Origin of the sequence: Serratia sp. CY38905 (genome assembly GCF_052168875.1) — a bacterium.
Classification (GTDB): domain Bacteria; phylum Pseudomonadota; class Gammaproteobacteria; order Enterobacterales; family Enterobacteriaceae; genus Serratia; species Serratia sarumanii.
This window is the reverse complement of the sequence record NZ_JBJNLV010000016.1, coordinates 1-57,671: the sequence shown is the minus strand read 5'-3', so window position 1 is coordinate 57,671 and position 57,671 is coordinate 1. Positions and strand designations below refer to the sequence as shown.

Here is a 57,671-nt window from a genome sequence, read left to right as displayed (position 1 = left end):
GTCGAGTGCATAGGCGGTGAACGTCAGCAGATTCATCAATACCGCATTGACCGCCACCACCTCGCTCCCCAGGCGAGCGCCGAAAATGGTCAGCGACGCAAAGCACAGTTGCAGCAACAGTGAACGCAGCATGATGTCGCGGTTGAGCGCCAGCAGGCGACGCAGATCGCCGCGCCAAGCCTGGCGCAGCATCGGCAGGGTAATACCGCGCAGGCGCATCACCCGCCACGCCAGCCACAGGCCGAGCAACAGCGTGGCGTATTCGGCGATGGCGGTGGCCGCCGCCGCCCCTCGCACGTTCCAGCCCAGGCCCATCACCAGCCAGATATCCAGTACGATATTCAGCAGGTTGCCGACGATCAGCAGGATCACCGGCGCCCGCACGTACTGCACGCCGAGCAGCCAGCCCAGCAGCACCAGATTGGCCAGCGCCGCCGGGGCGCTGAGCCAGCGGATCTCAAGAAAACGCCGCGCCTGTTCCAGCACTTCGCCATCGCCACCGACGATCCGCAGCGCCAGTTCGATCAGCGGATAACGCAGCAGGACGATCGCCGCTCCGGCCAGCAGCGCCAACAGCAGCGGTTGCATAAAGGCGCGCGCCAGCGCCTGCGGGTTCTGTGCCCCCAGCGCCTGCGCCGCCAGGCCGGTGGTGCTCATGCGCAGGAACAACAGCAGCATGAACAGGAAGCTGGTCGCCACCGCGCCGATCGCGACGCCCCCCAGATAGATCGGGCTGTCGAGGTGGCCGATCACCGCGGTGTCCACCAGCCCGAGCAGCGGCACGGTAATATTGGAGAAAATCATCGGCAGGGCCAGGCGCCACAGAGCTTTATCGGTGTCGCTGGTAAAGGCGGAAATCAAGCGCATGATGAGAAGTTCCCGTAGCGGTGGCGAATGGCAAGGTCAGAAACAAAAACGCCCCAGAACAGGGGCGATTGATACAAGGAGGCGGCACTGAGGGTGCGACGATTAAATCCAGTCGCCGTTGCGGATCACGCCGACCGCCAGCCCTTCGATAGTGAAATTCTGCTGACGCAGATCGACCACGATAGGTTGGAATTCGTTGTTCTCTGGCAGCAGTTCAACCACGTTGCCGTGCTTTTTCAGGCGCTTGACCGTCACTTCGTCTTCGATGCGCGCCACCACGACCTGGCCATTGCGCACGTCTTGCGTTTTGTGCACCGCCAGCAGATCGCCATCCAGAATGCCGATGTCGCGCATCGACATGCCGTTCACCCGCAGCAGGAAATCGGCGCTCGGTTTAAACAGGGAAGGATCCACCTGGTAGTGCCCTTCGATGTGCTGCTGCGCCAGCAGCGGCTCGCCGGCGGCGACGCGGCCGATCAGCGGCAGACCCTCTTCTTCTTCCATCAGCAGGCGGATACCGCGCGAAGCACCGGAGACGATTTCGATCACGCCTTTGCGTGCCAGCGCCTTCAGGTGTTCTTCGGCGGCGTTAGGCGAACGGAACCCCAGACGCATCGCGATCTCGGCACGCGTTGGCGGCATGCCCGTTTGCGAAATGTGCTCGCGAATCAGGTCGTAGACCTCTTGCTGTCTGGTAGTTAGTGCTTTCATTCCGCCCCCTGTTTGTTTATACAGTCTTGCTGTGAGTATATACAGGTAAGCGCGGATTGGGAACCGAAGATTAAATAAAAATCAGTCAGTAGGCGCTTTTCGTCAGCCGAAGTGCTGCCATAAGACCGTGCCCCAAACGAACAGCGCCAGCACGATCGCCAGCGACACCGCCGCCGATCCCATGTCCTTGGCCCGGCCGGACAGCTCGTGATGTTCGCTGCCGATGCGATCCACCACCGCCTCGATCGCGCTGTTCAGGATCTCGACGATCATCACCAGCGCTACCGATCCGATCAATAAAATGCGCGCTATCGCACCCACATCCAGCCAGACAGCCAGTATGATAGCCAGGAGGGTGACCACCAGTTCCTGGCGGAACGCCGCTTCGTGTTGCCAGGCGGCGGAAAGCCCTTTATAGGAATAGCCGGCGGCCTTGATGATGCGGGTCAGGCCGGTTGCTTGGTTTGCCATGTTTTCGTGCCTTTCTCAGAGGTCGGTCATAATAAAAAGAGTCTAGAACAGTCCGCGCTGACGGCTCTCGGATTTCGAACACCACAGATCTGCTACCCGGTTTCTGGTATGCTTGCGGCGCATTGCTAACAAGAGGCTTCACGTTGTTATGTCAGGTTGGCGTAAAATTTATTATAAAATATTGAATTTACCACTTAAATTGTTGGTAAGAAGTAAGGTCATCCCTTCAGATCCGGTTACCGAGCTAGGGTTGGATCCCTCACGGCCGATTTTGTATGTTTTACCTTACAATTCCAAGGCGGATTTGCTGACGCTGCGAACCCAGTGCCTGGCGCAGGATCTGCCCGATCCGCTCAACTCGTTGGAGATCGACGGCACCGTGCTGCCGAGCTACGTGTTCATTCACGACGGCCCGCGCGTGTTCCGCTATTACACCCCGAAAGAAGAGTCGGTAAAGCTGTTCCACGACTATCTGGATCTGCATCGCAGCAATCCGGATCTCGACATTCAGATGCTGCCGGTTTCGGTGATGTTCGGCCGCTCGCCGGGCCGCGAAGGCCACGGTACGCCGCACCTGCGTCTGTTGAACGGCGTGCAGAAATTCTTCGCCGTGCTGTGGCTCGGCCGCGACAGCTTCGTGCGTTTCTCCAACACCGTTTCGCTGCGCCGCATGGCCACCGAACACGGAACGGATAAAACCATCGCGCAGAAACTGGCGCGCGTGGCGCGCATGCACTTTTCGCGTCAGCGCCTGGCCGCCGTGGGCCCGAGCCTGCCGGCCCGTCAGGATCTGTTTAACAAGCTGTTGGCGTCCAAAGCGATCGAAAAAGCGGTCGAGGACGAAGCGCGCAGCAAGAAGATCTCACACGAGAAGGCCCAGCAAAACGCCATCGCGCTGATGGAAGAGATCGCCGCCGATTTCTCCTACGAAACCGTGCGCCTGTCCGACCGCGTGCTGAGCTGGACCTGGAACCGGCTGTATCAGGGCATCAACGTCACCAACGCCGAGCGCGTGCGCCAGCTGGCGCAGGACGGCCACGAGATCGTCTACGTGCCCTGCCACCGCAGCCACATGGACTATCTGCTGCTGTCCTACGTGCTGTATCACCAGGGCCTGGTGCCGCCACACATCGCCGCCGGCATCAACCTCAACTTCTGGCCGGCCGGCCCGATCTTCCGTCGCCTGGGCGCGTTCTTCATCCGCCGCACCTTCAAGGGCAACAAGCTGTACTCGACGGTGTTCCGCGAATACCTCGGCGAGCTGTTCACCCGCGGTTACTCGGTGGAATACTTCGTGGAAGGCGGCCGTTCCCGCACCGGGCGCCTGCTGGAGCCGAAGACCGGCACCCTGTCGATGACCATCCAGGCGATGCTGCGCGGCGGCACCCGTCCGATCACGCTGGTGCCGATTTACATCGGTTACGAGCACGTGATGGAAGTGGGTACCTATGCCAAAGAGCTGCGCGGCGCCACCAAGGAAAAAGAGAGCCTGCCGCAGATGCTGCGCGGCCTGCGCAAGCTGCGCAACTTGGGCCAGGGTTACGTCAACTTCGGCGAACCGCTGCCGTTGACGGCTTACCTCAACCAGAACGTGCCGCAGTGGCGCGAGTCGATCGATCCGATCGAAGCCCAGCGCCCAAGCTGGCTGACGCCGACGGTCAACGATCTGGCCGGCCAGATCATGGTGCGCATCAACAACGCCGCCGCGGCCAACGCCATGAACCTGTGTTCCACCGCGCTGCTGGCCTCGCGTCAGCGTTCGCTGACCCGCGAGCAGCTGATCGAACAGCTCGAGTGCTACCTGCAGCTGATGCGCAACGCGCCTTACGCGCGTGACGTCACCGTGCCGACGCAAACGCCGGACGAGCTGCTGGATCACGCGCTGAACATGAACAAGTTCGAGGTGGAGAAGGACAGCATCGGCGACATCATCATCCTGCCGCGCGAGCAGGCGGTGCTGATGACCTATTACCGCAACAACATCCACCACCTGCTGGTGCTGCCGTCGCTGATCGCCAGCATCGTGATGCATCACCGCCGGGTATCGCGCGCCGAGCTGCTGCGCCAAATCGGCATGATCTATCCGATGCTGAAAGCCGAGCTGTTCCTGCATAACGACAAGGAACAGCTGCCGGAGGTGCTGCGGCCGGTGATCGACGAGCTGATCCGTCAACAGCTGATCTGCGACAAAGGCGACGAGCTGGTGCTGAACCCGGCGCGCATTCGCCCGCTGCAGCTGCTGGCCGCCGGGGTGCGCGAAACCCTGCAACGCTACGCCATCACCATGTCGATCCTCAGCGCCAACCCGAGCATCAACCGCGGCGCGCTGGAGAAAGAGAGCCGCATCATGGCGCAGCGTCTGTCGGTGCTGCACGGCATCAACGCGCCGGAATTCTTCGACAAGGCGGTGTTCTCCACCCTGGTGGCAACGCTGCGCGAAGAAGGCTATATCAACGACAGCGGCGATGCGATCCGCGAGCACACCCTCGAGGTGTACAACATGCTGAGCGATCTGATCACGCCGGAGATCAAGCTGACCATCGAAAGCGTCAACATGCCGGAAGAAACCAACGCCCTGCCGCAATCCGATGCGGAAGAAGAGAAAGACGAGTGATTTCGCCCGGCGCGGAAACACAAAAGGCACCCTCGGGGTGCCTTTTTTCTTGCGGAAGGGAAGCGTTACGTCGGCAGATAGCTCAGCGCGATACCGATGAACACCACCAGCCCCACATAGTTGTTCTGCAGGAAGGCCTTGAAGCAGGCCTCGCGCTCGCGGCCGGCGATCTGTTTCTGCTGGTGAATGAACAGCGCGCCCGCCAGCAGCAGTGACCAGTAAAACGCCCCGCCGAGCTGCGCCAGATAACCGACCCACACCAGCAGCAGCAGCGTCGCAAACTGCAGCAGCCCGACGATCAGCTTGTCATAACGGCCGAACAGGATAGCGGTGGATTTGATGCCGATCTTCAGGTCATCGTCGCGGTCGACCATCGCATACAGCGTGTCGTAGGCCACCGTCCAGCAGATGTTGGCCAGCAGCAGCAGCCAGCAGCTGAGCGGCAGCGATTCGCTGACCGCCGCATAGCCCATCGGAATGCCCCAGCCGAACGCGGCGCCCAGCACGAACTGCGGCAGGTTGGTCACCCGCTTCATGAACGGGTACGCCCAGGCCAGCGCCAGCGCCGCCAGCGACAGCCAAATGGTCATCGCATTGAGCGTCAACACCAGGCAGAACGAGACCAGCACCAGCACCACGAACAGCACCTTGGCCTCTTTCGCGCTCACCTGGCCGCTCGGCATCGGCCGCCCGGCGGTGCGTTTCACGTAGCCGTCCACCGCGCGATCGGCGTAATCATTCACCACGCAACCGGCGGCGCGCATCAGGAACACGCCGAGCACGAACACCAGCAAAATCGACAGCGGCGGCACGCCTTTCCCGGCCAGCCACAGCGCCCACAGCGTCGGCCACAGCAGCAACAGCGTGCCGATCGGTTTATCAATGCGCATCAAATGGCTGTAAGCCCGCCATTTACTTTGAGTCACGCTTCCCTCCAAGGTCTTGCTCTCCTCTTTTATGCAGGAACCGCTGAATACAGCGGTGAAGCCGGTAAAAACAGTTCGGTCAGCAACAGCGGTTTGCCCGCCAGCCGCAGCCGTGAACGACGCGCCCACAGCGCATCCTGTCGGCCGATATGGATATAGTCGCGGGTCAGCTCGCCGCTGCTGAACAGGTAGCGCCCCAGCGGCAGCGTGCCCAGATCCACCAGCGCCTGGTCGGGGCCGGTCAGCGTATTTTCCGGGATCACCGTGCGCCCCAGCAGCCAGGGCTGGTTGTCGCCCAGCAGCACCACTTCGCGCAGCCAATAGCGCGGGCTGTCGGGCAGGTGGTTCGCCTCGTCGCCCAGCGCCTCGCGCGTGACGAAGCATTCGCGCTGCGGTTCGACGCGCACCTGGGCGCAATGGCGTTCAAATCGGCGGGTCATGGAGCCTAACTCCATCAGCCAGTCGCTGACGGTGGCGGGCGCCGGAGGATCCTGTTCGGACAACCACTCCAGCGGCGGCAGGATGGAATCCCTGATGCCAGACATTGCTTTACTCCTCGCCTGAACCGCAGCCGGTAAGGCGCGCCAGACGATACAAACTGTTAACAGGCCCCCATTGTAGCGCAGAAATGCGAAAGCGGCAGGCTGATTCGTGGCGAAAACGGCAGGCCTATCGGCCGGAAAAACCGGGGTTCTGTCATCTTTTTGCCATCCGTATTCTCTATCTTCGTTCCCCGGCACGATGACGATTCTGTGATCGCCTGCAAAGTTTCATCTTTGTCGCGTTGTTTTATCTACGCGCGTAGATACTCTGACACCGCAGCGTTGAATCGCCATGCGTCCGACATCATTTGTCGGCACACCTTTGTTGCCGGCACCAGGGAAACCATCTTTAACCGCGCCCCTCCAGGCGCAGAACAAAAGAGGATAGCACCGTCATGAGCGAAACAACGCTTGCCACTCCACAGACCGCCGACGCCGCGCTGGCGGCCGATGAACGCCTGGCAACCAAAGAGGGGCGCAGCCAATTTTGGCGCGCCACCTTCTCCTGCTGGCTCGGCACCGCCATGGAATACGTCGACTTCGCGCTGTACGGCCTAGCGGCCGGCATGGTGTTCGGCGATGTGTTCTTCCCCGAGGCCACGCCGCTGGTCGCCCTGCTGGCCAGCTTCGCCACCTACTCCGTCGGTTTCGTCGCGCGGCCGATCGGCGCGCTGGTGTTCGGCTGGATCGGCGATCGCAAAGGCCGCCGCGTGGTGCTGATCACCACCGTGGCGCTGATGGGCATTTCCACCACGCTGATCGGCCTGATCCCCTCCTATGCGCAAATCGGCGTCTGGGCGCCCACCTGCCTGGTGATCCTGCGCTTCGCGCAGGGATTCGGCGCCGGCGCGGAGCTGTCCGGCGGCGCGGTGATGCTGGCGGAATACGCGCCGGCCAAGCGGCGCGGGCTGGTGGCCTCGATCATCGCCATCGGCTCCAACAGCGGCACCCTGCTGGCGTCGCTGGTATGGCTGCTGGTGCTGCAACTCGACAAGGAAGATCTGATGAGCTGGGGTTGGCGCATTCCGTTCCTCGCCAGCATTCTGATCGCCGGGGTGGCGCTGTACCTGCGCCGTCACGTGCGCGAAACGCCGGTGTTCGAGCGCGAGCTGCAACAAAACCACCAGCGCATGCTGGACGCCGCTCAGGCCGCGCCGGACTCACGCAGCTACCTGCAGCGCACCACAGCGTTCTGGGTGATGCTCGGCCTGCGCATCGGCGAAAACGGCCCCTCCTATCTGTGCCAGGGCTTTATCGTCGGCTACGTCGCCAAGGTGCTGATGGTCGATAAATCGGTGCCGGCGCTGGCGGTGCTGATCGCCTCGCTGTGCGGTTTTCTGGTGATCCCGCTGGCCGGCTGGCTGTCCGATCGCTTCGGCCGCCGCGTCACCTACCGCTGGTTCTGCCTGCTGCTGGTGCTGTATGCCTTCCCGGCTTTCTGGCTGCTCGACAGCCGTGAACCGGCGATCGTCATCTCGGTGATCGTAGTCGGCATGTGCATCGCATCGCTGGGGATCTTCGGCGTGCAGGCGGCCTACGGCGTCGAACTGTTCGGCGTGAAGAACCGCTACTCCAAGATGGCGTTCGCCAAGGAGCTCGGCTCGATCCTCTCCGGCGGCACCGCGCCGCTGATCGCCACCGCGCTGCTCTCCGGCTTCGGTCACTGGTGGCCTGTCGCCGCCTATTTTGTTGTAATGGCGGGCATCGGCTTAATCACCACCTTCTTTGCTCCCGAAACCCGCGGCCGCGATCTCAACCTGCCGCAGGATGCCGCGTAGCGAGAAGGCGAACAGGATCTCAATTTGGATAATCACTCCGCGCGACGCGTTACCCGCGCCGACGTGGCCCGCGTAGCGGGCACCTCCGTCGCCGTGGTCAGCTACGTGATCAACAACGGCCCGCGCCCGGTGGCGGAAGCCACCCGGCTGCGCGTGCTGGCGGCGATCGAGCAGACCGGCTACCGGCCGAACGACATCGCGCGGGCGCTGGCCTCCGGCAGCACGCAAACCTACGGGCTGGTGGTGCCGGATATTTCCAACCCGTTCTTCGCCACTCTGGCGCGGGCGCTGCAGCAGGAAGCCTTCAGCCGCGGCCGCGTGCTGCTGCTGGGCGATGCCGGCGACGATCGTCAGCGCGAATATGAGCTTATCAACAACCTGCTGCGCCGCCAGGTCGACGGCCTGCTGTACACCAGCGTCGATCGCCACCCGTGGTTCGATCTGATCCGCGCTTCCGGCACCCCCTGCGTGATGATAGACACCATCGACAGCCAGGCCGGCGTCTGCGCCATTCGCGTCGACGAGCGCGACGCCGCCTGCCAGGCGACCCGCCATCTGCTGCAGCACGGCTATCGCGACATCGGCATTTTTATCGGTCCGCTGACCATGCTCAACGCGCAGGATCGCCTGAACGGCTGGCGCGATGCGCTGCTGGAGGCGGGCATCGCGCCACGCGACGCGTGGATTTTCGAAGCGCCCTACACCCGCCAGGGCGGTTACCAGGCCACCCAGCGCCTGGTGCAAGGCCCGCGCCCGCGCGCCGTTTTCACCTCTAACGAGCAGCAGGCGCTCGGCTGCCTGTCGGCGCTGGCGGAGCATGGGCTGCGCGCGCCGGACGATCTGGCGCTGATCTGTTTTAACGGCACGCAACAATCCGAATTCAGCGTGCCGCCGCTCAGCGCGGTCGAGCAGCCGATCGACGCCATGGCCAAGCGGGCCATCGCCATGCTGGCCGCCGGCGCCGCGCCCGCCGAGCTGCATGAATTCGCTTTTCAACTGCGCATCCGCCGTTCGTGCGGCTGTTAGCGGTTTTTCAGGACACCTTATATGCGTTTAATCATTGATTGCGATCCCGGCAACGGCGTTCCCGGCGCCAACGTCGACGACGGCCTGGCGCTGGCCCTGGCGCTGGCGGCCAAACCGCAGCTGCAGCTGGAGTTGATCAGCATCGTGGCCGGCAACACCCCGCGCGAAGTGGGCTTCGCCGTCGCCAGCGATCTGCTGGCGCGGAGCGGTTATCAGGTGCCGGTCGCCCTCGGCGCGGCGCGCGCCCTGAGCGAACCGCCGGAGCCGTGGCGCGCACACCTGGACCGCCCGATCGCCGATCCTAAGCTGGCGGCGCTGTGGCGTGACCTGCCCGCGCCCTCGCTGGCCAACGCGCCCGCGCCGGACGCCGCCATCGCCATCGGCGAACTGATCTGCCGGCATCCCGGCGAGATCACGCTGGCGGCGATCGGCCCGTTGACCAACGTTGCGCACGCCATGCAGCTTTACCCGCAGATGGCGCAGGCGGTGAAAGAGATCGTGATTATGGGCGGCGTGTTCAACGTTGAGGGATATATCAAGGACACCAATTTCGGCCTGGATCCGGAAGCGGCGCGGCTGGTGTTGAACAGCGGCGCCGCTATCACGCTGGCGCCGCTGGACGTCACCACCCAGACCATGCTGACCCAGGCGGATCTGGCCGCGTTGACCCAGCAGGATACCCCGCTGTGCCGCTATTTGCGCGCCACGACGCAGCCGTGGATCGACTATTCGCGCCATACGCGGCACCTGCCGGGCTGCTGGATCCATGATGCGCTGGTGATCGCCTGGCTGCTGGCGCCGCAGCTGGTCACCACCGAGATGTTTCATGTGGATGTGGCGGTGGAAGGGGCGTTGACGCGCGGCAGCTCACGCCGCTGGCGGCCGGACAGCCTGCGCCTGACGGTCGGCATGCCGGCGCCGCAGGGCAAGCCGGTGCGCGTCATGCAGCAGGTGGACAACGCCCGTCTGCTGGCGTTGATCGGCGCAACGCTGACCCGCGGATGAAAAAAGGTGCGCCAAAGCGCACCAATCATCGAGCCAGCATCGGCAGCGCCGGGTGTTACCCCTTGCCTTTAACGCTGCTGATAAACGTTTTACGCGCGGTGGTCGAGCCCAGTTTCTCGGCCTCATTCATCAGCTTCAGCGCCTTGTCGATATCGCCCGCCTTCACCGCCTGCTTGATGCCGTTATTGAAGTAGCTTTCGGTATCGTTGAGCATCGGCTCCGCCGGTTTCTCCGGCGCTGGCGCAGGCGCCGCCACGGCGGCCGGTGCGGTCGAGCCCACCACCACCGGCGCCACGGTCGGCGCAGGCTGCAGCATGCCGATCATCACGTTGCCGGTGCCCTGTTCCGCGGTCACCTTAAGCTTCAGCGTGCCGGTCGTCGCGTGGCCGGCGATCGGATCCGGGATATCCGGCACCGCGTTGCCCACGCCCTGCGCGTAGGCCTTGGCCGGGTTGGTCAGCTGCGTGGTTTTCGCCAAGTCCTGGCGGGTGGTGTACACCAGCAGGTAAATCTGTTTTTGACCGAGCGCCGGCGTCAGTTTCAGCGTGCCTTCGAGGCGATCGGAGGACATCGCCCCCGGCGGCTGATACGGGAAATAGCTGCTCGGGTAATACGCCGCCGGGCGCAGATGCTCATCCAGCACCAGCACGCTCGGCGCGTACAGCGAATTGTTTTTGGCGAGGCTGCTCAGCGTCACTTCCAGCGAACCGCGATCGGCCGGCAGCGTATAGGCGGCGATCGCCCCCTGAATCTCGCCCTGATTGAGCTGCGGGCTGACGGCGTCGAGCTTCACCTCTTGCGACACCGGCGGCTGCAGCGGCTGCCACGGCAGGCTTTGCAGCGTGGCGGCGCTGATGGCCGGCGCGACGGAAACGTTGGCCGGCGTGTCGGCGTTGGCCGCCAAAGGCGCGCCGACGGTCAGCGCCAGCGACAGGCAGAGTGACAGCAGATTCTTTTTCATCGTTATATCCTCTTTCAGCGCCGCGGCGGATCAGGCAAGAGATCCGGCCGCGGCGAATGCGGTTGGGGGAGAGCCGGTGGCCCTCCCCGTCCTGTCGTCGTTACCACCAAATTTCCATCTGGGCGCCGAAGGTGACTTCGTCATCCTTGCCGCGGCTGAAGGTATGCATGCTGGTGTCGTTGTAAGCGGTGCCGGTGTTATACCCGGTGTCGTCACCGGTGGCGTAGCCCCACTTCTCATCCCACTTGGCGTAGGTGGCGAACAGGCGGATGGCCGGACGCGACCAGATGCTGTTGCCCGCCTGCCACTGCTGCGCCAGGGTCACTTTATACTGGCCGTTGCGATCGCCGGTGCGCTGGGATTTGACGTTGTCATAGCCGGCTTCCAGCAGGGTGCTCATGATCGGCGTCCATTTGTACATCGGGCGCACGCCCACGGTGTACCAGGTGGTGCCGTTGTTGTTATCGCGGTCGATGTCCTGGAACATGGCGACGTACATCAGCGCCCATTGATCGTTGAAGTCGATGGCGCCGTGATCCAGCACGCGGATCATCTTGCCGTTGTTATCGATGGTGGCGCCTTCGTTGCGGCCGTTGTTCTGCGAAGTCATCGAGTCGGTGGCGTACTGCAGCACGAACTTGTTGTAACCGTTCAGGATGCTCTGCGTGTGTTCCGCGGTGAACATCCAGCCGTCTTTGCTGGCGCCGTCGGCCAGGCGATAGTTATCCTGCGCATTGGCGCGGCCGTAGTCCACGCCCAGCTCCAGGGTGCCGCCCGGGTTCAGCTCCAGGCCGGCCAGACGCAGGTCGAAGGTGTCGTTGACGGTTGGGCGCTGTTTCCATTCGTTATCCAGGTAGCCGTAAGAGCCGCCGGATTCGGAGTTGCGGGTCACGGCGGCGGACAGCTTGCCGAAGCCCAGATCGATGTTTTCCAGACCGGCGCCCGGGCCGGAGATATCCCAGTAGTAGAAGTCGATCATGTGAACGTCATGACGCTGATAGAAGCGCTTACCGGCCCACAGCGTGGAGCCCGGCAACCAGTCGATCAGGTTTTTACCCTGCACGTTGACTTCGCGGAAGCCCGGGGTCACGTCTTCCCAGTCGGAACGTTGCGAGACCGAATAGGCCAGGTTGGTGTCGAAATAGAAGCTCTTGTCGCCTTCTTTCCACACTTCCTGCCCCAGTTTCAGTTCGGCGTAGGTTTCGCATTCGTTGCCGAGACGGTATTTGCTCGCGGCACCGGTGGCCTTGAAGCACTGTTGCTCACCGCCGCTGCCGGTCCAGCCGATGCCGGAACGGGCGTAACCGTGAAAATCCACGGCCAGCGCCTGGGTAGAGAGAACACCGGCGGCGACAGCCAGTGCCAGAGGAAGTTTGCGCAGAGTAGTCATCATTATTCTCCTGTTATACCGACTTTGATGCTTTAAACGCCCGGCTCCTGGTGCAGCCGTTTACATGCCGTACCGTCTTCACGGAACAGGTGGCAACGATGAGGCGGCAGGCCGATGGCGAATGTGGCACCTTCTTCTACCAGCACCACGTCATTCTGGCGGTACACCAGGTTTTGACGGATGGCCGGGATTTGGATGTGGATTTGCGTCTCGTTGCCGAGCTGCTCCACCACCTGTACGTCGCCGGTAAGCCGCACTTCTGAGGCTTCGCCGGGCAGCAGATGTTCAGGGCGAATGCCCAGTGACAGGTTGGCGCCGGGCTGAACGCCCTCGCCTTCCACCGGCAGCCAGACCAACTGGCGGTTGGGCAGTTCGACCTGCACCTGTTGCGGCTGCGCCGCGGTCACCTTGACCGGCAGGAAGTTCATCTTCGGCGAGCCGATAAACCCGGCGACGAAGCGGTTGGCCGGGTAGTGATACAGCTCCAGCGGCTTGCCGACCTGCGCCACGCGACCGGCGTCGAGCACCACGATCTTGTCGGCCAGCGTCATCGCTTCGACCTGATCGTGGGTGACGTAAATCATGGTGCGCTGCAGGCGCTTGTGCAGACGGGAAATCTCGATGCGCATCTGCACCCGTAGCGCGGCGTCGAGGTTGGACAGCGGTTCGTCGAGCAGGAACACGTCCGGCTCGGCCACCAGCGTGCGGCCGATCGCCACGCGCTGACGCTGCCCGCCGGACAGCGCCTTCGGCCGCCGATCGAGCAGGTGCGCCAGCTGCAGCACCTCGGAAACCTGATTCACCCGTTGATTGATTTCCGCTTTCCTGGCGCCGGCCAGCTTCAGGCCGAACGACATGTTGTCCGCCACCGACAGGTGCGGATACAGCGCGTAGGACTGGAACACCATGCCGATGCCGCGCTCGGAAGGCGGCACCTCATTCATGCGTTTCTCGCCGATCAGCAGGTCGCCGGAGGTGATGTCCTCCAGCCCGGCGATCATGCGCAGCAGCGTCGATTTACCGCAGCCCGACGGCCCGACAAACACCACAAACTCGCCGTCTTCGATGGTTAGATTGACGTCTTTGGAAATCACGGCCTCACCGAAGGCCTTATAAACGCTGCGCAGTGTCACGCTAGCCATGCGTTACTCCCCTGCTTTCGCAGTTAACATGTCGTGTGAAAATGGCGGAGGCAAAGCCCGCCAAAACCCATTGATGACCCTCTTGCTGCGCGCCGTGCTGCCATGCCAACGGCAAGGTCGCCTCAGACGGCGCGGCCGCCTGAGTATAAGGCTGCAGGTTTATCAGCGCTTCAAGGCATTGATCCTGATGGGTAATAAGTAAGCGCACCACGCCGTCCCGCTGGCTGATCGCGTTCAATTCGCCACGCTGGATGAGCGGCGAACGGCGCAGGGCCAACAGCGCCTGGCAGTAACGTAAGGTGGAGTGGCTGTCGTGCTGTTGGCGGCTGATGGCCAATGCGCGGTGTTCGATCGCCACCTGTTGATACCAGCTGATTTCGCCGGCGGTGACCTGTTCGGGGGCTTCATGCCACGGCATCGGCGTTTGCGCGCCGCGCGGATCCTGCAGCCCGGCGGCATGCGGCAGCCCCAGCTCCTCGCCCTGGTACAGGCAGATCGGCGCCGGCAACATCGCCAACAGCGTCAAAAAGGCGGCGGCGGAACGCAGGTCGCCCTGCCCCCAGCGGCTGACCACTCTTGGCTGATCGGCGTCGCCGGTGCTCCACAGGCTGTCCGCCAACGTGGCGCGGCGGGCGTGCAGCACCGCCACCAGCTTCTCCGCGCTGAACGGCATCACGTCCAGCGCCAGCGCGCCGTGGACGAACCGCTGCGGCGCGACGGCATTGCGAACGCGGTTGGCTTCATCGCCGTACCACAGCGTCAGCCCTTCGGCCGTCACCGTCGCCTCGGCCTCCGGCGCCAGCGTCTGCGGCAGCAACAGGCCGTCGATCGACAGCGCTTTCAGGTACGGCAGCGCCGTCAGCATGCCGTGCGCGTCGCCCACGCCGTCCCCGTTTCCGTCACGGAAACTGGCCGGATGGATCCGGTACAGGGTGGGCTGAGTAGCGATAGGCATTGACGACATAAATCCTGTATCCCTGCTGCGCGTGGCGTTAAAAATCAATGGGCCGATAGTGCGGGAGTCGCCGGAAAGGGTAATCATCCGTAACAGGATTTTTCATGGGGGAGGAGGCGGGAGGATGAGAGAACGACCGCGGCGATGAGAAGTTCCGCGCTTAAGGCAAATCTGTGATCCGTCTGGCAAAAATCGCCCCCCTATTTTGTGCCTGACGCCACAGAATAGAGCGCAACGTTAACTGGATCACACTCCTCATCTCAGGGGCGTAGAGGGGGGGAGGATGAGAATATGTCGCGTTGTGACCCACTATTACCGCGAAACGTCACTCCTTGATTTATGTGCCCACAAAAAGAAGGACTGGATTATGACTCGCAGCATTACCCTCGCCCGCACGCTGGCGCTCTCGGCACTGGCCACCCTGGTGCTCTCTTCTTCCGCCTTCGCCAAGATCGAGGAAGGCAAACTGGTTATCTGGATCAACGGCGACAAGGGCTATAACGGCCTGGCCGAAGTCGGCAAGAAATTCGAAAAAGACACCGGCATCAAGGTCACCGTCGAACACCCGGACAAGCTGGAAGAAAAATACCCGCAGGTGGCCGCCACCGGCGACGGCCCTGACATCATTTTCTGGGCCCACGACCGCTTCGGCGGCTATGCGCAGTCCGGCCTGCTGGCCGAAATCCACCCGTCCAAAGCCTTCCAGGACAAGCTGTTTCCGTTCACCTGGGACGCCGTGCGTTATGACGGCAAGCTGATTGGCTACCCGATCGCCGTCGAGGCGCTGTCGCTGATTTACAACAAAGACCTGGTCAAACAGCCGCCGAAGACCTGGGAAGAGATCCCGGCGCTGGACAAGCAGCTGCGCGCCAACGGCAAGAGCGCCATCATGTGGAACCTGCAGGAACCCTACTTCACCTGGCCTATCATCGCCGCCGACGGCGGTTATGCCTTCAAGTATGAAAACGGCAAATACAACATCAAGGATGTCGGCGTCGCCAACGCCGGTTCGCAGGCCGGCCTGCAGTTCATCGTCGATCTGGTGAAAAACAAGCACATCAACGCCGATACCGATTACTCGATCGCCGAAGCCGCGTTCAACAAAGGCCAGACCGCGATGACCATCAACGGGCCGTGGGCCTGGAACAACATTGAGCAGAGCAAAATCAACTACGGCGTGACGCTGCTGCCGACCTTCAAAGGCAAACCGTCCAAGCCGTTCGTCGGCGTGCTGACCGCCGGCATCAACGCCGCCAGCCCGAATAAAGAGCTGGCGACCGAGTTCCTCGAGAACTACCTGCTGACCAACGAAGGGCTGGCGGACGTCAACAAAGACAAGCCGCTGGGCGCGGTGGCGCTGAAGTCCTACCAGGAAACGCTGGCCAAAGATCCGAAGATCGCCGCCACCATGCAGAACTCGCAAAACGGGGAGATCATGCCGAACATCCCGCAGATGAGCGCCTTCTGGTACGCCGAACGCAGTGCGGTGATCAACGCCGTCAGCGGCCGTCAGACGGTGAAAGCCGCGCTGGACGACGTGCAGACCCGCATCACCAAGTAACGACGTCGTGCGGGGTGCCACGGTGCCCCGCCGTTGCTTCACAGAAAGGAACGCCCTATGCAATTCGCTCACGCCGGGACGCCTGCGCGTAAAAAATCGAAGTGGTGGCAAAGCGACGCGCTGAAATGGCTGGTAGTCAGCCTGTTCAGCCTGGTGACCTGCTACCTGATTGTGTTGATGTATGCACAGGGTGAATACCTGTTCGCTATCCTGACGCTGATCCTGGTCAGCGCCGGGCTTTACGTCTTCGCCAACCGCCGCGCCTACGCCTGGCGCTATGTGTATCCCGGCGTCGCCGGCATGGGGCTGTTCGTCCTGTTCCCGCTGATTTGCACCATCGCCATCGCCTTCACCAACTACAGCAGCACCAACCAGCTGACCTTCGAGCGCGCGCAATCGGTGCTGATGCAGCGCCAGTTCCAGAGCGGCAAAACCTTTACCTTCGGCCTCTACCCGGCGGAAAACCAGCAGTGGCGCTTGCAGCTGACGCCGCCGGACGGCGAAGCACCGCTGATCTCCGAGCCTTTCCGCCTCGACGCCGCCGCGCCGCAAACCCTGAAACTGACGGCGCAGAGCGCCGCACCGCAGGGCGAGCGCGCCACGCTGCGGGTGATCACCCAAAACCGGCAGGCGCTGAGCCAGCTGGTGGCGCAGCTGCCCGACGGCGGTGAATTGCGCATGAGCTCCCTGCGCCAGTTCTCCGGCACCCGCCCGCTGTATGCGCTGGACCAAGACGGCAGCACGCTGACCAATAACCAGACTCAGGTGCGCTACCGGCCGAACGGCGACACCGGCTTCTATCAGGCGATCAACGCCGACGGCGGCTGGGCGCAGGAAACCCTGAGCCCGGGCTATACCGTCACCACCGGCTGGAAAAACTTCCTGCGGGTGCTGCAGGACGAGGGCATCAAAAAGCCGTTCGTGTCGATCTTCATCTGGACCATCGTGTTCTCGGTGATGACGGTGATCCTCACCGTGGCGGTCGGCATGGTGTTGGCCTGCGTGGTGCAGTGGGAGGCGCTGAAAGGCAAGGCGATCTACCGTGTGCTGCTGATCCTGCCCTATGCGGTGCCGTCATTCATCTCGATCCTGATCTTCAAAGGTTTGTTCAACCAGAGCTTCGGCGAGATCAACATGATGCTCAGCCATCTGTTCGGCATCAAACCGGCCTGGTTCAGCGATCCGCTCACCGCCAAGAGCATGATCCTGATCGTCAACACCTGGCTCGGCTACCCGTACATGATGATCCTGTGCATGGGGCTGCTGAAGGCGATCCCGGACGATCTGTACGAGGCCTCGGCGATGGACGGCGCCAACCCGTGGCAAAACTTCTTCCGCATCACCTTACCGCTGCTGATCAAGCCGCTGACGCCGCTGATGATCGCCAGCTTCGCCTTCAACTTTAACAACTTCGTGCTGATCCAGCTGCTGACCAACGGCGGCCCGGACATGATCGGCACCACGACGCCGGCCGGCTATACCGATCTGCTGGTCAGCTACACCTACCGCATCGCCTTCGAAGGCGGCGGCGGGCAAGACTTCGGGCTGGCGGCCGCCATCGCCACGCTGATCTTCCTGTTGGTGGGCGCGCTGGCGATCCTGAATTTGAAAGCCAGCAAGATGAACTTCGATTAGGGAGAATGACGATGGCCATGGTTCAACCCAAATCCCAGCGCCTGCGCCTGTGGATCACCCATATTTTGATGCTGTGCTTTATCGCCCTGATCATGTTCCCGCTGCTGATGGTGGTCGCCATCTCGCTGCGCTCCGGCAACTTCGCCACCGGCAGCCTGATACCGGAAACCCTCTCCTGGGATCACTGGCGGCTGGCGCTCGGCTTTAGCGTCACCCACGCCGACGGCAGCGTGACGCCGCCGCCGTTCCCGGTGCTGCTGTGGCTGTGGAACTCCATCAAGATCGCGGCGATCACCGCCATCGGCATCGTGACGCTGTCTACCACCTGCGCCTACGCCTTTGCCCGCATGCGCTTTCGCGGCAAGAGCACGTTGCTGAAAAGCATGCTGATCTTCCAGATGTTCCCGGCGGTGCTGTCGCTGGTGGCGCTGTACGCCCTGTTCGATCGCCTGGGCCAGTACATTCCGTTTATCGGCCTGAATACCCACGGCGGCGTGATCTTCGCCTACATGGGCGGCATCGCGCTGCACGTCTGGACCATCAAGGGCTATTTCGAAACCATCGACAACTCGCTGGAAGAGGCGGCGGCGCTGGACGGCGCCACGCCGTGGCAGGCGTTCCGTCTGGTGTTGCTGCCGCTGTCGGTGCCGATTCTGGCGGTGGTGTTCATTCTGTCGTTTATCGCCGCCATCACCGAAGTGCCGGTGGCATCGCTGCTGCTGCGCGATGTGAACAGCTACACGCTGGCGGTGGGAATGCAGCAATATCTCAACCCGCAGAACTACCTGTGGGGCGACTTCGCCGCCGCCGCGGTGCTGTCGGCGATACCGATCACCGCCGTGTTCCTGCTGGCGCAGCGCTGGCTGGTTGGCGGCCTGACGGCCGGCGGCGTGAAGGGGTAATTTGTGCCACTGCAGTGCGTTTGATGTCTTTCCTTATCTTTTACCCTATGAATTTCAAGTTACAGCGAGTGCAGTCAACAACGCTGTAGCTTGAAAGACGTCGGGTAATGATATCCTGTGTCTTTGGCGGCCATTGGCCGCCATTTTTATCGCTACTCCCGTTTCAGCCGGTCGGTATTAGCCAGATAAAGCGTCACCACCAGCACCAATATCGCCGCGGCGTAGATCAGGGTATCGATAGGGTTTTTGTGATCCACGATAATCAAACGAATAATCGCGGTAATGCCAATGTAAATAAAATAGCGCAGCGGGAAATGATAACCCGACTCAAAATACTTGACGATCAAGGCGATAAATTCAAAGTACAGGAAATAAATCACAATGCCTTCAATCAACAGGTAAGAGGACGACTCTTCGCTGTTGATAAATAACACCTTCGCCAGATGGAGGGTTTCCTTGACCAGAAACACCACCAGAATGGCCGCCAGCAGCAGCAAGCCCACGTTCAGCACCCGCTGCAGCCCCTTCGCTATCATTATCGAACGCGACGTTTTTGCCATAAAACCTCTCTCTGAATACCGCGTATATGATTCAACCGTGCCAATATAGGCATTGTCCTAAAAATTCCGCCCCTCGCGAAAGCACTTTAAACCCCATTTAATTCATCACGTTATAATAAGATGTTTCTGACCTATAGATTTGTAGCAAATCGAAATGTCAACTATCATGGGACACAGAGATCTTTACATAAAACCAATAACCTCGAATTAACAAGGGAATTCTTTATGCGCGCTAAACTTAACGGACTGGTCGCTGCGGGCCTGTTTACCTGTGCATTGTCCGGCCACGCCGCCGGCCTGGTAGCCCCTGACAACGATCTGCGTAACGATCTCGCCTGGCTGTCTGACCGCGGCGTCATCAACGTCAGCCTGTCCACCTGGCCGCTGAGCCAGGAAGAGATCAGCTCCGTTATCGCGCAGGCCAAGCCGGTGACCAACACCGAGAAAAACGTTATCGACCGCGTACAACGCCGCGTCGATGCCCTGAAAGCCAACATTCGCGTCAGCGGTTACGCCTCGACCGATAAACCCGGTACCCCGCAGGGCTTCGGCCAAAACGAATACGCCGACGATCGCCTGACCATCGGCGCCGGCGCCAACGGCGAGTTCTGGGACGTGCGTCTGCAGGGCTCGGTGGAAGGCGATCAGCGCGTCAGCGACGGCTCCAAATTCAACATGAACGGCTCCTACGGCGCGGTGAAAATCTGGAACCAATGGCTCTCCTTCGGCGAGGTTTCCCAGTGGTGGGGCCCGGGCTACGACGGCAGCCTGATCCGCTCCGACGCCGCGCGCCCGGTGGCCGGCTTTATGCTGCAGCGCGCCGACCAATCGCCGTTTGAAACCCCGTGGCTGTCGTGGATCGGCCGCTGGCAATACCAGTTGTCCGCCGGCCAGCTGTCGCAGTACGCTGCCGTGCCGGACACCAAGCTGATCGGTGGCCGCCTGACCATGATGCCGACCGACTTCCTGGAGTTGGGCGCTTCGCGCGTCATGATGTGGGGTGGTGATGGCCGTCCGCACTCCTGGAGTTCCTTCTGGGATGGCGTCACCGGCAACGACAATACCGGCGATCCGAAAAACGATCCGGGCAACCAGTTGGGCGGTTTTGACTTCAAACTCAAGCTGCAGCCGCTCATCGGCATGCCGGTCAGCCTGTATGGCCAGATCACCGGTGAAGATGAAGCAGGCATGTTGCCTTCGCATAACGCCTACATGCTGGGGCTTGAAGGCCATCCGGAATGGGGCCCGACCACGATCAACTGGCATATCGAAGGTACTGATACCCGCTCTAACGGCAACGCCAACAACGTGATGTACAACCATTACATCTATCGGGGCGGTTACTACCAGCAAGGTTATCCGCTGGGCCATGCGATGGGCGGCGACGGTCAGATGCTGTCCGGCCGCGTGGAAATGGTGCTGGACGACGGCCAGCGTTGGAGCACTCGCCTGGTGTACGCCAAGGTGAATCCGAACAACCAAACCATCAACCGGGCGTTCCCGCGTTCCGATACGCTGAAAGGCATTCAGCTCGGCTGGGGTTACAGCTTCGATTCTCAGATTAAATTCGATACCAGCCTGTGGTACACCAACAGCGATCACAGCACCGCCGACGACGTGGGTGCCGGCGTCAGCTTCGAAGTGCCGATCAACCTGTAATTTTTGCAGACGTAAAAAAACCCGCCGCGGCGGGTTTTTTATTGGCTTCAGCTCAGGCGCTTAGCGCCATTCCTTGAAGCGGTTGATCAGCGCATTGGTCGAGCTGTCGTGGCTGCTGATTTTCTCGCTGCCCGCCAGCTCCGGCAGGATGCGGTTAGCCAGCTGTTTGCCCAGCTCCACGCCCCACTGATCGAAGGTGAAGATGTTCAGGATCGCGCCCTGGGTGAAGATCTTGTGCTCGTACAGCGCGATCAGGCTGCCCAGGCTGAACGGGGTGATTTCGCGCAGCAGGATCGAGTTGGTCGGGCGGTTGCCTTCAAACACTTTGAACGGCGCCACGTGCTTGACCTGCTCAGGGGTTTTACCCTGCGCCGCGAACTCGGCCTCCACCACGTCCAGCGACTTGCCGAACGCCAGCGCTTCGGTCTGGGCGAAGAAGTTGGACAGCAGTTTGGCGTGATGATCGCCCAGCGGATTATGGCTGATGGCCGGCGCGATGAAATCGCACGGCACCAGCTTGGTGCCCTGGTGGATCAGCTGGTAGAACGCATGCTGGCCGTTGGTGCCCGGCTCGCCCCAGATGATAGGGCCGGTCTGATAATCCACCGGATTGCCGTTGCGATCGACGTACTTGCCGTTGGATTCCATGTTGCCCTGCTGGAAGTAAGCGGCAAAACGGTGCATGTACTGATCGTACGGCAGAATGGCTTCGGTTTCGGCGCCGAAGAAGTTGTTGTACCAGATACCGATCAGCGCCAGCAGCACCGGCAGGTTCTTCTCCGCCGGCGTTTCGGCGAAGTGCTTGTCCATGGCGTGCGCGCCGCTCAGCAGCTGCTCGAAGTTGTCATAACCGATGGACAGCGCGATCGACAGGCCGATCGCCGACCACAGGGAGTAACGGCCCCCTACCCAGTCCCAGAACTCGAACATGTTGTCGGTATCGATGCCGAACTCGGCCACCGCTTTGCCGTTGGTGGACAGCGCGGCGAAGTGCTTGGCCACGTGTTGTTGATCGGCGGCGCTGCTCAGGAACCAGTCGCGCGCGCTGTGGGCGTTGGTCATGGTTTCCTGAGTGGTGAAGGTTTTGGAGGCCACCAGGAACAGCGTGGTTTCCGGGTTCAGCGGCTGCAGCGTTTCGGCGATATGGGTGCCGTCGACGTTGGAGACGAAGTGCATGTTCAGGTGGTTTTTATACGGGCGCAGCGCTTCGGTCACCATGTAAGGGCCGAGATCCGAACCGCCGATGCCGATGTTCACCACGTCGGTGATCGGCTTGCCGGTGTAGCCTTTCCACTCGCCGCCGATGACGCGCGCGCAGAACTGTTTGATCTTGGCCAGCACCGCGTTCACTTCCGGCATCACGTCTTTGCCGTCGACCAGGATCGGGCTGTTGCTGCGGTTGCGCAGGGCAATGTGCAGCACCGCGCGATCTTCGGTGCGGTTGATTTTCTCACCGGCGAACATCGATTTGATGGCGCCTTGCAGATCGGTTTCTTTCGCCAGCGCCTGCAGCTTCTCCAGGGTTTCCTGCGTGATACGGTTCTTGGAATAGTCCACCAACATTTGGTCGTTGAAGGTCGCGGAGAACCTGGAGAAACGATCGCTGTCCTGGGCGAACAGGTCGGCGATCCGTACGTCTTTCATCTGTGCATAATGTTGCTGCAGGGCTTGCCAAGCAGCGGTTTGACTAGGATTGATATTTTTCATAGCAACACTCTTAGGCTTGAGAATAAAAATGACGCGTTGTCCGATTGTAGCCTGTTCGACTGTGATTATGATCTCTTTTCTTGCGATAGGCGCTAACTGTCAACGCAGTGCCGCCTCGTTTCAGCTTTCACTCTATACTTTTGGCTAACGGCCTGTTATCGGGGTTGCCGAATTGTCATCAGGCTGTGTCATCGTTGCTTATTTCGTCATTTGAAAGGGATCTCGCTTATGGAATTATCTGCCCCGCTCATGTTGGTGCTTATCGGCCTGGCGTCGCTGCTGGCGCAGTGGCTGGCCTGGCTGCTGCGCCTGCCGGCCATTTTGCCGCTGTTGCTGTTCGGCATCGTGCTCGGCCCGACGGTGCATCTGGTGCAGCCGGATCTGCTGTTCGGCGATCTGCTGTTTCCGCTGGTGTCGCTGTCGGTGGCGATCATCCTGTTCGAAGGGGCGCTGACGCTGCGTTTCGAGGAGATACGCGGCCTCGGCGGCGTGGTGCGCAATCTGGTCACCGTCGGCATGCTGGTCACCTTTCTGGTCATCAGCCTCGCCAGTTGGTGGCTGCTGGATTTCCCGCCGGAGCTGGCGGCGCTGATCGGCGCGGTGACGGTGGTGACCGGGCCGACGGTGATCGCCCCGCTGATGCGCGTGGTGCGGCCGAACGCCAACATTAACCAGGTGCTGCGCTGGGAAGGGATCGTCATCGATCCGGTCGGCGCCATCTTCACCCTGCTGGTGTTCGAATTCATCGTGCTGAAACAGAATGCGGAGTCCTATACCCATCTGTTTTGGACGCTGGGCATGACCGCCGCCGTCGGCCTGATCGCCGGCGCACTGTTCGGCTACCTGCTCGGCCTGGCGCTGCGCCGCGTCTGGCTGCCGCGCTACCTGCAGAACCTGGCGGTGCTGGCGATCATGCTGACCGCCTTCGGCGTTTCCAACGCCATCGCCGACGAATCCGGCCTGCTGACCGTCACGGTGATGGGCATCTGGCTGGCCAACATGCGCGACGTGGACACCAGCGATATTCTGGCGTTCAAAGAGGAGCTGTCGGCGATCCTGATCTCGGCGCTGTTCATCATTCTGGCGGCGCGGCTCGATATCCAGGCGCTGTGGAACATGGGCTGGCCGCTGCTCCTGCTGCTGCTGGTGGTGCAGTTCATCGCCCGGCCGCTGTGCATCGCGGTGTCGACCTGGCGCTCTTCCCTGCACTGGCGCGATCGGCTGTTGCTGTGCTGGATCGCCCCGCGCGGCATCGTCGCCGCGGCGGTCAGCTCGCTGTTCGCGCTGACGCTGCAGCGCAGCGGCTACCAGGGCGCCGACCGGCTGGTGACCGTGGTGTTCGCCATCATCATCGGCACCGTGGTGCTGCAAAGCCTGACCAGCGGGATGATGGCGCGCTGGCTGCGGGTGCAGCAGCAAAAGCCGCGCGGCGTGCTGATCGTCGGCGCCAACAGCGTGGCGCGCATGCTGGCGCAGGCGCTGATCAAGCTGAACGTGCCGGTAATCGTCACCGACAGCAGCTGGGAATACTACCGCCAGGCGCGCATGGAAGGCATCCCGGCCTACTATGGCCACGCCTACTCCGAACACGCCGAGAACTATCTCGATCTGAGCAATATCGCCCAGGTGCTGGCGCTGTCGCCCAACCGCCACCAGAACGCGCTGGCGGTCTACCACTTCGGCCATCTCTTCGGCGAGGATCACGTGTTTGCCATCCGTTCGGGTGCGCCGCTGAAAGGGCGCGGCGCCAGCGCGGAAAGCTCGCGTTTCCGCCGGCATGAAATTTTATTTAATCAGGAAGCCACCTACGGCCGCCTGAGCAGCCTGCTCGCCAGGGGAGCCACCATCAAAGCGACCAAATTGAACGAAAATTTCGGTTGGCTGGAGTATTTGGAGAAACATCAGGGCGTTATTCCGTTATTCAGCCAAAAGGAAGACGGTTCTCTGCAACCGATTGGCGCCGGTTCCACGCCCGCGATGCCCTGTACGCTTATCGCGCTGGTGCAAGATGAAAATCCCTCACCGTCTGTACGTTGACAGAATGGCGATAACCGGCTATTCCTAACAGCCTACTTGCGCACCCGGTGCGCAAGCCAGAAGAGGCGCGTCGCCCAGGTAGAGTGTCAGAGGAGCCGTTTCTCCGTTGACGGCACCCGAGGGGGAGCGACGCCGAGGTAGGGTAATGGCCGGCCATTATCCTATCGACTACAGGGGCTGAATCCCCTGGGTTGTCACCAGGGGATCGCCCGCAGGGCGATCGACAAGGTGGGGCGCTTCTGGGTGTATCGTAGCCTGACCTCTACGCCTGCCCCCTGTTTACCGCTCTCCCCTTGTGCCAAGGCTATGGAATTACAGTGCCCCCAAACGGGCATCCCTGACACGAGGTTTCTAGATGAACCAAGCAGCACCCCAGAATTCCACCGTGGTAGCCAAATTCGGCGGCACCAGCGTCGCCGACTTTGAAGCCATGAACCGCAGCGCCGACGTCGTGCTGGCCAACCCGCAGGTCCGCCTGGTGGTGTTGTCCGCCTCGGCGGGCGTCACCAACCTGTTGGTCGCCCTGGCCGAGGGTTGCGAGGCCGACAAGCGCAACTACCGGCTTGATGAGATCCGCCGCATCCAGTACGCCATCCTCGATCGCCTCACGGCGCCGGCGGTGATCCGCGAAGAGATCGACCGCCTGCTGGAAAACATCGCCATGCTGTCGGAAGCCGCGTCGCTGGCCACCTCGACGGCGTTGACCGACGAACTGGTCAGCCATGGGGAGCTGATGTCCACCCTGCTGTTCGTTGAAATCCTGCGCGCCCGCAACGTGCAGGCCGAATGGTTCGACGTGCGCAAAGTGATGCGCACCGACGATCACTTCGGCCGCGCCGTGCCTGACAGCGCCGCGCTCAGCGAACTGGCCCGGGCGCAGTTGCAGCCGCGCCTGCAGGAAGCGCTGGTGGTCACCCAGGGCTTTATCGGCAGCGAGCCGAAAGGCCGCACCACCACGCTCGGCCGCGGCGGCAGCGACTATACCGCCGCGCTGCTCGGCGAGGCGCTCGGCGTTGGCCGGGTAGATATCTGGACCGACGTGCCGGGCATCTACACCACCGATCCGCGCGTGGTGCCGGCGGCCAAGCGCATCGACAAAATCGGTTTCGAAGAGGCGGCGGAAATGGCCACCTTCGGCGCCAAGGTGCTGCATCCGGCCACCCTGTTGCCGGCGGTGCGCAGCGACATTCCGGTGTTCGTCGGCTCCAGCAAGGATCCGGCGGCCGGCGGCACGCTGGTGTGCAACACCACCGAGAATCCGCCGCTGTTCCGCGCGCTGGCGCTGCGTCGCAAGCAAACGCTGCTGACGCTGCACAGCCTGAACATGCTGCACGCGCGCGGCTTCCTGGCGGAGGTGTTCAACATTCTGGCGCGCCACAACGTCTCCGTCGATCTGATCACCACCTCGGAGGTCAGCATTGCGCTGACCATGGACACCACCGGCGCCACCTCCGTTGGCGGCAGCCTGCTGACCACCTCGCTGCTGACCGAGCTGTCGTCGCTGTGCCGGGTGGAAGTGGAAGAAAACCTGGCGCTGGTGGCGATCATCGGCAACCAGCTATCGCGCGCCTGCGGCGTAGGCAAAGAGGTGTTCGGCGTGCTCGATCCGTTCAATATCCGCCTGATCTGCTACGGCGCCAGCAGCTATAACCTGTGCTTCCTGGTGCCGGGCGAAGAAGCCGAACAGGTGGTGCGCACCCTGCATCACAACCTGTTCGAATAAGTCATTATCCCCGATTGCGGGCGCAGCACGCTGCGCCCCTGCGTCTAAAAAATCCGTCCAAAACCGGCAGGGGTTCAGCATGTTGAACCCGCAAAAAACACGACCACACCCACCGTTCTCAATCTGGCTAAGGAAAACCTGCATGTTGGCATTACTCACGCGTTTATTCCCCCTGTGGGCGATACTGCTGTCCGTCGCCGCCTATTACACGCCGACCACCTTTACCGGCATCGGCCCCTACGTCAGCCCGCTGCTGATGCTGATCATGTTCGCCATGGGCGTCACGCTGCGGCTGGACGACTTCAAACGCGTGCTGGCGCGCCCCGGCCCGGTGGCGGCCGGCATCTTCCTGCACTATCTGATCATGCCGCTGGCGGCCTGGATCCTGGCGATGCTGTTCCGCATGCCGCCGGATCTGTCCGCCGGCATGGTGCTGGTGGGCAGCGTGGCCAGCGGCACCGCCTCCAACGTGATGATCTATCTGGCCAAGGGTGACGTGGCGCTGTCGGTGACCATCTCGGCGGTCTCGACGCTGGTGGGCGTGTTCGCCACGCCGCTGCTGACCCGTTTGTACGTCGACGCCGAAATCAGCGTCGATATCATGGGCATGCTGCTGAGCATTCTGCAGATCGTGGTGATCCCGATCGGCCTGGGCCTGATCGTCCACCATACCCTGACCAAAACGGTGAAACGCATCGAGCCGCTGCTGCCGGCGCTGTCGATGGTGTGCATCCTGGCGATCATCAGCGCGGTGGTGGCGGGCAGCCAAAGCCATATCGCCTCGGTCGGTCTGGTGGTGATCGTCGCGGTGATCCTGCACAACGGCATCGGTCTGCTGAGCGGCTATTGGGGCGGCAAGCTGTTCGGCTTCGACGAATCCACCTGCCGCACGCTGGCGATCGAAGTCGGCATGCAGAACTCCGGGCTGGCGGCCACGCTGGGCAAAATCTACTTCTCACCGCTGGCCGCGCTGCCGGGTGCGCTGTTCTCGGTCTGGCACAACCTTTCCGGTTCGCTGCTGGCGGGTTATTGGTCCGGCCGCCCCATCAAGAAAAAATAAACCACCTGTAGGGACGCAAACAATTGCGTCCCTTTTCTTTCCTGCGAAATTTCGTATTTCCCACTGGTCGGATTGTCATAATTCCCCTCATACCCTATCATCCGTGAAAAATAAAAATTCAGATTCTTCCTAGCCATGCCGATAATGTTGGCAAGAGGAAGAGACGTTCTACTTTTTTTAATTAATTAAGTCGCCAGGGTTGCCCGCCATAAAAGAAGCAGCCTAATTATTATTTAGATATATACCCACCGTCTTATTTGCCGCGGCAAATCAAGATACCTCGCAATGTGCATGTCGCTCATTATTTCGGGCCGGCCGTCGGCCGCCCGTGGTTAACCTCATGGATTGGGCTGGCTGCCCCGGCGGCCTCTCATAATGGATTACAATGATAAAAAAAATCACCGCTTTGACGCTGTTGGTCAGCACGGCCCTTTCCGCCGAAACCCTGCCGGACGCCCACATGATGCGGGATATGTCGATGGGGGAGTCGCGCCGCGCGCTGCAAGACAGCACGCGTGAAGTCAACCAGTTGATTGAGCAACGCCGCTACCAGCAGCTGAAGCAGCAACGCTTGCTGGCGGAGCCGGAACCGGCCGCGCCCGCCCTGCCGCAGTCCGCGCAGTGCCTGCCGATCGCCGGCGTTTATCTGCAGGGCGTCACCCTGCTCTCGCCGGCCGATTTATCCGCCCTGAGCGCGCTGCCGGAACAGTGCATCAGCAGCAACGATATCAATCGCCTGACCCGTGAATTAACGCGCCTTTATGTGCAAAAAGGCTATATCACCGCGCGCGTGCAAATTGTTCGCCCTAATTCACAGGGAGAATTGGGATTAAGCGTCACCGAAGGATTTATCGAGAAAATAGAAGGCGGCGATCGCTGGGTCAACAGCCGTTTATTATTTCCAGGGCTGGAAGGCAAACCGTTGAAATTAACCGAGCTCGACCAGGGATTGGATCAGGCCAACCGTTTGCAATCGAATACCACCAAGCTGGATATATTGCCCGGCCGCCAGGTTGGCGGTTCGGTCATTCGTTTGCGCAATCAGCATGCCAAGCCCTGGCTGATGACCGTCGGCACGGATAATTACGGCCAAAAAAGCACCGGCCAGTGGCTGGCTCGCGCCACCGCCACGCTGGACAGCCCGTTCGGCCTGTCGGACTTTGTCAGCCTGAACGCCAACAGCACGCTGGAAAACCCGGCTCACCGCTACAATCGCGCCTATACCCTGCTCTATTCGCTGCCGTACGGCGCGTTCACCTTCAGCGGGTTCGCCAGCTTCTCCTCCTATGAGAACCACCAGCAGCTGCCGCACAACCTGGTCAAACTGCACGGCCAGACCCAGCAGTACGGGCTGCGCAGCGACTACGTGTTTTACCGCGATCGCGATCAGATAGACAGCCTGAGCGGTCAGTTGACCTACAAGCGCATCGACAACTACTTCGAAAGCGTGCGCCTCGAGGTCAGCAGCCCCACCCTGACCCTGGCCGAACTGAGCGCCAGCCACCTGCAAATTCTGCCCAACGGGGTGTTCAGCGCCAACCTCAGCGTCGAACAGGGCCTGCCGTGGCTGGGGGCCGGTCGCCACCCAAGCTCGGTGCACCTCGACAGCCAGTTCACCAAAGGCAAGCTGTTCGCCAACCTCAGCCAGCGCCTTCACCTGGGTGACGCCACCTATCAGCTCAACAACCTGTTCTACGGCCAGTACAGCCGCGACCCGCTGCCCGGCGTGGAGTGGCTGAGCCTTACCGATCGCAGCGCCGTGCGCGGCTTCAGCCGCAGCACCCAGTCAGGCGACAACGGCTGGTATCTGCAGAACACGCTGTCGCGCAGCTTCAATCTGGGTGCCACCACGCTGACGCCGCGCCTCGGCGCCGACGTCGGCCGCATTTTGCCGCGCCAGGACAGCTCGGGGTGGCGCAGCAGCGCCGGCCTGAGCAGCGGCGCCACGTTGCGCTATCGGCAGGCGCTGGTCGATCTCGAGGTCAGCCGCGGCTGGATCTTGTCGAATCACGCCACGCCGGAAGATCCCGTTCAGGTACTGGCGCGCTTTTCTTACACCTTTTAATCAGCAGTTTTGCAGGACCCCACGGCAATATACGGAGAAACATGGATGAAAAATAATAACTTCAGGCTTTCAGCAGCGGGCAAACTGGCCGCCGCGCTGGCGATTATTCTCGCCGCTTCCGCCGGCGCCTACGCCGCGGAGATCGTGGCGGCCAACGGCGCCAACGGCCCCGGCGTTTCCACCGCCGCGACCGGCGCGCAGGTGGTCGACATCGTCGCGCCGAACGGCAACGGGCTGTCGCACAACCAATACCAGGACTTTAACGTCAACCAGCCCGGCGCAGTGCTGAACAACTCCCGCGAAGCGGGGCTGTCGCAGCTGGCCGGCCAACTGGGCGCCAACCCCAATCTGGGCGGGCGCGAAGCCAGCGTGATCCTCAATGAAGTGATCGGCCGCAACCCGTCGCTGCTGCATGGCCAGCAAGAGATCTTCGGCATGGCGGCCGACTACGTGCTGGCCAACCCGAACGGCATCAGCTGCCAGGGCTGCGGGTTCATCAACACCAGCCGCTCCTCGCTGGTGGTCGGCAACCCGCTGGTGGAGAACGGCCTGCTGCAGGGCTACAGCACCCTGGACAACCGCAATACCCTGAGCCTCAACGGCGTCCTGAACGCCGGCGGCGTGCTGGATCTGATCGCGCCGAAGATAGACAGCCGCGGCGACGTTATCGTGCAAGACTTCACCCATCGCAACGGCAGCGTGACGCCGGCGGCGATCAACGCCATCAGCGGCCATAACCGGGTGGCGCGCGACGGCAAGGTGCTGGCCAGCGTACAGCCGACCACGGCGCTGGACAGCTACTACCTCGGCAGCATGCAGGCCGGGCGCATCAACATCATCAACACCGCGCAGGGCAGCGGCGTGAAGCTGGCCGGCACGCTGGCCGCCGGCGACGAGCTCAAGGTAAAAGCCTACGATATTCGCAGCGAAAGCCGCGTTGACGACGCCAGCAGCAACCGCCACGGCGGCGACAACTACCAGAACTACCGTGGCGGCATCTATGTCAACGATCGCAGCAGCAGCCAGAAGCTGACCCGCACCGAGCTGAAAGGCAAGAACATCAGCCTGGTGGCGGATAACCACGCGCACCTCACCGCCACCGATATTCGCGGCGAAGACATCACGCTGCAGGGCGGCAAGCTGACGCTCGACGGCCAGCAGTTGAAACAGACCCAGGGGCACACCGACGACCGCTGGTTCTACTCCTGGCAATACGACGTCACCCGTGAGCGCGAGCAGCAGCAGCAGGCGGGCAGCACCGTCGCCGCCGGCGGCAACGCCACACTCGTCAGTACCCGGGAAGACGTGAACCTGTTGGGCGCCAACGTCAGCGCCGATCGGGCGCTGAGCGTCAAAGCGGCGCGCGACGTGCACCTCGCCGGGCTGGTGGAGAAGGATAAGTCCACCGAACGCGGCTACCAGCGCAATCACACTTCCAGCCTGCGCACCGGCAGTTGGAGCAGCAGCGACGAAAGCGAGAGCCTGAAGGCCAGCGAACTGCGTAGCCAGGGCGAACTGACGTTGAAAGCTGGCCGCAATGTCACTACCCAGGGCGCCAAGGTCCACGCCCAGCGCGATCTGACGATCGACGCAGACAACCAGATCCAGGTCGGGGTGCAGAAAACCGCCAACGCCAAAGCGGTACGCGATGACAAAACCTCCTGGGGCGGCATCGGCGGCGGCGACAACAAAAACAACAGCAACCGCCGCGAGATCAGCCACGCCTCCGAGCTGACCAGCGACGGCACCCTGCGCCTGAACGGCCAGCAGGGCGTCACCATCACCGGCAGCAAGGCGCGCGGCAAGGAAGGCGGCCTGGTCACCGCCACCCAGGGCGGCCTGCGCATCGACAACGCGCTGAGCACCACCGTAGACAAAATCGATGCGCGCACCGGCACCGCCTTCAACATCACCAGCAGTTCGCACAAGGCCGACAACCGCTACCAGAGCAGCACCGCCAGCGAGTTGAAGTCTGACACCAACCTGAAGCTGGTCAGCCGTAAGGATACCGACGTGATCGGCAGCCAGGTCGCCAGCGGCGGCGAGCTGAGCGTGACGTCGCAGACCGGCAACATCAACGTCAAGGCCGCCGAACAGCAGCAAAAAATCGATGAGCAGAAGACCGCGCTTACCGTCAACGGCTACGCCAAAGAAGCCGGCGACAAGCAATACCGCGCCGGTTTGCGCATCGAACACACCCGCGACAGCGAGAAAACCACCCGCACCGAAAACCGCGCCTCGACCCTCAGCGGCGGCAGCGTGAAGCTCGAGGCGGAGAAGGACGTGACCTTCAGCGGCTCCAAACTGGTCGCCGACAAAGGCGACGCCAGCGTCAGCGGCAACAAGGTTTCGTTCCTGGCGGTCGACGATAAAACCACCTCGAACACCGAGCAGACCAAGATCGGCGGCGGTTTCTATTACACCGGCGGCATCGACAAGCTCGGCAGCGGCGTGGAAGCCGGCTACGAGAACAGCAAAACGCAGGCGCAGAGCAGCAAGGCGGTCACCTCCGGCAGCGACGTCAAAGGCAACCTGACTGTCAACGCCCGTGACAAGCTGACCCAGCAAGGCGCGCAGCACAGCGTCGGCGGTGCCTATCAAGAAAACGCCGCGGGCGTCGATCATTTGGCCGCCGCCGACACCGCCAGCAGCACCACCACCAAAACCGACGTCGGCGTGAACATCGGCGCCAACGTCGATTACAGCGCCGTGACCCGCCCGGTCGAGCGCGCGGTCGGCAAGGCGGCCAAGCTGGACGCCACCGGCGTCATCAACGACATCGGCGGCATCGGCGCGCCTAACGTCGGCCTGGATATCGGCGCGCAGGGCGGCAGCAGCGAAAAACGCAGCAGCAGCTCGCAGGCGGTGGTCAGCTCGGTGAAAGCCGGCAGCATCGACATCAACGCCAAAGGCGAAGTGCGCGATCAGGGCACGCAGTATCAGGCGAGCAAAGGCGCGGTCACGCTGACGGCGGACAGCCACCGCAGCGAAGCCGCGACGAACCGCCAGGAAGAGCAGAACCGCGATACCCGCGGCAGCGCCGGCGTACGCGTCTACACCTCCACCGGCAGCGATCTGACCGTAGACGCCAAGGGCGAAGGCGGCACCCAGCGCAGCAGCAGCAACGCCAGCCAGGCGGTGACCGGCACGATCGACGCGGCCAACGGCATCAACGTCAACGTGAAACAAGATGCGGTCTATCAGGGCACCGCGCTGAACGGCGGCAGCGGTAAAACCGCCGTCAACGCCGGCGGCGATATTCGCTTCGATCAGGCCAGCGATAAGCAGAGCGAAAACCACAGCGGTTTCAACGTCAAAGCCTCCGCCAAGGGCGGTTTCACCGCCGACAGCAAAAACTTCGGCGCTGGCTTCGGCGGCGGCACCAACAACGGCGAAAGCAACAGCAGCACCGCGCAGGTCGGCAACGTCAGCGGCCAACAGGGCGTGGAGCTGAAGGCGGGCCGCGATCTGACGCTTAAAGGCACCAACGTCAAGAGCCAGGGCGACGTCACCCTGAGCGCGGGCAACAAGGTTGCGCTGCTGGCAGCGGAATCGACCCAAATGCGTAAGGAGAACCAACTGTCCGGCAATATCGATCTGGGCGCCGGCAGCAGCGACAGCAAGGAAAAAACCGGCGGCAGCCTCTCCGTCGGCGGCGCCTTCGACATCGCCAAGGTGAATGAGTCCGCGACCGAACGCCAGGGCGCCACGCTAGCCTCAGACGGCAAGGTCACCCTGTCCGCCGGCGGCAAAGGCGATGACGCGCTGCATCTGCAGGGCGCCAAGGTCAGCGGCGGCAGCGCCGCGCTCGAGGCGAAAAACGGCGGCATCCTGCTGGAGTCCGCCAAGAACGAGCAGCACAAGGACAACTGGAGCCTGGGCATCAAAGCCAACGCCAAAGGCGGCCAAACGTTCAACAAGGACGCCAACGGCAAGGTCGATCCGAACACCGGCAAAGACACCCATACGCTGGGCGCCGGTCTGAAGGTCGGCGTGGAACAGCAGGATAAAACCACCCACGCCAACACCGGCATCACCGCGGGCGACGTGGCGCTCAACAGCGGCAAGGATACCCGCCTCGCCGGGGCACGCGTCGATGCCGACAGCGTACAGGGCAAGGTGGGCGGCGATCTGCGCGTTGAAAGCCGCAAGGACGTCGAGAAAGGCGTGAAGGTGGAGGTGGATGCCGGCCTGAGCCACAGCAACGATCCGGGCAGCAGCATCACCTCCAAGCTGTCGAAGGTGGGCACGCCGCGCTACGCCGGGAAAGTGAAAGAGAAACTGGACGCCGGGGTGAATAAAGTGGCCGACGCCACCACCGACAAGTACAACAGCGTGGCGCGTCGTCTCGATCCGCAGCAGGACACCACCGGCGCGGTCAGCTTCAGCAAGGCCGACGGTAAAGTGACGCTGCCGGCAACGCCGGCCGGCGAGAAGCCGCAGGGCCCGCTGTGGGATCGCGGTGCACGCACCGTCGGCGGCGCGGTAAAAGACAGCATCACCGGGCCGGCGGGTCGCCAAGGGCAGCTCAAGGTCAATGCCGACGTGGTGAACAACAACGCGGTCGGCGAGCAGTCGGCGATTACCGGTAAGCACGGCGTAGCGCTGCAGGTCGGCGGCCAAACCCAACTGACCGGCGGCGAGATCCGCAGCCAGCAGGGCAAGGTGGAACTGGGCGGCAGCAAGGTCAGCCAGCAGGACGTCAGCGGCCAACGCTATCAGGGCGGCGGCCGCGTCGATGCGGCGGCCACGGTAGGCGGGCTGTTAGGCGGCGCGGCGAAACAAAGCGTCGACGGCAACGTGCCGTTCGTCAGCGGCCATGCTTCGACTCAGCAGGCGGACGCCAAAGCCGGCGTGTTCAGCGGCAAATAACGCGCCTCCCCTACGCAATGCCCCCGGTTTTCACCGGGGGCATTTTTTTTACAGCGTGCTCGGGGTGTCTTCCCAGTCGCGATCGTCGTCCTTGGCATCCTGGTCCAACACGTTGTAAGCCACGGCGCAGAACAGCGAGTTCAGGCGCTTCATGTCCCCCAACAATCCCAAATGCAACGAACTGGTCTCGATGCTCTGCACGTTTTGCTGATGCAAACGATCGACGTGCGCGTGCGCGTAGCGGCGATCCAGAATGCGGAAGCGGTGCTTGGAACGGCGCAGGCGCTTGGCACTGGTGACGTCGCCGGACAGGAACACCGACAGCCCCAGGCGCAGGTTGCCGATCAGCCGCTCGTGCAGCCCATCCAGTTCCGCCAATCCTTCCGCCGAGAAGGCGCGGCGCGCGGCGTGCGACTTGGCGCCCACGTCGCCGGCCATGCGCTCGATGATGTCGCCCGCCTGTTCCAGGTTAAGCGCCATTTCGATGATCTCCGCCCAGCGGCGCGAGTCTTCCTCGCCCAGATCTTCCTTCTGGATCTGCGCCAGATACAGCTTGATGGCGGTGTACAGCACGTCGACGTCATCGTCGAGGCGCCGCACTTCTTTATCCACCCCTTGCTTGCCGTGCAGCACTTCGCGCTGCAGGATCATCATGTGTTCCACCACGTCGCCCATGCGCAACGTTTCGCGCGCCGCATTGGCCAACGCCAGCGTCGGCGTGTCCAGCGCGCTGGCGTCCAGATGGCGCGGACGCATGCGCGGATCGTCGGCCGCCACGTCGACGATCAGCCGCTCGCACAGCGTCGCCATCGGCCCGGCCAGCGGGATCATCACCAGGCAGCGGATCAGGTTGTAGAACACGTGGAAATAGATCACCAGCTCTTCGCTGCCGCCCGGCAGCTGAGCCATCACATCCGCCAGATAGGAAACGAACGGCAGCACCAGCACACAGCCCACCAGCTTGAACAGCAGGCTGCCGAGCGCCACGCGCCGCCCGGCGGCGTTCTGGCCGCTGGCGTTGATCATCGCCAACAGGCCGCTGCCGAGGTTGGCGCCGATCACCAGGCAGAGCGCCACCTTCAGCGAGATCACGCCGGATGCGGTCAGGGTGGCGGTCAGCAGCACCGCCGCCAGGCTGGAATAGCTGACGATGGCGAACAGCGCGCCGGTCAGGGCGTCCAGCATCACGTCGCCGGTCAGCGACGAGAACAGCACTTTCACCCCGGCCGCCTGGGTGATCGGCGTGGCGGCGGCCACGATCAGCTCCAGCGCCAGCACGATCAGCCCAAGGCCGATCAGGACGCGCCCGATCTGGCCGATCCGCATCTGCTTGCGGCTGAGGAACAGGAAGACGCCGATCAGGATCAGCAGCGGCGACAGCCAGGAAAGATCGAAGGTCAGCACGCGCGCCATCAGCGCGGTGCCGACGTCGGCGCCGAGCATGATCACCAGTGCAGGCGCCAGCCCCACCAGCCCCTGCGCAACGAAAGAGGTCACCAGCAGCGCCGTGGCGTTGCTGCTCTGCACCAGCGCGGTCACGCCGATGCCGGAAACGAACGCCAGCGGCTTTTTCTCAACGCTGTCGCTCAACACGCGCCGCAGATTGGCGCCGTAAACCCGCATGATCCCGGTGCGCACGATGTGGGTGCCCCACACCAACAGCGCCACGGAGGAAAGCAGGTGAAGAAGGGTCAGCACGGAAGATACGCTCCATTAACGCCCGGCCAAAGGAGGCTGGTACCCGATGCCTGTCAGGCGGTGCGGAAAGACGGAACGGTTCTGTTCGCCTTAGCCGCAGCCGGTAGGCCAAAAGATGACGGGTACAGCGCGCGGTCCCGCCTGCCGGGCGTAGGTCTGGCAGGACAGCGGGCGGGCGGCAGACCGCAGAATAGAAGGGTTAATGCGGCGGCGGAAAGGCCCCGGCGCCGCGCTGCGAAGTCATGCAACTTCCCGCAATACAACAGGTTCCAAGTGTAGCCCAATTTGCTCGCCGTCGGGCCGCAGGTCGGCCACCGACCGGTTGAGCACGTCAACCAGCAATTCTACACCGCGAACCTGAATCCGATAGCGTACCACATTCCCGAGCAAACTGTGGCCCAGGATCACCCCGCCGATCCCCTGCCCGGCCGGCAACAGGCCGATCGATTCGGGCCGGATCGCCACCTTGCCGACATAGCTGCGCCCGGTCAGCTGGGCGGCCTGTTCGGCGGTCAGCAGATTATAGTTGCCGATAAACCCGGCGGCGAAGGCGTCCGCCGGCTGGGTATACAGGGTTTCCGCATCGCCGCTCTGCACGATCTGCCCCTTGTTCATCAGCACGATGCGATCCGACAAGGTCAGCGCCTCTTCCTGATCGTGGGTGACGAAGATCGCCGTCAGGTTCAGCTCGCGTTGAATGCGCCGGATCTGCTCGCGCAGGTGTTTGCGGATGCGCGCGTCCAGCGCCGACAGCGGTTCGTCGAGCAGCAGCAGCCGCGGGCGAGTGACCAGCGATCGCGCCAGCGCCACGCGCTGACACTGGCCGCCCGACAGCTGATGCGGATAGCGCTTCGCCAGATCGCTCAGCTCCACCAGCGCCAGCACCTCCTGCACCCGCTGGCCGATCTGCCCGGCGGCCAGCTTCTGCATTTTCAGCCCGAAGGCCACGTTGCCTTCCACCGTCATATTGGGAAACAGCGCATAGCTTTGGAACACCATGCCGATGCCGCGCTTTTGCGGCGCCAGCGGCACCAGATCCTGACCCTGCAACAAGATTTGCCCGCTGTCGACCGGGGTCAGGCCGGCCAGGCAACGCAGCAGCGTCGATTTGCCGCAGCCGCTCGGCCCCAGCAGGGTGACGAACTCCCCCTCTTCGGCGGTGAAATCGATATCCTGAAACACCTGGGTCTGGCCATAGTGTTTGTTCAGGCGGGTGACGTTGAGATAAGCCATCAGGTTAACCCTTGTTTTTATTCAGCAGGTTCGCCAGCCAGGTGACGAGCAGCACCACGGCGAAATAGGAGATGACCAGCGCGCTGGTAAAGTGCCCGCTGCCGTTGCGCATGTTGTACAGGTAGACCTGCAGCGTTTCATACTGGCTGCCCACCAGCAGGTTGGCGAACACGAACTCGCCGATCAGGAACGAGAACGACAGCAGCACGGCGATCGTTCCGCCCTTACGCAGGTTCGGCAGCACCACCCACAGCGCCGCCTGCCAGGTGCTGGCGCCGAGCAGGTGCGCGGCGTCCATCAGATCGCGCAGGTTGATCGCCTGCATGTTGTTGCTGATGGCGCGGTAGATAAACGGCAGCGCGATGGTGAAATAGCAGCCCACCAAAATCCAGGGAGTGCCGAGCAGCGGCAGCGGATCGGCGGCGAACAGCTGCATCAGCCCCACCGCCGACACCACCGGCGGCACGGCGAACGGCAGCAGAATCAGTACGTTCATCACCGCGTCCAGTTTGGGGAAGTAGTAAGCGATCACAAACATCGCCGGCAGGATCACCACCACCGACAGCAGCAGCGTGCCGAAGCAGATCAGCAGCGAGTGCCACAGCGCCTGCAAAAAGCGCGGGTCGCTCCACAGCGCCGTCAACCACTTCAGGGTAAAACCGTCCGGCAAAATGGTGGCGCCCCACTGGGTGGCCAGCGCATAAATCAGCGTCGCCGCCAGCGGCAGCAGCAGGATCAGCAGCAGCAGGCCGGTAACCGTGCGATGGTACAGGCGTTCAGCACGCGACATGAGCATTCTCCATCCGATTATGAGCGCGCATTGAGGTAGCTCCTGCGCAGCATCCATTGGTGGATCACCGTGATAAACGCCATCATCACCACCAGCAGCATCGCCAGCGCGCTGGCCAGGTTCGGATCGAGGGAGATGTCCCCCGCCACCAATGCCGAGATGCGGATCGGGATCACGTTGAAGTTGCCGGTGGTCAGCGCGTACACCGTGGCGTAGGCGCCCAGCGCGTTGGCCAGCAGGATGACGAAGGTGCCCATCAGCGCCGGCGCCAGCACCGGCAGGCCGATATGCCGCCAGTAGCGCCAGGGGCCGGCGCCGAGCAGCGCTGCCGACTCGCGCCAGTCGGCGCGCAGCGCGTCGAACGCCGGATACAGCAACAGCACCCCCAGCGGGATCTGGAAGTAGGTATACAGCACGATCAGGCCGCTCTTCGAATAGAGATTGAAACTCTCCATCAAACCGTATTTGCGCAGCAACAGCGTCAGGCAACCGTTCAGCCCCAGCAGAATGACGAAGGCGAACGCCAGCGGCACCCCGGCGAAGTTGCTGGTCATGTTGGTGAACGACATCACGAAGTCATGAAATCGGGTCTGGCCAAGCTGGCGCAGCGAGTAACTGCCCACTAACGCAATCAACAAGCCGTAGACGCTCGACCACAGCGAGATCTCCAGCGAGAACTGAAAGGCCTGCAGGTAGAACGGCGAGGTGAGGATATCGACATAGTTGCCCCATCCCCAGCCGCCGGTCTCGCTGAAAAAGCTGTGAACGGCGATCCACACCAGCGGGGCGATCTGAAACGCGCCGAACAGCACGATAAACGGCAACAGGCACAGCGCGGCGATCCATTTGGTTTTGCCGTTCATCGCGCATCCTGCGCCAGCAGCGCCCGGCAGCGCGGCTTATCGTGCGGCGCCTGCAGCAGATCGCAGATCGTACCGCACAGCTCGGTTTGCTGCGGATCGGCATCGTCCTGGCTGAAGCCCGATCCGAACACGAACAGCGGCACCTGGCGCTCTTCCGGCAACACGCCGCCGTGGCTGCGATCGTCGTTCATGCCGTGATCGGCGGTGACCAGCACCTGATAACCGGCCGCCAGCCACTCGGGCAGATAGCGCGACAGCGAGCCGTCGGCGCGCCGCGCCGCGTTGCGGTACTGCGGCGAAGAGAGGCCGAAGCGGTGCCCGGCGTCGTCGATGTTCATCGGGTGGATCAGCAGGAAATCCGGCTGATGCCGCAGGCGCAGGCTTTCGGCGTCGTCGAACAGATGGCTGTCGGGATAGCCGTCGTCGTAATAGAAATGCCCGTGCTGGATCGGCAGCTCGGGGGCGTCGGTATGGCGGTCGCGCGCGGCGTCGAATGGCGTGCGGTTATACAATTCGCTGAACCAATGATACGCGGCGGCGGCGGTGGTCAACCCGGCGGCGCGCGCGTAATGAAACACGCTTTGTTGATGAGAAAGGCGCGAGACGTGGTTGTGCACCACGCCGCTCTCCACCGGCGTGACGCCGGTGAGGATGCATTCATACAGCGGCCGGGAGAGCGAGGGCAGCTCGCTCTCCAACAGGTACAACCGTCCGCGTCCCGCCGCGCATTCGGCCTGCAGATAGCCCATGGCGTCGTGCGCCACCCGGTAGTTGAGGCCGTCCAGCAGCACGAGGATCGTTTTCATGGTGCGTTAACTCACTGCTGCATAAACATAATGACGTTTTCCTGCCACAGACGCGGCAGCGCTTTGGCGCTCTGTTCCCAGGCCGCCGGATCGGCGATCGGGTGCGCGTTCTTGTACTGCTCGGCCGGCAGCAGCTTGGCCTTGACGTCGTCCGGCAGCGTCAGATGCTCGGCGCGGATCGGGCGCGCATAGCCGCGCGCCAGGTTGATCTGGCCGGCGTCGGAGAAGATGTATTCGCGCGCCAGCTTGGCGGCGTTCGGGTGCTTGGCGTATTTGTTGATGATGGTGGTGTAGCCGGAGGTGATCGAGCCGTCCGACGGGATCAGCACTTCAAAACGGGTTTTGTCGATCTGATCGCGGTAGTTCAGGCCGTTGAAGTCCCACACCACGCCAACCTGCACTTCCCCTTTCTCCAGCGATGCGATCACCGGATTGCTCAGGCTCAGACGGCCGGCCTTGGCCAGCTTGCCGAAGAATTCCAGGCCCGGCTTGAGGTTTTTCTCGTTGCCGCCCATGGCGTAGGTGGCCGCCAGCACGCCGCTGGCCGCCTGCGACGCGGTGCCGACGTCGCCGATGGTGACCTGATAGCTGCCCTTCAGCAGATCGGCCCAGCTGTGCGGAATGTCTTTCACCTGCTGTTTGTTGATGATGAAGGCGATGGTGCCGGTGTAAGCCAGCGCCCAGTGGCCGTCTTTGTCTTTCGCCCACTCCGGTACCTGATCCCAGGTAGAGGGTTTGTACGGCTGCGTCACGCCCTTCTGCACCGCCACCGGGCCGAAGGCCGCGCCGACGTCACCAATGTCCGCCGTGGCGTTGTTCTTTTCCGCATCGAATTTGGCGATCTCCTGCGCGGAGCTCATGTCGGTATCGACATGCTTCAGGCCATATTTGCTCAACAGATCTTGCCAGGTGCCTTTCCAGTTGGCCCAGCTGTCCGGCATGCCGACGCTGTTGACTTCGCCTTCTTTCTTCGCGGCCTGCTCCAGCGCCGCCAGATCGGTATCCGCGGCCCAGCTCATCTGGCTGGATAACACGATGGCACTGGTTAACACAGAAGCGCACAAACGTTTCATAACTGATGCTCCAGGTGGTAGTGTGGGGAGGGCTGGACTAGTCCAGCAAGGACCAAACCAATCTAACGGACGAATGTGATAATTATATGTCAGCTTAAAAAAGCGACGGTTTTATCACCCATTGCAACGGCGAAAACGCGACGCTGGTCTACCTTAAGGGAGGCCAAACGCACTGAAACGGGACACCCGCTGTATGAGTGAAGCACCGACGACCGTAGCCACCATCTGCCAAACGCTGAACGCGCGCATCGCCGCAGGCGAGTTCGCCGTGGGCGGCAAGCTGCCCTCCGAACGCGCCCTGAGCGAACAGTTCGCCACCACCCGCATTACCTTGCAGGAGGCGCTCGGCCAACTGGAGGCGCAGGGGGTCATCTACCGCCAGGTGCGGCGCGGCTGGTTCATTTCGCCCCCGCGTCTGATCTACAACCCGCTGCAGCGCAGCCATTTTCACGCCATGGCGCAGCAACAGGGGCGCGCCGCCCATACCGAGGCGATCGACAGCGCGGTAGTCACGCTCGACGCGCCGCTGGCCGGCCGCCTGGCGCTGCCTCCCGGCGCGCAGGCCTATCGCATTCGCCGGCTGCGCTACATCGATGGGCGCGCGGTGCTGTACTGCGAGCACTACCTCAACCCGGCCTACTTCCCCGGCATACTGGACGAAGATCTGACCCAGTCGCTGACCGCGCTGTACGCCGCGCGCTACGGCATTCACTACGGCCGGGTGCGTTTCGACATGCTGCCCACCCTGCTGCCGCAGCAGGCCGCCGCCATGCTGAAGGTGACCTACGGCAGCCCGGCGCTGTTCATTACGCGGGTGAACCGCGATCAGCACGACCGGGTGATCGATTGCGATCTGGAGTATTGGCGTTACGATGCGCTGCACATCGACGTGGAAGCGCAGTAAATGACAAGGGCGCATCGCTGCGCCTTAAAGAGGAAATCAGTCGGCGTCGTAGCCGAGGTTAGGCGCCAGCCAGCGTTCGACCTCGCTCACGCTCATCCCTTTACGCGCCGCGTAGTCTTCCACCTGATCGCGCTGGATCTGCGCCACCGCGAAGTACTTGCTTTCAGGATGGCTGAAGTACCAGCCGGACACCGCCGCCCCCGGCCACATGGCGAAGGACTCCGTCAGCTCCATGCCGGTGTGGCGGTTGACGTCCAGCAGCTGCCAAATGGTCGCTTTCTCGGTGTGTTCCGGGCAGGCCGGGTAGCCCGGCGCCGGCCGGATGCCCTGATAGTTTTCGCGGATCAGCTCTTCGTTGCTCAGGCTCTCGTCGGCGGCATAGCCCCAGTGCAGCTTGCGCACCTGCTCATGCAGGTATTCGGCGAAGGCCTCCGCCAGGCGATCCGCCAGCGCCTTGACCATGATTTTGTTGTAATCGTCGTGCTGCGCGTCGTACGCCGCCGCCAGCGCGTCCTCCTCCAGCCCGCCGGTCACCGCGAAGGCGCCGAAGTAGTCGGCCTTGCCGCTGCTTTTCGGCGCCACAAAGTCCGCCAGGCAGTAGTTCGGGAAGTCGGTTTTTTCCGTCTGCTGGCGCAGATGGCGGCTCACCGCCAGCACCTCGTCACGCCGTTCGTCGCGGTACACCTCCACGTCATCGCCGACGCGGTTGGCCGGGAACAGACCGTAAACGCCGCGCGGGTTGAGGCTGCGCTCGGCGGCCAGCCGATCCAGCATCTGATTGGCGTCGTGGAACAGGCGCTTGGCCTCTTCCCCCACCACCTCGTCTTCCAGGATGCGCGGGTATTTGCCCGCCAGCGACCAGGTCATGAAGAACGGCGTCCAGTCGATGTAGTGGCGCAGCGTCTCGATGCCGGCCGCCACCGGGAACACGCCGAGCTGCCGCGGCACAGGCGGCTGATAATCGGCCCAGTCCAGCGCCATGGCGTTGGCGCGCGCCTTCTGCAGATCGACCGGCGGCGTGCGCGGCTTTTTGCGCGCATGCTGAATGCGCACCGTTTCATACTCTTTGCGGGTGCGCGCCACAAACTCGTCGCGCTGGGTGGCGGACAGCAGCGCCGACACCACGCCCACGGTGCGCGAGGCGTTTTGCACGTAGGTGGTCGGGCCGCTGTAGTTCTGCTCGATTTTCACCGCGGTGTGCGCCTTGGAGGTGGTGGCGCCGCCGATCAGCAGCGGCAGCGTAAAGCCCTGTCGCTCCATCTCTTTGGCCACGTTGACCATCTCGTCCAGCGATGGCGTGATCAGCCCCGACAGGCCGATGATATCGACGTTCTCCTCGCGCGCGGTGCGCAGGATTTTCTCCGTCGGCACCATCACGCCCAGATCGACGATTTCATAGTTGTTGCACTGCAGTACCACGCCGACGATGTTCTTGCCGATGTCGTGCACGTCGCCCTTCACCGTCGCCAACAGGATTTTGCCCGCGGAGGTGCCCTGCTGCTTGCTGGCCTCGATGTACGGTTCCAGATAGGCCACCGCCTGCTTCATCACGCGGGCGGATTTCACCACCTGCGGCAGGAACATCTTGCCCTCGCCGAACAGATCGCCGACCACGTTCATCCCCGCCATCAGCGGCCCTTCGATCACTTCGATCGGGCGTTCGGCCTGCTGCCGCGCTTCTTCGGTGTCCAGCTCGATAAATTCGGTGATGCCCTTCACCAGCGAATACTCCAGCCGTTTCTCCACCGGCCAGCCGCGCCACTCCGCCTGCTGCACCGCCACGTCATTATCTTTGCTGCCACGGTATTTTTCGGCCAGCTCCAGCAGGCGTTCGGTGCCGTCCTCGCGACGGTTGAGGATCACGTCCTCCACCGCGTCGCGCAGCTCGGCGCTTAAATCGTCATAAATCGCCAATTGCCCGGCGTTGACGATGCCCATGTCCATGCCGTTGCGAATGGCGTGATACAGGAACACCGCATGGATCGCTTCACGCACCGGATCGTTGCCGCGGAACGAGAACGACACGTTGGACACGCCGCCGGAGATCATCGCGTGCGGCAGGTGGGTTTTGATGTCGGCGCAGGCTTCGATAAAGTCGACGGCGTAGTTGTTGTGCTCTTCGATACCGGTAGCGACGGCGAAAATGTTCGGGTCGAAAATGATGTCTTCCGGCGGGAAGCCGACGCGCTCGGTCAGAATGTTATAGGCGCGGCGGCAGATCTCGAACTTACGCTCGCGGGTGTCAGCCTGCCCCACTTCGTCGAACGCCATCACCACCACCGCGGCGCCATAGCGGCGCACCAGTTTGGCGTGATGGATAAAGGCCTCTTCGCCCTCCTTCATCGAGATCGAGTTGACGATGCCCTTGCCCTGGATGCATTTCAGGCCTTTTTCGATTACCGACCACTTGGAGGAGTCGATCATGATCGGCACCCGGGCGATATCCGGCTCGCCGGCGATCAGGTTAAGGAAGCGCACCATCGCCGCTTCGGCGTCGAGCATCCCCTCGTCCATGTTGATGTCGATGATCTGCGCGCCGCTCTCGACCTGCTGGCGCGCCACGTCGAGCGCCTCATTGTATTTCTCTTCTTTGATCAGCCGTTTGAATCGCGCCGAACCGGTGACGTTGGTGCGCTCGCCGACGTTGACGAACAGGGTGTTAGCATCGATGGTCAGCGGCTCCAGGCCCGCCAGGCGGCAGGCGACCGGGATCTCCGGCAGCCGGCGCGGCGGCACGCCCTCGACCGCGTTGGCCATCGCGGCGATATGTTCCGGCGTGGTGCCGCAGCAGCCGCCGATGATATTGAGGAAGCCGGCCTGCGCCCACTCCCCGACCTGGCGCGCCATCTCGGCCGCATCCAGATCGTACTCGCCGAAGGCGTTCGGCAAACCGGCGTTCGGGTGCGCGGTGACGTAGGTCTCCGAGATGCGCGCCAGCTCGGCGACGTACTGACGCAGTTCGTCCGGGCCCAGGGCGCAGTTCAGGCCGAAGGTCAGCGGCTTGACGTGGCGCAGCGAATTGTAAAACGCCTCGGTGGTCTGGCCGGACAAAGTGCGGCCGGAAGCGTCGGTGATGGTGCCGGAAATCATGATCGGCAGTTCCACCCCCAGCGCTTCGAATTCGGTTTCCACCGCAAAGGCGGCGGCCTTAGCATTCAGGGTGTCGAAGATGGTTTCGATCATGATCAGATCGACGCCGCCCTCCACCAGCGCACGGGTCGATTCACGGTAAGCCGTCACCAGCTCGTCGAACGAGATGTTGCGGAACGCCGGATCGTTGACGTTCGGCGAGATGGACGCGGTGCGGTTGGTCGGCCCCAACACCCCGGCGACGTAGCGCGGTTTTTCCGGCGTGCGCGCCGTCCATTCGTCGGCGCAGGTGCGCGCCAGGCAGGCGGCCTGATAGTTAATCTCGGCGGACAGCGACTCCATGTGGTAGTCGGCCATGGCGATGGAGGTGGCGTTGAAGGTATTGGTTTCAAGGATATCGGCGCCCGCCTCGAGATAGGCGTAATGAATGGCGGCGATCACTTCCGGCTTGGTCAGCACCAGCAGATCGTTATTGCCTTTCAGATCGCTGCGCCAGTCGGCGAAACGCTCACCGCGGAAATCGCGCTCATCCAGACGATAGCTCTGGATCATGGTGCCCATGCCGCCGTCCAACACCAAAATGCGCTGCGCTAACTGGCGGCGCAGTTGTTCTACTCGATTCGTCACTGTAACCCCTTCCATTGCCATCCAGCCCATTGCTCAACTGCCGCAAAAACCAACGAGTCATCCTAGCACAGCTTGTAGGGACAAAGGGCCAGACGACAATTGAGAGTTTTTCAGGTTGTGCGCCAACACCTCCGATGAGCTGACGGCGACTTGCAATTCATCGACAAAAAACGAAAATGAATTCCATCATACGGAAAAAGGAATCTCACCCATGGCCACCCCTGCTCCCGCCAAACGCGGCAAGAAGCCCCGCGCAGCAGCCCCGGCCGCCAGTGCGGCGACCGGCCAGGTACAATCGTTGACCCGTGGCCTGAAGCTGTTGGAGTACATTTCGGAAGCCCAGGGCAACGTGGCGCTGACCGATCTGGCCCAGCAGGCCGGCCTGCCGAACTCCACCACTCACCGCCTGCTCACCACCATGCAGCAGCAGGGATTCGTGCGCCAGGTCGGCGATCTCGGCCTGTGGACCATCGGCTCGCACGCCTTTGTGGTCGGCAGCAGCTTCCTGCAAAGCCGCAACCTGCTGGCGATGGTGCACCCGACGCTGCGCCGCCTGATGGAAGAGTCCGGCGAAACCGTCAACCTGGCGGTGCTGGATACCAGCGAGTACCAGGCGATCATCATCGATCAGGTGCAGTGTACGGCGCTGATGCGCATGTCGGCGCCGATCGGCGGCAAACTGCCGATGCACGCCTCCGGTGCCGGCAAGGCGTTCCTCGCCACCCTGCCGGACGATCAGGTGACCAAACTGCTGCACAAGAAAGGCATGCACACCTACACGCCGCACACCCTGACGCCGCACAACCTGAAAGAGGGGCTGGCGCAGATCCGCAAACAGGGCTTCTCCTTTGACGACGAAGAGCACGCGCTCGGCCTGCGCTGCGTGGCGGCCTGCATCTTCGACGAGCACCGCGAAGCCTTCGCCGCCATCTCCATCTCCGGCCCGGTGTCGCGCATCACCGACGATCGCGTGATCGAGCTGGGGGCGCTGGTGATCCACGCGGCCAAAGAGATCAGCCTGGCCTACGGCGGCGTGCGCTGATCCCACCCCTCCGAGGGGCGCCCCTGTGCGCCCTCTCTCCTGATTCCTTGCTCTGTTGTCAGCATGTAACAGGCTATCGGCATCCTGTGTAGCGCACGGGAAAAAAGCTTGAAGCCGATCACAGTTAACGATCCTCACGGCGAAAGCCCATTGCAACCGCTCAAACTTCCTTCGACAATGTTACCGATAACATGTTACCGGTAACAATCAAGCTGAACGAAGGTAACGTCACCCGGTGTTTTGGAGCCAAGCCATGACCAACAATCAAAATCGCATTTACGTCGTTATGGGCGTTTCCGGCAGCGGCAAGTCCGCCGTCGCTGCCGCCGCGGCCCGCCAACTCTCCGCCGGCTTCCTCGACGGCGACTTCCTGCATCCGCGCAGCAACATCCTGAAGATGGCCGCCGGCGAAGCGTTGAACGACGACGATCGCGCCCCGTGGCTGGCCGCGCTCAACGACGCCGCCTTCGCCATGCAGCGCACCAACAACGTGTCGATCATCGTCTGCTCGGCGCTGAAAAAGCAGTATCGCGACCGCCTGCGCGCCGGCAACGGCAACCTGTCGTTCATCTATCTGCACGGCGAGTTCCCGGTGATCGAATCCCGCCTGGCGGCGCGTAACGGTCACTTCTTCAAACCGCAGATGCTGGTCACCCAGTTCGCCGCGCTGGAGCAGCCCGGCGCCGACGAGAACGACGTGATGGCGATCGACATCAACCAGCCGCTGGACGCGGTGATCGCCGATACCGTGCGCCATATCCAGAGCTTCCTGCCGCAGGACGTGTGCGCGTGAGTACCGTAACGCTGGTCGGTACCGCAGTCGGCTCGGTTTTACTGCTGTTATTCCTGGTGATGAAGGCGCGCATGCACGCCTTCGTCGCACTGATGCTGGTGTCCATCGCCGCCGGCATCTTCTCCGGCATGCCGCTGGACCATATCGCCGACACCATGCAAAAAGGCATGGGCGACACGCTGGGCTTCCTGGCGATCGTGGTGGCGCTCGGGGCGATGTTCGGCAAGATCCTGCATGAGGTCGGCGCGCTCGATCAAATTGCGGCGCAATTGCTGAAACGATTCGGACAAAGCAAGGCGCACTACGCGCTCGGCATCGCCGGCCTGATCTGCGCGCTGCCGCTGTTCTTCGACGTGGCGGTGGTGCTGCTGATCGGCATCGTGTTCGCCGTGGCGCGCCGCACCGACGGCAATATCGTCAAGCTGGCCATTCCGCTGTTCGCCGGTGTGGCCGCCGCCGCCTCCTTCCTGCTGCCGGGGCCGGTGCCGATGCTGCTGGCTTCGCAGATGAAGGCCGACTTCGGCTGGATGATCGCCATCGGCCTGGTGGCGGCGGTGATCGGCATGCTGATCGCCGGCCCGCTGTACGGCAGCTTTATCAGCCGCTTCGTCAACTGGCCGATGCCACCGGAAGAGAACGAGCCGACGTTGACCAAGGGCAATCTGCCGTCGTTCGGCTTCAGCCTGGCGCTGGTGCTGTGCCCGCTGGTGCTGGTCGGCATGAAGACCATCGGCGCGCGGCTGGTCACCCCCGGCTCGCAACTGCAGCAGTGGCTGGAGTTTATCGGCCACCCGTTCACCGCCATTCTGCTGGCCTGCCTGATCGTGATTTACGGCCTGGCGAAGCCGCGCGGCATGAGCAACGAACAGACGCTGGCCATCTGCTCCGCCGCGGTGCAACCGGCCGGGATCATCCTGCTAATGACCGGCGCCGGCGGGGTGTTCAAACAGATCCTGGTGGATTCCGGCGTAGGGCCGGCGCTGGGTGACGCGATGATCGGCGCCGGCCTGCCGATCGCCGTGGCCGCCTTCGCGCTCTCCGCCATGGTGCGGGTGATTCAGGGCTCGGCCACCGTCGCCTGTCTGACCACCGTCGGCCTGGTGCTGCCGGTCACCAGCCAGCTCGGGCTGAACGGCGGGCAGCTGGCCGCGCTGGCTATCTGCATCGCCGGCGGCTCCATCGTGCTGAGCCACGTCAACGACGCCGGTTTTTGGCTGTTCGGCAAATTCACCGGCGCCAACGAACTGCAAACGCTGAAAACCTGGACGGTGATGGAAACGATTCTGGGCAGCGTCGGCGGCGCTATCGGCATGATTGCATTCACGATGTTTTAAATCCTAAATCGCCCCCGGCCTTGCACACCAGGGCTGCAAATCATCCCCGGGGGCACCGCCACAGTCGGCGACTATAACAACAGCAATGTGAGGAAGGCATGATTAACCCAACCTTGTCCCGTGTCACGCAGCGCATCATCCACCGTTCCCAGGCCAGCCGCGCCGCCTATCTGGCGCGCATCGAGGCGGCCCGTTCCCAAACCGTCCACCGCGCGCAGCTGGCCTGCGGCAACCTGGCCCACGGCTTCGCCGCCTGTCAGCCCGATGACAAGACGGCGCTGAAAAACATGGTGCGCAGCGATATCGCCATCATCACCGCCTACAACGACATGCTGTCGGCCCACCAGCCGTACGAACACTACCCGCAGCGGCTGAAGCAGGCGCTGAAGGCGGTGGGCGCCGTGGGCCAGGTGGCCGGCGGCGTGCCGGCGATGTGCGACGGCGTGACGCAGGGGCAGGACGGCATGGAACTGTCGCTGATGAGCCGTGACGTGATCGCCATGTCGGCCGCCGTCGGCCTGTCGCACAATATGTTCGACGGCGCGCTGTTCCTCGGCATCTGCGACAAGATCGTGCCGGGGCTGGTGATGGCCGCCCTCTCCTTCGGCCACCTGCCCGCGCTGTTCGTGCCGGCCGGCCCGATGAGCAGCGGCCTGCCGAACAAGGAAAAGGTGCGCGTGCGCCAGCTGTACGCCGAGGGCAAGGCCGATCGTCTGGCGCTGCTGGAAGCCGAGGCCGCCTCCTATCACGGCATCGGCACCTGCACCTTCTACGGCACCGCCAACACCAACCAGATGGTGATGGAAGTGATGGGCCTGCACCTGCCGGGCGCCTCTTTCGTGCATCCGGATACGCCGCTGCGCGACGCGCTGAACGACGCCGCTGCGCGCCAGGTGACGCGACTGACCGACACCGCCGGCAACTACCTGCCGATCGGCCGCCTGGTGGACGAGAAAGTGGTGGTGAACGGCATCGTCTCGCTGCTGGCCACCGGCGGCTCCACCAACCTGACCATGCATCTGGTGGCGATGGCGCGCGCAGCGGGCATCATCATCACCTGGGACGATTTCTCGGAGCTGTCGGAGGCGGTGCCGCTGCTGTGTCGCATCTACCCGAACGGCCCGGCCGACATCAACCAGTTCCAGGCCGCCGGCGGCGTGCCGCTGGTGGTGCGTGAGCTGTTGCAACACGGGCTGTTGCACGAAGACGTGCACACCGTGGCCGGTTTCGGCCTGCACCGTTACACCCAGGAACCCTGGCTGGATAATGGCCAGCTGGTGTGGCGTGAAGGCGTAACCGGTTCGCTCGACGCCAGCGTAATCGCCAGCGTCGCTCAGCCGTTTGAGCATCACGGCGGCACCAAAGTGATGGCCGGCAATCTGGGGCGCGCGGTGATGAAAACCTCGGCGGTGCCCGCCGACAATCAGATCATTGAAGCCCCGGCGGTGGTGTTCGACAGCCAGCACGACATCGTGCCGGCGTTTGAAGCCGGCAAGCTGGATCGCGATTGCGTGGTGGTAGTGCGCTTCCAGGGGCCGCAGGCCAACGGCATGCCGGAGCTGCACAAACTGATGCCGCCGCTGGGCGTGCTGATGGATCGCGGCTTCAAAGTGGCGCTGGTGACCGACGGCCGCCTGTCAGGCGCCTCCGGCAAGGTGCCTTCCGCCATCCACGTCACCCCGGAAGCCTATACCGGCGGCCTGCTGGCGAAAGTGCGCGACGGCGATCCGATCCGCGTCAACGGCCGCAGCGGCGAGCTGCAGGTACTGGTCGACGCCGACGAACTGGCCCAGCGCACGCCGTGCCAACCCGATCTGAGCGCAGAACACATCGGCTGCGGCCGCGAGCTGTTCGGCGCGCTGCGCAGCCAGCTGTCCGGCGCCGAGCAGGGCGCCTGCTGCATCACATTTTAATCGATAGCCTGGCCGCATCGCCGCCTGGCGGTGGCCACAAAGGAGAACGTCATCATGAACAAGTGGAAAACAAGCGCCGAGCAGATCCTGACGGCGGGGCCGGTGGTGCCGGTGATCGTGATCAACAAGCTGGAACATGCGGTGCCGTTGGCGAAAGCGCTGGTCGCCGGCGGCGTGCGGGTGCTGGAAGTGACGCTGCGCACCGCCTGCGCCATGGACGCCATTCGCGCCATCGCCCAAGAAGTGCCGGAAGCGATCATCGGCGCCGGTACCGTGATCAATCCGCAGCAGCTGCGTGAAGTGACCGAGGCCGGCGCGCAGTTCGCCATCAGCCCGGGGCTGACCGACGAGCTGCTCAAGGCGGCCACCGCCGGGTCCATTCCGCTTATTCCGGGCATCAGCACCGTTTCCGAACTGATGCTGGGCATGGATTACGGCCTGCGCGAGTTTAAATTCTTCCCGGCGGAAGCCAACGGCGGCGTAAAAGCGCTGCAGGCGATCGGCGGCCCGTTCCCGCAGGTGCGCTTCTGCCCGACCGGCGGCATCTCGCCGGACAACTACCGCAGCTATCTGGCGCTGAAAAGCGTGCTGTGCATCGGCGGCTCCTGGCTGGTGCCGGCGGACGCGCTGGAAAGCGGCGACTACGCGCGCATCACCGAACTGGCGCGCGCCGCCGTCGCGGGCGCCCAGGCCTGATTTACATCGCAGCGGTGGCGGCCGGCAGCGCCGCCCCACTGCGCTGGCTGAACCGCTGCTTCTTGCGGTAAGCGAACACGTCTTCCACGTGCCCCTCGCGGATGCGCTGCTGTAACCCACGCCAATACTCCGCGGTAAACAGATCGCTGTGCAATTCTTCAAACACCTGCCGAATGCGCCGATCGCCGCACAGGAAGTGGCGGAACTCCTCCGGAAACACGTCGTTGGGCGCGATGCTGTACCACGGCTCGCTGGCCAGCTCGTCCTCCGGATAGCGCGGCGGCGGAATGTCGCGGAAGTTGACCTCGGTCATGTAGCAAATTTCGTCGTAGTCGTAGAACACCACCCGCCCGTGGCGCGTCACGCCAAAGTTCTTGAACAGCATGTCGCCGGGGAAGATATTGGCGGCGGCCAGCTGCTTGATGGCATTGCCGTACTCTTCGATCGCATCGCGCATCTGCTGGTCGTTGGCCTGCTCCAGATACAGGTTCAGCGGCGTCATGCGCCGTTCCATATACAGATGCTTGATCACGATGCGATCGCCGAGATTTTCCAGCTTGCCCGGCACTTCGCGCTGCAGCTCCGCCAACAGCGCCGGGCTGAGGCGCGCCTTGTCGACGACGAAATTCTCGTACTCCTGGGTATCCGCCATGCGCCCGACGCGGTCATGCTCTTTCACCAGCTGATAGCAGGCCATCACCTGTGCCTGTGTCACCTCTTTTTGCGGGGCGAATTCGTCTTTGATCACTTTAAACACCCGATCGAAGGATGGCAGGGTGAACACCAGCATCACCATGCCCTTCACCCCCGGCGCGATAATGAACTGCTCCTGCGACTGCGCCATAAAGGTCAGGTATTCGCGATAGCATTCGGTTTTGCCGTGCTTCTGGCAGCCGATCGCCATGTACAGCTCGGCGGTGGTTTTACCCGGCAGGATCTCGCGCAGCCACTCCACCATCGCCGCCGGCAGCGGCGCATAGACCATAAAATAAGATCGGGCGAAGCCGAAGACGATGCTGGCCTCGGCCTTACCGGTCAGGCAGGCGTCGATAAACAGCGCGCCCGACTCGCTGTGGTGGATAGGCAGCAAGAACGGATAAACGCCGTCGGCCAGACGCAGCTTGCCGACCAGCCAGGCGGCCTTGTTGCGATAGAACAGTTCGTTGGCGATCTGGAAGGTTGCCCCCGCCAACTGCTGTGCGCTGAAGGCGCGTTGCAGCGCCTGAGTGATGTAGTGAATATCGCGCGTCAAATCCTCCCACGGCAGCCGCAGCGGCAGATCGCTCAGCACGCTGCGCAGCATCGCCGGCAGATCGCCATTGGGGGTGAAATCGCGCGCCAGCGGACGCGGAATGTCGCGAAAGCGCCGCTCCGGCTGCGAACTGAACACGAACAGCTTATCCGGCGTCAGATCGCGGTGCTTGAACAGCCGGCAGTAGACCGAGTTAAAGAAGCTTTCGGCGATCTCGAAGCGCGGGTAGTCCGGCAGCAGGTCGATATAGACCGCTTTGACCCGGCTGGGGAAGTCAGCGTCGAAGTATTTCTGCCCGGTGATGCATTTGAGCTGCTCCACCACCAGGCCGACGTGATGGTCATACAGATGGATGCGCTTTTTCATCGCCCGCTGCACCGCCGGCCAGTCCGCCTGCTCGAAGCGCTGCTGCGCGCCGGCGGTCACTTCCAGAAAGCGGCCGTACTGCGCATCGAAGCCCTGCAGGATCGTCTGTGCGATCAACAACTCCAGTTTTGCCGCCATCCTTACCCCCGCCAGAAAAAGAAGCCTGCGCATGCAGGCTCCGGATGAAACGTCTTCAAGCTTGCCGCATCAGAACTGCTGTTCTTCCGTCGAACCGGTCAGCGCGGTGACCGAAGAGGCGCCGCCCTGAATGATGGTGGTGACCTTGTCGAAGTAGCCGGTGCCCACCTCTTGCTGGTGCGACGCGAAGGTGTAACCGCGATCCACCGCGGCGAACTCCGCCTGCTGCACCTTCTCGACGTAGTGTTTCATGCCCTCGCCCTGCGCATAGGCGTGCGCCAGATCGAACATGTTGAACCACATGCTGTGGATGCCCGCCAGCGTAATGAACTGATACTTGTAGCCCATGTCCGACAGCGCCTGCTGGAAGCGGGCGATGGTCTGGTCGTCGAGATTCTTTTTCCAGTTGAACGACGGCGAGCAGTTGTAGGCCAGCAGCTTGCCCGGGTATTTGGCGTGGATGGCGTCGGCGAAGCGCTGAGCGGCATCCAGATCCGGCGTTGAGGTTTCGCACCACACCATGTCCGCGTAAGGGGCATAAGCCAGGCCGCGGCTGATCGCCTGCTCGACGCCCGCATGGGTGCGGAAGAAGCCTTCCGCCGTGCGCTCGCCGGTGACGAAGGCGCTGTCATACGGATCGCAATCGGAGGTCAGCAGGTCGGCCGCATCGGCGTCGGTGCGGGCGATCACCAGCGTCGGCACGCCGAGCACGTCGGCCGCCAGGCGCGCGGCGACCAGCTTCTGAATCGCTTCCTGCGTCGGCACCAGCACTTTGCCGCCCATATGGCCGCATTTCTTCACCGCCGCCAGCTGATCTTCAAAGTGCACCCCGGCGGCACCGGCGGTGATCATCGCTTTCATCAGCTCGAAGGCGTTCAGCACGCCGCCGAAGCCGGCTTCCGCATCGGCGACGATCGGCAGGAAATAATCGGTGTAGCCTTTGCTGCCCGGCTCAATCTGGTTCGCCCATTGGATCTGATCGGCGCGACGGAAGGTATTGTTGATGCGCTCGACCACCTTCGGCACCGAGTCCACCGGATACAGCGACTGGTCAGGGTACATGGCCGCTGCGCTGTTGGCGTCCGCCGCCACCTGCCAACCGGACAGGTAGATAGCCTCGACGCCGGCCTTGGCCTGCTGCAGCGCCTGGCCGCCGGTCAGCGCGCCCAGGCAGTTCACGTAGCCTTTGCGCGCCTTGCCGTTCAGCAACGCCCACAGTTTGGCGGCACCGTTTTGCGCCAGAGTGCATTCCGGGTTGACCGAACCGCGCAGGTTGATCACGTCTTCGGCGCTGTAAGGGCGGGTGATGCCTTCCCAACGGGCCGATTTCCATTCCTGTTCCAGCTGCTGGATCTGTTGAGAGCGAGAGGTAGACATAATTTTTATCCTTTCAGTCATGTAGGGTTGATTGGGAAAATTCAGGCCAGCAGCTCATAGCCGGGCAGCGTCAGGAAATCGATTAACTCATCTTGCGTGGTGATGCGCTCCATCAGGCGCGCCGCCTCTTCGTACCGGCCGGCGTTAAAGCGCGCTTCCCCCACTTCTTCACGCACCACCAACATCTCTTCTTGCAGCATCTGGCGGAACAGCGCCTTGGTGACCGGGCGCCCGTCGCTCAGGCTCTTCTCGTGGTGGATCCACTGCCAGATAGACGTACGGGAGATTTCCGCCGTGGCCGCATCTTCCATCAAACCGTAAATCGGCACGCAGCCGTTGCCGGAGATCCAGGCTTCGATGTACTGCACCGCCACGCGGATATTGGCGCGCATCCCCGCTTCGGTACGCTCGCCGTCGCACGGTTCCAGCAGCTGTGCGGCGCTGATCGGCGCGTCTTGCTCACGCAGCACCTCCAGCTGGTTTTGGCGATCGCCCAGCGCTTTGCCGAACACTTCCATCACCGTGTCCGCCAGCCCCGGGTGCGCCACCCAGGTGCCGTCGTGGCCGTTGCTGGCCTCCAGCTCTTTGTCCGCCCGTACCTTGTTCAGCACCCAGGCGTTTTTCTCGGCGTCTTTGCTCGGGATAAACGCTGCCATGCCGCCCATCGCGAACGCGCCGCGCTTATGACAGGTTTTGATCAGCAGGCGCGAATAGGCGCTGAGGAAAGGTTTCTCCATGGTCACCGACTGACGATCCGGCAGCACGCGATCGCCGTGATTCTTCAGCGTTTTGATGTAGCTGAAGATGTAATCCCAGCGGCCGCAGTTCAGACCCACGATGTGATCGCGCAGGTGGTAGAGGATTTCGTCCATCTGGAACACCGCCGGCAGGGTTTCGATCAGCACGGTCGCTTTGATGGTGCCGCGCGGCAGATCGAAACGATCCTCGGTAAAGCTGAAGACATCGCTCCACCAGGCCGCTTCTTCCCAAGACTGGGTTTTCGGCAGGTAGAAATACGGGCCGCTGCCCTTGGCCAACAGTTGGCGATAGTTGTGGTAGAAGTACAGCGCGAAATCGAACAGGCCGCCGGGAATGGCTTCATCACGCCACAGTACGTGCTTCTCCGGCAGATGCAGGCCGCGCACGCGAGCGATCAATACCGCCGGGTTCGGTTTCAGCTGGTAGATTTTGCCGGCTTCATTGGTGTAGGAAATGGTGCCGTTAACCGCATCGTGCAGGTTGATTTGGCCGTCGATGACTTTGTCCCAGCTTGGCGCCAGCGAGTCTTCGAAGTCCGCCATAAACACTTTTACGTTGGCGTTAAGCGCATTGATCACCATCTTGCGCTCGACCGGCCCGGTGATCTCGACCCGGCGGTCACGCAGATCTTGCGGAATGCCGCGGATCTGCCAGTCACCTTCACGAATGGAAGTGGTTTCCGAAATAAACCCCGGCAGTTCGCCGCGATCGATATTTTGCTGCCAGCGGACACGCGCCGCCAGCAGCTCGTTGCGCCGCGGCGTGAATTTCCCCACCAGTTCCGCCAGGAATTCAACCGCTTCATCGGTCAACACCTGGCGTTCCGCTGCGGCGAAACCCTGCGTAAACCTTAACTCCGTGCCTGCTATCTGTTGCGTCATGACCTTGCTCCTTCCCATCGTTGCGCCCGCGCGACCGGCGCATTTTCATCAGAAATCACTGTGGATCAGGGCGGATGAAACGATCCTAAACTGGTCAGATCTCATCCCGATAGCTCTAAGAATACTCAACAAAAAATAAAAATCAAAAACCATTTCCATTTTATTATTAAATATTTTATTAACACTTTATTATCAATTGGTTAGATAAAATAACAATAATGACAGGTAAGGAAATCGCTTCCAGTAATTTGATGAGGACGCGATAACGCCTTGTTGAACAAAGAATTTATTGGATAAGTGTCGGATAAAAAGAGGATCTTGCAGAGGATCAACGGAGCGGCGGCCTCGATTCAGCCGCCAGCAGGCAGAAAAGATCAGTCGAGCGTCGGGTTCATATGACGCAGATCGTACGGCGTGATCTGGTAGACGTAATAGTTGAGCCAGTTGGAAAACAGCAGATGGCCATGGCTGCGCCAGGTGGCTTTCGGTGTCAGTGCGGGGTTGTCATCGGGGAAGTAGTTGAGCGGAACGGCGGGATCGAGGCCAGCTTCGTGGTCGCGACAATACTCCCCCGCCAGGGTCAGCGCATCATACTCCGGATGGCCGGTGACGAACGCCAGGCGCTTATCCCTGCTGGCGAACAGGTAGGCGCCCGCCTGTTCGGATTCGGCCAGAATATCCAGGTCGGTATATTGGCGAATCACCTCGGTCGGGAAATCGGCATAGCGTGAATGCGGCGCCAGGAAACTTTCGTCGAAGCCGCGCGTCAGCAACGCATGCTGCTGTAGCGTTTGGTGCGGGTAAACGCCGGAGAGCTTCACTTCGCGCGTCATCTTGGGAATGCCATACAGAATATTCAACGCCGCCTGTACCGCCCAGCACACGAACAGCGTGGAGGTAACGTGGTGCTTGGCCCAGTCGATCACCCGTTCGATCTGTGGCCAATAGGCAACATCGCAGAAATCGACCAGCCCCAGCGGCGCGCCGGTGACGATCAGACCATCGAAGTTCTCGTTCTGGATATCCTCGAAGTCGCAGTAGAAGTTATTCAGATGCTCGGCCGGCGTGTTCTTCGATTCGCGGCTGTCGATACGCAGCAGCTGGATATCAATCTGCAGCGGCGAGTTGGACAACAGGCGCAGAAACTGGTTTTCCGTTTCGATCTTCTTTGGCATCAGGTTGAGGATCAGCACTTTCAGTGGCCTGATTTCCTGTGTTTTTGCCCGCGAGGATGTCATCACGAAGACATTCTCACCGCGCAAGAAATTGACCGCAGGTAACTCATCAGGAACACGAATCGGCATTGCTTAACCCTCACACATCCATTTATACGTTTAGACTTCTAGATGCCCGAAGATAGCTTTTTTTTCCGTCGCTGTCGAGCATTCAGCGGAAAGGTGAAAATGTTTCATTGCGCGATCTGCGCCAAGATATGAGTAGAGAGAGTAAAAGGACTGAAAAGCAAAAAGGCCATCCTTTCGGATGGCCTTTTTGCTTATTTGATGCTTGGCAGTGTCCTACTCTCGCATGGGGAGACCCCACACTACCATCGGCGCTACGGCGTTTCACTTCTGAGTTCGGCATGGGGTCAGGTGGGACCACCGCGCTATTGCCGCCAAGCAAATTCTTTTTTCTGCCGAACTTCTATACCCACTTTAAATAAAGTGGTGCTGATACCCAGAGTCGAACTGGGGACCTCACCCTTACCAAGGGTGCGCTCTACCAACTGAGCCATATCAGCACGCTTAATTTGATGCCTGGCAGTGTCCTACTCTCGCATGGGGAGACCCCACACTACCATCGGCGCTACGGCGTTTCACTTCTGAGTTCGGCATGGGGTCAGGTGGGACCACCGCGCTATTGCCGC

The 57,671-nt window shown here is 62.3% G+C and carries 41 protein-coding genes, 1 tRNA gene, 2 rRNA genes and 1 riboswitch (1 of these 45 running past the window's edge); of the genes, 19 read left to right on the top strand and 25 right to left on the bottom strand.

Annotated elements, in window-relative coordinates; genetic code table 11:
- The 3 genes from dinF to ACJ8MK_RS23235 form a co-directional block, all read right to left on the bottom strand.
- A protein-coding gene (gene dinF, locus ACJ8MK_RS23245; RefSeq protein ID WP_085286608.1) for an MATE family efflux transporter DinF crosses the window boundary here: on the bottom strand, positions 1-867 show its 5' portion. Its footprint begins 471 nt before the window's first position; 867 of the gene's 1,338 nt are visible here — the first part of the coding sequence; its start codon is at positions 865-867; the stop codon falls past the left edge of the window.
- 102 nt (positions 868-969) lie between these two features.
- Positions 970-1,578, bottom strand: a complete 609-nt coding sequence (gene lexA, locus ACJ8MK_RS23240; RefSeq protein ID WP_004936736.1) for a transcriptional repressor LexA — start codon at positions 1,576-1,578, stop codon at positions 970-972.
- Between the two features lie 102 nt (positions 1,579-1,680).
- On the bottom strand, positions 1,681-2,049 hold the full coding sequence (locus ACJ8MK_RS23235) for a diacylglycerol kinase (protein WP_015379225.1): 369 nt from the start codon (positions 2,047-2,049) through the stop codon (positions 1,681-1,683).
- Positions 2,050-2,197: 148 nt separating this feature from the next.
- Between ACJ8MK_RS23235 and plsB the strand changes: the two genes are divergently transcribed.
- Positions 2,198-4,663 carry a glycerol-3-phosphate 1-O-acyltransferase PlsB gene (plsB, locus tag ACJ8MK_RS23230; protein WP_033649708.1) on the top strand — a complete coding sequence of 822 codons (2,466 nt, stop codon included), beginning with the start codon at positions 2,198-2,200 and terminating at the stop codon, positions 4,661-4,663.
- A gap of 65 nt (positions 4,664-4,728) precedes the next feature.
- Here the strand turns inward: plsB and ubiA are convergent, their stop codons facing one another.
- Complete coding sequence (ubiA, locus tag ACJ8MK_RS23225; protein ID WP_103799385.1) at positions 4,729-5,601, bottom strand: 4-hydroxybenzoate octaprenyltransferase; 873 nt, start codon at positions 5,599-5,601, stop codon at positions 4,729-4,731.
- A gap of 17 nt (positions 5,602-5,618) precedes the next feature.
- Positions 5,619-6,134, bottom strand: a complete 516-nt coding sequence (gene ubiC, locus ACJ8MK_RS23220) for a chorismate lyase (RefSeq protein WP_442518086.1) — start codon at positions 6,132-6,134, stop codon at positions 5,619-5,621.
- Between the two features lie 392 nt (positions 6,135-6,526).
- Between ubiC and ACJ8MK_RS23215 the strand changes: the two genes are divergently transcribed.
- From ACJ8MK_RS23215 to ACJ8MK_RS23205, 3 genes are read left to right on the top strand one after another with little or no spacing between them, the layout of a single operon-like run.
- Positions 6,527-7,909, top strand: a complete 1,383-nt coding sequence (locus ACJ8MK_RS23215; RefSeq protein ID WP_197808116.1) for an MFS transporter — start codon at positions 6,527-6,529, stop codon at positions 7,907-7,909.
- A gap of 24 nt (positions 7,910-7,933) precedes the next feature.
- Positions 7,934-8,935: a LacI family DNA-binding transcriptional regulator gene (locus ACJ8MK_RS23210; RefSeq protein WP_033649706.1), complete on the top strand. Its 1,002-nt coding sequence runs from the start codon at positions 7,934-7,936 to the stop codon at positions 8,933-8,935.
- Positions 8,936-8,956: 21 nt separating this feature from the next.
- A complete protein-coding gene (locus ACJ8MK_RS23205) occupies positions 8,957-9,940 on the top strand; it encodes a nucleoside hydrolase (RefSeq protein ID WP_442518085.1) in 984 nt (327 codons plus the stop codon).
- Between the two features lie 55 nt (positions 9,941-9,995).
- Here the strand turns inward: ACJ8MK_RS23205 and malM are convergent, their stop codons facing one another.
- From malM to ACJ8MK_RS23185, 4 genes are all read right to left on the bottom strand, one after another.
- Positions 9,996-10,901: a maltose operon protein MalM gene (gene malM / locus ACJ8MK_RS23200; protein ID WP_033636212.1), complete on the bottom strand. Its 906-nt coding sequence runs from the start codon at positions 10,899-10,901 to the stop codon at positions 9,996-9,998.
- A gap of 100 nt (positions 10,902-11,001) precedes the next feature.
- A complete protein-coding gene (locus ACJ8MK_RS23195; protein ID WP_033649704.1) occupies positions 11,002-12,291 on the bottom strand; it encodes a maltoporin in 1,290 nt (429 codons plus the stop codon).
- Positions 12,292-12,323: 32 nt separating this feature from the next.
- Positions 12,324-13,433, bottom strand: a complete 1,110-nt coding sequence (malK, locus tag ACJ8MK_RS23190; RefSeq protein ID WP_033636214.1) for a maltose/maltodextrin ABC transporter ATP-binding protein MalK — start codon at positions 13,431-13,433, stop codon at positions 12,324-12,326.
- Positions 13,426-14,397, bottom strand: a complete 972-nt coding sequence (locus tag ACJ8MK_RS23185; protein WP_442518084.1) for an alpha-amylase family glycosyl hydrolase — start codon at positions 14,395-14,397, stop codon at positions 13,426-13,428. Before ACJ8MK_RS23185 ends, malK begins: the two co-directional genes overlap by 8 nt.
- 358 nt (positions 14,398-14,755) lie before the next feature.
- Between ACJ8MK_RS23185 and malE the strand changes: the two genes are divergently transcribed.
- The 3 genes from malE to malG are packed head-to-tail and all read left to right on the top strand — an operon-like array spanning position 14,756 to position 18,486.
- On the top strand, positions 14,756-15,949 hold the full coding sequence (malE, locus tag ACJ8MK_RS23180; RefSeq protein WP_033636215.1) for a maltose/maltodextrin ABC transporter substrate-binding protein MalE: 1,194 nt from the start codon (positions 14,756-14,758) through the stop codon (positions 15,947-15,949).
- Positions 15,950-16,006: 57 nt separating this feature from the next.
- Positions 16,007-17,584: a maltose ABC transporter permease MalF gene (gene malF / locus ACJ8MK_RS23175; RefSeq protein WP_033654722.1), complete on the top strand. Its 1,578-nt coding sequence runs from the start codon at positions 16,007-16,009 to the stop codon at positions 17,582-17,584.
- Positions 17,585-17,595: 11 nt separating this feature from the next.
- Positions 17,596-18,486: a maltose ABC transporter permease MalG gene (gene malG / locus ACJ8MK_RS23170; protein ID WP_004936696.1), complete on the top strand. Its 891-nt coding sequence runs from the start codon at positions 17,596-17,598 to the stop codon at positions 18,484-18,486.
- 152 nt (positions 18,487-18,638) lie between these two features.
- Here the strand turns inward: malG and psiE are convergent, their stop codons facing one another.
- Complete coding sequence (psiE, locus tag ACJ8MK_RS23165; RefSeq protein ID WP_033636217.1) at positions 18,639-19,046, bottom strand: phosphate-starvation-inducible protein PsiE; 408 nt, start codon at positions 19,044-19,046, stop codon at positions 18,639-18,641.
- 225 nt (positions 19,047-19,271) lie between these two features.
- Here psiE and ACJ8MK_RS23160 point away from each other — a divergent pair, with 225 nt between their 5' ends.
- Positions 19,272-20,705, top strand: a complete 1,434-nt coding sequence (locus ACJ8MK_RS23160) for a capsule assembly Wzi family protein (protein ID WP_442518083.1) — start codon at positions 19,272-19,274, stop codon at positions 20,703-20,705.
- A gap of 60 nt (positions 20,706-20,765) precedes the next feature.
- Here the strand turns inward: ACJ8MK_RS23160 and pgi are convergent, their stop codons facing one another.
- Positions 20,766-22,412 carry a glucose-6-phosphate isomerase gene (pgi, locus tag ACJ8MK_RS23155; RefSeq protein WP_033636219.1) on the bottom strand — a complete coding sequence of 549 codons (1,647 nt, stop codon included), beginning with the start codon at positions 22,410-22,412 and terminating at the stop codon, positions 20,766-20,768.
- 228 nt (positions 22,413-22,640) lie between these two features.
- Here pgi and ACJ8MK_RS23150 point away from each other — a divergent pair, with 228 nt between their 5' ends.
- From ACJ8MK_RS23150 to ACJ8MK_RS23130, 5 genes are all read left to right on the top strand, one after another.
- Positions 22,641-24,449: a cation:proton antiporter gene (locus ACJ8MK_RS23150; protein WP_033636220.1), complete on the top strand. Its 1,809-nt coding sequence runs from the start codon at positions 22,641-22,643 to the stop codon at positions 24,447-24,449.
- A 52-nt stretch (positions 24,450-24,501) separates the two neighbouring features.
- Positions 24,502-24,696: riboswitch (Lysine riboswitch) on the top strand.
- A gap of 108 nt (positions 24,697-24,804) precedes the next feature.
- Positions 24,805-26,172: a lysine-sensitive aspartokinase 3 gene (gene lysC, locus ACJ8MK_RS23145; RefSeq protein WP_033649702.1), complete on the top strand. Its 1,368-nt coding sequence runs from the start codon at positions 24,805-24,807 to the stop codon at positions 26,170-26,172.
- A gap of 142 nt (positions 26,173-26,314) precedes the next feature.
- Positions 26,315-27,232, top strand: a complete 918-nt coding sequence (gene panS, locus ACJ8MK_RS23140; protein ID WP_025304471.1) for a ketopantoate/pantoate/pantothenate transporter PanS — start codon at positions 26,315-26,317, stop codon at positions 27,230-27,232.
- Positions 27,233-27,617: 385 nt separating this feature from the next.
- The gene (locus tag ACJ8MK_RS23135) at positions 27,618-29,297 is read left to right on the top strand and encodes a ShlB/FhaC/HecB family hemolysin secretion/activation protein (RefSeq protein ID WP_049211607.1); all 1,680 of its coding nucleotides are present in this window, start codon (positions 27,618-27,620) and stop codon (positions 29,295-29,297) included.
- 45 nt (positions 29,298-29,342) lie between these two features.
- Positions 29,343-34,169 (top strand): hemagglutinin repeat-containing protein, encoded by a 4,827-nt coding sequence (locus tag ACJ8MK_RS23130; RefSeq protein WP_442518082.1) that lies wholly within the window; start codon positions 29,343-29,345, stop codon positions 34,167-34,169.
- A gap of 48 nt (positions 34,170-34,217) precedes the next feature.
- Here the strand turns inward: ACJ8MK_RS23130 and ACJ8MK_RS23125 are convergent, their stop codons facing one another.
- The 6 genes from ACJ8MK_RS23125 to ACJ8MK_RS23100 form a co-directional block, all read right to left on the bottom strand.
- Positions 34,218-35,867, bottom strand: a complete 1,650-nt coding sequence (locus tag ACJ8MK_RS23125; protein ID WP_033636226.1) for a Na/Pi cotransporter family protein — start codon at positions 35,865-35,867, stop codon at positions 34,218-34,220.
- A gap of 240 nt (positions 35,868-36,107) precedes the next feature.
- Positions 36,108-37,100: an ABC transporter ATP-binding protein gene (locus ACJ8MK_RS23120; RefSeq protein ID WP_033649699.1), complete on the bottom strand. Its 993-nt coding sequence runs from the start codon at positions 37,098-37,100 to the stop codon at positions 36,108-36,110.
- A 4-nt stretch (positions 37,101-37,104) separates the two neighbouring features.
- On the bottom strand, positions 37,105-37,890 hold the full coding sequence (locus tag ACJ8MK_RS23115; protein WP_033636228.1) for an ABC transporter permease: 786 nt from the start codon (positions 37,888-37,890) through the stop codon (positions 37,105-37,107).
- A gap of 17 nt (positions 37,891-37,907) precedes the next feature.
- Complete coding sequence (locus tag ACJ8MK_RS23110) at positions 37,908-38,753, bottom strand: ABC transporter permease (RefSeq protein ID WP_033649696.1); 846 nt, start codon at positions 38,751-38,753, stop codon at positions 37,908-37,910.
- A complete protein-coding gene (locus tag ACJ8MK_RS23105; protein WP_033636230.1) occupies positions 38,750-39,559 on the bottom strand; it encodes an alkaline phosphatase family protein in 810 nt (269 codons plus the stop codon). The genes ACJ8MK_RS23110 and ACJ8MK_RS23105 overlap by 4 nt, the downstream gene beginning before the upstream one ends.
- A gap of 11 nt (positions 39,560-39,570) precedes the next feature.
- Positions 39,571-40,632 carry an ABC transporter substrate-binding protein gene (locus tag ACJ8MK_RS23100; RefSeq protein WP_033631954.1) on the bottom strand — a complete coding sequence of 354 codons (1,062 nt, stop codon included), beginning with the start codon at positions 40,630-40,632 and terminating at the stop codon, positions 39,571-39,573.
- Positions 40,633-40,825: 193 nt separating this feature from the next.
- Here ACJ8MK_RS23100 and ACJ8MK_RS23095 point away from each other — a divergent pair, with 193 nt between their 5' ends.
- The gene (locus ACJ8MK_RS23095) at positions 40,826-41,536 is read left to right on the top strand and encodes a UTRA domain-containing protein (protein WP_033636232.1); all 711 of its coding nucleotides are present in this window, start codon (positions 40,826-40,828) and stop codon (positions 41,534-41,536) included.
- A gap of 36 nt (positions 41,537-41,572) precedes the next feature.
- On the opposite strand, the gene metH is transcribed toward ACJ8MK_RS23095, so the two are convergent.
- Complete coding sequence (gene metH / locus ACJ8MK_RS23090) at positions 41,573-45,268, bottom strand: methionine synthase (RefSeq protein ID WP_103830351.1); 3,696 nt, start codon at positions 45,266-45,268, stop codon at positions 41,573-41,575.
- A 196-nt stretch (positions 45,269-45,464) separates the two neighbouring features.
- Here metH and iclR point away from each other — a divergent pair, with 196 nt between their 5' ends.
- From iclR to ACJ8MK_RS23065, 5 genes are all read left to right on the top strand, one after another.
- Entirely contained in the window at positions 45,465-46,295 is an 831-nt protein-coding gene (iclR, locus tag ACJ8MK_RS23085; protein WP_004936648.1) for a glyoxylate bypass operon transcriptional repressor IclR, read from the top strand.
- Between the two features lie 253 nt (positions 46,296-46,548).
- A complete protein-coding gene (gene gntK / locus ACJ8MK_RS23080; RefSeq protein WP_004936645.1) occupies positions 46,549-47,088 on the top strand; it encodes a gluconokinase in 540 nt (179 codons plus the stop codon).
- Positions 47,085-48,422, top strand: a complete 1,338-nt coding sequence (gene gntU, locus ACJ8MK_RS23075) for a gluconate transporter (RefSeq protein ID WP_033649721.1) — start codon at positions 47,085-47,087, stop codon at positions 48,420-48,422. The genes gntK and gntU overlap by 4 nt, the downstream gene beginning before the upstream one ends.
- A 98-nt stretch (positions 48,423-48,520) precedes the next feature.
- On the top strand, positions 48,521-50,335 hold the full coding sequence (edd, locus tag ACJ8MK_RS23070; RefSeq protein WP_033649690.1) for a phosphogluconate dehydratase: 1,815 nt from the start codon (positions 48,521-48,523) through the stop codon (positions 50,333-50,335).
- A gap of 54 nt (positions 50,336-50,389) precedes the next feature.
- Complete coding sequence (locus ACJ8MK_RS23065; RefSeq protein WP_033649689.1) at positions 50,390-51,031, top strand: bifunctional 4-hydroxy-2-oxoglutarate aldolase/2-dehydro-3-deoxy-phosphogluconate aldolase; 642 nt, start codon at positions 50,390-50,392, stop codon at positions 51,029-51,031.
- A gap of 1 nt (position 51,032) precedes the next feature.
- Here the strand turns inward: ACJ8MK_RS23065 and aceK are convergent, their stop codons facing one another.
- The 7 genes from aceK to rrf (ACJ8MK_RS23030) form a co-directional block, all read right to left on the bottom strand.
- Positions 51,033-52,787, bottom strand: a complete 1,755-nt coding sequence (gene aceK, locus ACJ8MK_RS23060) for a bifunctional isocitrate dehydrogenase kinase/phosphatase (RefSeq protein ID WP_060429157.1) — start codon at positions 52,785-52,787, stop codon at positions 51,033-51,035.
- A gap of 69 nt (positions 52,788-52,856) precedes the next feature.
- A complete protein-coding gene (gene aceA / locus ACJ8MK_RS23055) occupies positions 52,857-54,164 on the bottom strand; it encodes an isocitrate lyase (RefSeq protein WP_004936630.1) in 1,308 nt (435 codons plus the stop codon).
- Between the two features lie 41 nt (positions 54,165-54,205).
- Positions 54,206-55,804, bottom strand: a complete 1,599-nt coding sequence (gene aceB, locus ACJ8MK_RS23050) for a malate synthase A (RefSeq protein WP_033654729.1) — start codon at positions 55,802-55,804, stop codon at positions 54,206-54,208.
- A 374-nt stretch (positions 55,805-56,178) separates the two neighbouring features.
- Positions 56,179-57,108 carry a homoserine O-acetyltransferase MetA gene (metA, locus tag ACJ8MK_RS23045; protein WP_033654730.1) on the bottom strand — a complete coding sequence of 310 codons (930 nt, stop codon included), beginning with the start codon at positions 57,106-57,108 and terminating at the stop codon, positions 56,179-56,181.
- Positions 57,109-57,308: 200 nt separating this feature from the next.
- Positions 57,309-57,424 (bottom strand): 5S ribosomal RNA (rrf, locus tag ACJ8MK_RS23040).
- Positions 57,425-57,469: 45 nt separating this feature from the next.
- Positions 57,470-57,545, bottom strand: a tRNA-Thr gene (locus tag ACJ8MK_RS23035).
- A 14-nt stretch (positions 57,546-57,559) separates the two neighbouring features.
- Positions 57,560-57,671 (bottom strand): 5S ribosomal RNA (rrf, locus tag ACJ8MK_RS23030); the annotation flags it as partial.

Bases quoted from the DNA above. Each gene is read 5' to 3' on its own strand.
- lexA (WP_004936736.1), bottom strand. From the start codon at position 1,578: ATGAAAGCACTAACTACCAGACAGCAAGAGGTCTACGACCTGATTCGC.
- ACJ8MK_RS23235 (WP_015379225.1), bottom strand. From the start codon at position 2,049: ATGGCAAACCAAGCAACCGGCCTGACCCGCATCATCAAGGCCGCCGGC.
- plsB (WP_033649708.1), top strand. From the start codon at position 2,198: ATGTCAGGTTGGCGTAAAATTTATTATAAAATATTGAATTTACCACTT.
- ubiC (WP_442518086.1), bottom strand. From the start codon at position 6,134: ATGTCTGGCATCAGGGATTCCATCCTGCCGCCGCTGGAGTGGTTGTCC.
- ACJ8MK_RS23215 (WP_197808116.1), top strand. From the start codon at position 6,527: ATGAGCGAAACAACGCTTGCCACTCCACAGACCGCCGACGCCGCGCTG.
- ACJ8MK_RS23205 (WP_442518085.1), top strand. From the start codon at position 8,957: ATGCGTTTAATCATTGATTGCGATCCCGGCAACGGCGTTCCCGGCGCC.
- malM (WP_033636212.1), bottom strand. From the start codon at position 10,901: ATGAAAAAGAATCTGCTGTCACTCTGCCTGTCGCTGGCGCTGACCGTC.
- ACJ8MK_RS23195 (WP_033649704.1), bottom strand. From the start codon at position 12,291: ATGACTACTCTGCGCAAACTTCCTCTGGCACTGGCTGTCGCCGCCGGT.
- malK (WP_033636214.1), bottom strand. From the start codon at position 13,433: ATGGCTAGCGTGACACTGCGCAGCGTTTATAAGGCCTTCGGTGAGGCC.
- ACJ8MK_RS23185 (WP_442518084.1), bottom strand. From the start codon at position 14,397: ATGTCGTCAATGCCTATCGCTACTCAGCCCACCCTGTACCGGATCCAT.
- malE (WP_033636215.1), top strand. From the start codon at position 14,756: ATGACTCGCAGCATTACCCTCGCCCGCACGCTGGCGCTCTCGGCACTG.
- malF (WP_033654722.1), top strand. From the start codon at position 16,007: ATGCAATTCGCTCACGCCGGGACGCCTGCGCGTAAAAAATCGAAGTGG.
- malG (WP_004936696.1), top strand. From the start codon at position 17,596: ATGGCCATGGTTCAACCCAAATCCCAGCGCCTGCGCCTGTGGATCACC.
- psiE (WP_033636217.1), bottom strand. From the start codon at position 19,046: ATGGCAAAAACGTCGCGTTCGATAATGATAGCGAAGGGGCTGCAGCGG.
- ACJ8MK_RS23160 (WP_442518083.1), top strand. From the start codon at position 19,272: ATGCGCGCTAAACTTAACGGACTGGTCGCTGCGGGCCTGTTTACCTGT.
- pgi (WP_033636219.1), bottom strand. From the start codon at position 22,412: ATGAAAAATATCAATCCTAGTCAAACCGCTGCTTGGCAAGCCCTGCAG.
- ACJ8MK_RS23150 (WP_033636220.1), top strand. From the start codon at position 22,641: ATGGAATTATCTGCCCCGCTCATGTTGGTGCTTATCGGCCTGGCGTCG.
- lysC (WP_033649702.1), top strand. From the start codon at position 24,805: ATGAACCAAGCAGCACCCCAGAATTCCACCGTGGTAGCCAAATTCGGC.
- panS (WP_025304471.1), top strand. From the start codon at position 26,315: ATGTTGGCATTACTCACGCGTTTATTCCCCCTGTGGGCGATACTGCTG.
- ACJ8MK_RS23135 (WP_049211607.1), top strand. From the start codon at position 27,618: ATGATAAAAAAAATCACCGCTTTGACGCTGTTGGTCAGCACGGCCCTT.
- ACJ8MK_RS23130 (WP_442518082.1), top strand. From the start codon at position 29,343: ATGAAAAATAATAACTTCAGGCTTTCAGCAGCGGGCAAACTGGCCGCC.
- ACJ8MK_RS23120 (WP_033649699.1), bottom strand. From the start codon at position 37,100: ATGGCTTATCTCAACGTCACCCGCCTGAACAAACACTATGGCCAGACC.
- ACJ8MK_RS23115 (WP_033636228.1), bottom strand. From the start codon at position 37,890: ATGTCGCGTGCTGAACGCCTGTACCATCGCACGGTTACCGGCCTGCTG.
- ACJ8MK_RS23110 (WP_033649696.1), bottom strand. From the start codon at position 38,753: ATGAACGGCAAAACCAAATGGATCGCCGCGCTGTGCCTGTTGCCGTTT.
- ACJ8MK_RS23105 (WP_033636230.1), bottom strand. From the start codon at position 39,559: ATGAAAACGATCCTCGTGCTGCTGGACGGCCTCAACTACCGGGTGGCG.
- ACJ8MK_RS23100 (WP_033631954.1), bottom strand. From the start codon at position 40,632: ATGAAACGTTTGTGCGCTTCTGTGTTAACCAGTGCCATCGTGTTATCC.
- ACJ8MK_RS23095 (WP_033636232.1), top strand. From the start codon at position 40,826: ATGAGTGAAGCACCGACGACCGTAGCCACCATCTGCCAAACGCTGAAC.
- metH (WP_103830351.1), bottom strand. From the start codon at position 45,268: ATGGAAGGGGTTACAGTGACGAATCGAGTAGAACAACTGCGCCGCCAG.
- iclR (WP_004936648.1), top strand. From the start codon at position 45,465: ATGGCCACCCCTGCTCCCGCCAAACGCGGCAAGAAGCCCCGCGCAGCA.
- gntK (WP_004936645.1), top strand. From the start codon at position 46,549: ATGACCAACAATCAAAATCGCATTTACGTCGTTATGGGCGTTTCCGGC.
- edd (WP_033649690.1), top strand. From the start codon at position 48,521: ATGATTAACCCAACCTTGTCCCGTGTCACGCAGCGCATCATCCACCGT.
- ACJ8MK_RS23065 (WP_033649689.1), top strand. From the start codon at position 50,390: ATGAACAAGTGGAAAACAAGCGCCGAGCAGATCCTGACGGCGGGGCCG.
- aceK (WP_060429157.1), bottom strand. From the start codon at position 52,787: ATGGCGGCAAAACTGGAGTTGTTGATCGCACAGACGATCCTGCAGGGC.
- aceA (WP_004936630.1), bottom strand. From the start codon at position 54,164: ATGTCTACCTCTCGCTCTCAACAGATCCAGCAGCTGGAACAGGAATGG.
- aceB (WP_033654729.1), bottom strand. From the start codon at position 55,804: ATGACGCAACAGATAGCAGGCACGGAGTTAAGGTTTACGCAGGGTTTC.
- metA (WP_033654730.1), bottom strand. From the start codon at position 57,108: ATGCCGATTCGTGTTCCTGATGAGTTACCTGCGGTCAATTTCTTGCGC.